General features: G+C 40.4%; 64 protein-coding genes and 4 pseudogenes (2 of these 68 running past the window's edge). 20 read left to right on the forward strand and 48 right to left on the reverse strand.

Annotation, left to right across the window (positions count from 1 at the left end):
- The 14 genes and pseudogenes from LIQ05_RS06105 to LIQ05_RS06170 all read right to left on the reverse strand — a co-directional run.
- On the reverse strand, positions 1-826 hold the beginning of the coding sequence (locus LIQ05_RS06105) for a DUF2142 domain-containing protein (protein WP_226819576.1). The gene continues 1,112 nt to the left of window position 1, outside the view; 826 of the gene's 1,938 nt are visible here — the first part of the coding sequence; its start codon is at positions 824-826; the stop codon falls past the left edge of the window.
- Between the two features lie 10 nt (positions 827-836).
- Positions 837-2,324, reverse strand: a complete 1,488-nt coding sequence (locus LIQ05_RS06110) for a hypothetical protein (protein WP_226819434.1) — start codon at positions 2,322-2,324, stop codon at positions 837-839.
- A complete protein-coding gene (locus LIQ05_RS06115; protein ID WP_226819435.1) occupies positions 2,321-3,268 on the reverse strand; it encodes a glycosyltransferase family 2 protein in 948 nt (315 codons plus the stop codon). Before LIQ05_RS06115 ends, LIQ05_RS06110 begins: the two co-directional genes overlap by 4 nt.
- A 25-nt stretch (positions 3,269-3,293) precedes the next feature.
- A pseudogene (locus LIQ05_RS06120) lies at positions 3,294-3,431 on the reverse strand (glycosyltransferase); the annotation flags it as partial.
- A gap of 183 nt (positions 3,432-3,614) precedes the next feature.
- Positions 3,615-5,063, reverse strand: coding sequence for a flippase (locus tag LIQ05_RS06125; RefSeq protein ID WP_226819436.1), 1,449 nt, complete (start codon positions 5,061-5,063; stop codon positions 3,615-3,617).
- 28 nt (positions 5,064-5,091) lie between these two features.
- A complete protein-coding gene (locus tag LIQ05_RS06130) occupies positions 5,092-6,012 on the reverse strand; it encodes a glycosyltransferase (RefSeq protein WP_226819437.1) in 921 nt (306 codons plus the stop codon).
- A 20-nt stretch (positions 6,013-6,032) separates the two neighbouring features.
- Positions 6,033-7,046, reverse strand: coding sequence for a Stealth CR1 domain-containing protein (locus tag LIQ05_RS06135; protein ID WP_226819439.1), 1,014 nt, complete (start codon positions 7,044-7,046; stop codon positions 6,033-6,035).
- 2 nt (positions 7,047-7,048) lie between these two features.
- Positions 7,049-7,912, reverse strand: coding sequence for a beta-1,6-N-acetylglucosaminyltransferase (locus tag LIQ05_RS06140; RefSeq protein WP_226819440.1), 864 nt, complete (start codon positions 7,910-7,912; stop codon positions 7,049-7,051).
- Positions 7,913-7,927: 15 nt separating this feature from the next.
- The gene (locus tag LIQ05_RS06145) at positions 7,928-8,911 is read right to left on the reverse strand and encodes a glycosyltransferase family 2 protein (protein WP_226819442.1); all 984 of its coding nucleotides are present in this window, start codon (positions 8,909-8,911) and stop codon (positions 7,928-7,930) included.
- A 14-nt stretch (positions 8,912-8,925) separates the two neighbouring features.
- The gene (locus LIQ05_RS06150) at positions 8,926-9,258 is read right to left on the reverse strand and encodes a DUF2304 domain-containing protein (protein ID WP_226819444.1); all 333 of its coding nucleotides are present in this window, start codon (positions 9,256-9,258) and stop codon (positions 8,926-8,928) included.
- Positions 9,259-9,279: 21 nt separating this feature from the next.
- Complete coding sequence (locus LIQ05_RS06155; protein WP_226819445.1) at positions 9,280-9,975, reverse strand: glycosyltransferase family 2 protein; 696 nt, start codon at positions 9,973-9,975, stop codon at positions 9,280-9,282.
- Between the two features lie 14 nt (positions 9,976-9,989).
- A complete protein-coding gene (locus LIQ05_RS06160; protein WP_226819447.1) occupies positions 9,990-10,775 on the reverse strand; it encodes a glycosyltransferase family A protein in 786 nt (261 codons plus the stop codon).
- Between the two features lie 23 nt (positions 10,776-10,798).
- Positions 10,799-12,706, reverse strand: coding sequence for a DUF2142 domain-containing protein (locus LIQ05_RS06165; protein ID WP_226819449.1), 1,908 nt, complete (start codon positions 12,704-12,706; stop codon positions 10,799-10,801).
- A complete protein-coding gene (locus LIQ05_RS06170) occupies positions 12,675-13,355 on the reverse strand; it encodes a hypothetical protein (protein ID WP_226819451.1) in 681 nt (226 codons plus the stop codon). Before LIQ05_RS06170 ends, LIQ05_RS06165 begins: the two co-directional genes overlap by 32 nt.
- 165 nt (positions 13,356-13,520) lie before the next feature.
- Here LIQ05_RS06170 and LIQ05_RS06175 point away from each other — a divergent pair, with 165 nt between their 5' ends.
- Positions 13,521-14,765, forward strand: a complete 1,245-nt coding sequence (locus LIQ05_RS06175) for a hypothetical protein (RefSeq protein WP_226819453.1) — start codon at positions 13,521-13,523, stop codon at positions 14,763-14,765.
- A gap of 31 nt (positions 14,766-14,796) precedes the next feature.
- On the opposite strand, the gene LIQ05_RS06180 is transcribed toward LIQ05_RS06175, so the two are convergent.
- The gene (locus tag LIQ05_RS06180) at positions 14,797-15,882 is read right to left on the reverse strand and encodes an acyltransferase family protein (protein WP_226819455.1); all 1,086 of its coding nucleotides are present in this window, start codon (positions 15,880-15,882) and stop codon (positions 14,797-14,799) included.
- Positions 15,883-15,907: 25 nt separating this feature from the next.
- Entirely contained in the window at positions 15,908-17,065 is a 1,158-nt protein-coding gene (locus tag LIQ05_RS06185; protein ID WP_226819456.1) for a glycosyltransferase family protein, read from the reverse strand.
- 263 nt (positions 17,066-17,328) lie between these two features.
- On the opposite strand from LIQ05_RS06185, the gene LIQ05_RS06190 reads away from it, so the two are divergent.
- On the forward strand, positions 17,329-18,042 hold the full coding sequence (locus tag LIQ05_RS06190; RefSeq protein WP_226819457.1) for a hypothetical protein: 714 nt from the start codon (positions 17,329-17,331) through the stop codon (positions 18,040-18,042).
- Positions 18,043-18,075: 33 nt separating this feature from the next.
- Complete coding sequence (locus tag LIQ05_RS06195; protein WP_264292727.1) at positions 18,076-18,495, forward strand: HD domain-containing protein; 420 nt, start codon at positions 18,076-18,078, stop codon at positions 18,493-18,495.
- A 141-nt stretch (positions 18,496-18,636) separates the two neighbouring features.
- On the opposite strand, the gene LIQ05_RS06200 is transcribed toward LIQ05_RS06195, so the two are convergent.
- The 7 genes from LIQ05_RS06200 to LIQ05_RS06230 form a co-directional block, all read right to left on the reverse strand.
- A complete protein-coding gene (locus LIQ05_RS06200; protein ID WP_226819577.1) occupies positions 18,637-19,245 on the reverse strand; it encodes a DUF4317 family protein in 609 nt (202 codons plus the stop codon).
- A 181-nt stretch (positions 19,246-19,426) separates the two neighbouring features.
- Positions 19,427-20,602, reverse strand: coding sequence for a MalY/PatB family protein (locus LIQ05_RS06205; RefSeq protein WP_226819459.1), 1,176 nt, complete (start codon positions 20,600-20,602; stop codon positions 19,427-19,429).
- On the reverse strand, positions 20,583-21,761 hold the full coding sequence (locus LIQ05_RS06210; protein ID WP_226819461.1) for a trans-sulfuration enzyme family protein: 1,179 nt from the start codon (positions 21,759-21,761) through the stop codon (positions 20,583-20,585). Before LIQ05_RS06210 ends, LIQ05_RS06205 begins: the two co-directional genes overlap by 20 nt.
- 210 nt (positions 21,762-21,971) lie before the next feature.
- Complete coding sequence (locus tag LIQ05_RS06215) at positions 21,972-22,295, reverse strand: branched-chain amino acid transporter permease (protein ID WP_334301159.1); 324 nt, start codon at positions 22,293-22,295, stop codon at positions 21,972-21,974.
- A 2-nt stretch (positions 22,296-22,297) separates the two neighbouring features.
- Positions 22,298-22,996 carry an AzlC family ABC transporter permease gene (locus LIQ05_RS06220; RefSeq protein ID WP_226819465.1) on the reverse strand — a complete coding sequence of 233 codons (699 nt, stop codon included), beginning with the start codon at positions 22,994-22,996 and terminating at the stop codon, positions 22,298-22,300.
- Positions 22,997-23,103: 107 nt separating this feature from the next.
- Positions 23,104-23,454 (reverse strand): Hpt domain-containing protein, encoded by a 351-nt coding sequence (locus tag LIQ05_RS06225; RefSeq protein ID WP_226819467.1) that lies wholly within the window; start codon positions 23,452-23,454, stop codon positions 23,104-23,106.
- A gap of 136 nt (positions 23,455-23,590) precedes the next feature.
- Positions 23,591-25,111 (reverse strand): C69 family dipeptidase, encoded by a 1,521-nt coding sequence (locus tag LIQ05_RS06230; RefSeq protein ID WP_226819469.1) that lies wholly within the window; start codon positions 25,109-25,111, stop codon positions 23,591-23,593.
- Positions 25,112-25,432: 321 nt separating this feature from the next.
- Between LIQ05_RS06230 and LIQ05_RS06235 the strand changes: the two genes are divergently transcribed.
- Together LIQ05_RS06235 and LIQ05_RS06240 are read left to right on the forward strand one after the other, a co-directional pair.
- The gene (locus LIQ05_RS06235) at positions 25,433-26,197 is read left to right on the forward strand and encodes a threonine/serine exporter family protein (RefSeq protein ID WP_226819471.1); all 765 of its coding nucleotides are present in this window, start codon (positions 25,433-25,435) and stop codon (positions 26,195-26,197) included.
- Complete coding sequence (locus tag LIQ05_RS06240) at positions 26,194-26,631, forward strand: threonine/serine exporter family protein (RefSeq protein ID WP_226819473.1); 438 nt, start codon at positions 26,194-26,196, stop codon at positions 26,629-26,631. The genes LIQ05_RS06235 and LIQ05_RS06240 overlap by 4 nt, the downstream gene beginning before the upstream one ends.
- A gap of 331 nt (positions 26,632-26,962) precedes the next feature.
- Here LIQ05_RS06240 and LIQ05_RS06245 read toward each other — a convergent pair whose 3' ends face one another.
- A complete protein-coding gene (locus tag LIQ05_RS06245; protein WP_226819474.1) occupies positions 26,963-28,021 on the reverse strand; it encodes a DUF3878 family protein in 1,059 nt (352 codons plus the stop codon).
- A 392-nt stretch (positions 28,022-28,413) separates the two neighbouring features.
- Here LIQ05_RS06245 and LIQ05_RS06250 point away from each other — a divergent pair, with 392 nt between their 5' ends.
- Positions 28,414-28,746: a helix-turn-helix domain-containing protein gene (locus LIQ05_RS06250; protein WP_226819476.1), complete on the forward strand. Its 333-nt coding sequence runs from the start codon at positions 28,414-28,416 to the stop codon at positions 28,744-28,746.
- 250 nt (positions 28,747-28,996) lie between these two features.
- On the opposite strand, the gene LIQ05_RS06255 is transcribed toward LIQ05_RS06250, so the two are convergent.
- From LIQ05_RS06255 to LIQ05_RS06265, 3 genes are all read right to left on the reverse strand, one after another.
- The gene (locus tag LIQ05_RS06255) at positions 28,997-30,847 is read right to left on the reverse strand and encodes a GGDEF domain-containing protein (RefSeq protein WP_226819478.1); all 1,851 of its coding nucleotides are present in this window, start codon (positions 30,845-30,847) and stop codon (positions 28,997-28,999) included.
- A gap of 111 nt (positions 30,848-30,958) precedes the next feature.
- Complete coding sequence (locus LIQ05_RS06260) at positions 30,959-31,120, reverse strand: hypothetical protein (RefSeq protein WP_226819480.1); 162 nt, start codon at positions 31,118-31,120, stop codon at positions 30,959-30,961.
- 60 nt (positions 31,121-31,180) lie between these two features.
- Positions 31,181-31,882, reverse strand: coding sequence for a PIN domain-containing protein (locus LIQ05_RS06265; protein WP_226819482.1), 702 nt, complete (start codon positions 31,880-31,882; stop codon positions 31,181-31,183).
- Between the two features lie 112 nt (positions 31,883-31,994).
- On the opposite strand from LIQ05_RS06265, the gene LIQ05_RS06270 reads away from it, so the two are divergent.
- The gene (locus tag LIQ05_RS06270; RefSeq protein ID WP_226819484.1) at positions 31,995-32,348 is read left to right on the forward strand and encodes a helix-turn-helix domain-containing protein; all 354 of its coding nucleotides are present in this window, start codon (positions 31,995-31,997) and stop codon (positions 32,346-32,348) included.
- A gap of 220 nt (positions 32,349-32,568) precedes the next feature.
- Here LIQ05_RS06270 and LIQ05_RS06275 read toward each other — a convergent pair whose 3' ends face one another.
- On the reverse strand, positions 32,569-33,342 hold the full coding sequence (locus LIQ05_RS06275; RefSeq protein WP_226819486.1) for a NifB/NifX family molybdenum-iron cluster-binding protein: 774 nt from the start codon (positions 33,340-33,342) through the stop codon (positions 32,569-32,571).
- 208 nt (positions 33,343-33,550) lie between these two features.
- A complete protein-coding gene (locus LIQ05_RS06280; protein WP_226819488.1) occupies positions 33,551-34,057 on the reverse strand; it encodes a hypothetical protein in 507 nt (168 codons plus the stop codon).
- 69 nt (positions 34,058-34,126) lie between these two features.
- Here LIQ05_RS06280 and LIQ05_RS06285 point away from each other — a divergent pair, with 69 nt between their 5' ends.
- Both LIQ05_RS06285 and LIQ05_RS06290 read left to right on the forward strand, forming a co-directional pair.
- On the forward strand, positions 34,127-34,411 hold the full coding sequence (locus LIQ05_RS06285) for a hypothetical protein (RefSeq protein WP_195380173.1): 285 nt from the start codon (positions 34,127-34,129) through the stop codon (positions 34,409-34,411).
- Between the two features lie 16 nt (positions 34,412-34,427).
- Positions 34,428-34,919: a helix-turn-helix domain-containing protein gene (locus LIQ05_RS06290; RefSeq protein WP_226819489.1), complete on the forward strand. Its 492-nt coding sequence runs from the start codon at positions 34,428-34,430 to the stop codon at positions 34,917-34,919.
- 126 nt (positions 34,920-35,045) lie between these two features.
- Here the strand turns inward: LIQ05_RS06290 and LIQ05_RS06295 are convergent, their stop codons facing one another.
- From LIQ05_RS06295 to LIQ05_RS06305, 3 genes are all read right to left on the reverse strand, one after another.
- Complete coding sequence (locus tag LIQ05_RS06295) at positions 35,046-35,687, reverse strand: hypothetical protein (protein WP_226819490.1); 642 nt, start codon at positions 35,685-35,687, stop codon at positions 35,046-35,048.
- A gap of 97 nt (positions 35,688-35,784) precedes the next feature.
- Positions 35,785-37,089 carry a sensor histidine kinase gene (locus LIQ05_RS06300; protein WP_226819492.1) on the reverse strand — a complete coding sequence of 435 codons (1,305 nt, stop codon included), beginning with the start codon at positions 37,087-37,089 and terminating at the stop codon, positions 35,785-35,787.
- Positions 37,090-37,228: 139 nt separating this feature from the next.
- On the reverse strand, positions 37,229-37,894 hold the full coding sequence (locus tag LIQ05_RS06305) for a response regulator transcription factor (protein WP_226819494.1): 666 nt from the start codon (positions 37,892-37,894) through the stop codon (positions 37,229-37,231).
- Positions 37,895-38,259: 365 nt separating this feature from the next.
- Between LIQ05_RS06305 and LIQ05_RS06310 the strand changes: the two genes are divergently transcribed.
- Positions 38,260-38,616 carry a helix-turn-helix domain-containing protein gene (locus tag LIQ05_RS06310; RefSeq protein WP_015524603.1) on the forward strand — a complete coding sequence of 119 codons (357 nt, stop codon included), beginning with the start codon at positions 38,260-38,262 and terminating at the stop codon, positions 38,614-38,616.
- Between the two features lie 323 nt (positions 38,617-38,939).
- On the opposite strand, the gene LIQ05_RS06315 is transcribed toward LIQ05_RS06310, so the two are convergent.
- Both LIQ05_RS06315 and LIQ05_RS06320 read right to left on the reverse strand, forming a co-directional pair.
- Positions 38,940-39,305, reverse strand: coding sequence for a metal-dependent transcriptional regulator (locus LIQ05_RS06315; protein ID WP_226819496.1), 366 nt, complete (start codon positions 39,303-39,305; stop codon positions 38,940-38,942).
- Positions 39,306-39,316: 11 nt separating this feature from the next.
- Positions 39,317-40,003 (reverse strand): annotated as a pseudogene (locus LIQ05_RS06320) (ABC transporter ATP-binding protein); the annotation flags it as partial.
- 57 nt (positions 40,004-40,060) lie between these two features.
- Between LIQ05_RS06320 and LIQ05_RS06325 the strand changes: the two are divergent.
- The 9 genes and pseudogenes from LIQ05_RS06325 to LIQ05_RS06365 all read left to right on the forward strand — a co-directional run.
- A pseudogene (locus tag LIQ05_RS06325) lies at positions 40,061-40,351 on the forward strand (hypothetical protein); the annotation flags it as partial.
- A gap of 347 nt (positions 40,352-40,698) precedes the next feature.
- Entirely contained in the window at positions 40,699-41,403 is a 705-nt protein-coding gene (locus LIQ05_RS06330) for a lantibiotic protection ABC transporter ATP-binding protein (protein ID WP_025580190.1), read from the forward strand.
- On the forward strand, positions 41,404-42,150 hold the full coding sequence (locus LIQ05_RS06335; protein ID WP_226819497.1) for a lantibiotic immunity ABC transporter MutE/EpiE family permease subunit: 747 nt from the start codon (positions 41,404-41,406) through the stop codon (positions 42,148-42,150).
- A 2-nt stretch (positions 42,151-42,152) separates the two neighbouring features.
- Positions 42,153-42,896, forward strand: coding sequence for a lantibiotic immunity ABC transporter MutG family permease subunit (locus LIQ05_RS06340; RefSeq protein WP_226819499.1), 744 nt, complete (start codon positions 42,153-42,155; stop codon positions 42,894-42,896).
- On the forward strand, positions 42,889-43,266 hold the full coding sequence (locus tag LIQ05_RS06345; RefSeq protein ID WP_025580194.1) for a NisI/SpaI family lantibiotic immunity lipoprotein: 378 nt from the start codon (positions 42,889-42,891) through the stop codon (positions 43,264-43,266). Before LIQ05_RS06340 ends, LIQ05_RS06345 begins: the two co-directional genes overlap by 8 nt.
- A 38-nt stretch (positions 43,267-43,304) precedes the next feature.
- Positions 43,305-43,967: a response regulator transcription factor gene (locus LIQ05_RS06350; protein WP_008705326.1), complete on the forward strand. Its 663-nt coding sequence runs from the start codon at positions 43,305-43,307 to the stop codon at positions 43,965-43,967.
- On the forward strand, positions 43,958-45,322 hold the full coding sequence (locus LIQ05_RS06355) for a sensor histidine kinase (RefSeq protein WP_226819501.1): 1,365 nt from the start codon (positions 43,958-43,960) through the stop codon (positions 45,320-45,322). The genes LIQ05_RS06350 and LIQ05_RS06355 overlap by 10 nt, the downstream gene beginning before the upstream one ends.
- Positions 45,323-45,555: 233 nt before the next feature.
- Entirely contained in the window at positions 45,556-45,969 is a 414-nt protein-coding gene (locus LIQ05_RS06360) for a sigma-70 family RNA polymerase sigma factor (RefSeq protein ID WP_226819503.1), read from the forward strand.
- Entirely contained in the window at positions 45,966-46,199 is a 234-nt protein-coding gene (locus LIQ05_RS06365) for a helix-turn-helix domain-containing protein (RefSeq protein ID WP_226819505.1), read from the forward strand. Before LIQ05_RS06360 ends, LIQ05_RS06365 begins: the two co-directional genes overlap by 4 nt.
- 51 nt (positions 46,200-46,250) lie before the next feature.
- Here LIQ05_RS06365 and LIQ05_RS06370 read toward each other — a convergent pair whose 3' ends face one another.
- The 14 genes and pseudogenes from LIQ05_RS06370 to LIQ05_RS06435 form a co-directional block, all read right to left on the reverse strand.
- Positions 46,251-46,565, reverse strand: coding sequence for a cysteine-rich VLP protein (locus LIQ05_RS06370; RefSeq protein WP_119245852.1), 315 nt, complete (start codon positions 46,563-46,565; stop codon positions 46,251-46,253).
- Positions 46,554-47,124 (reverse strand): annotated as a pseudogene (locus tag LIQ05_RS06375) (DNA recombinase); the annotation flags it as partial. The pseudogene LIQ05_RS06375 and the gene LIQ05_RS06370, both read right to left, overlap by 12 nt.
- A complete protein-coding gene (locus tag LIQ05_RS06380; RefSeq protein WP_226819509.1) occupies positions 47,114-47,488 on the reverse strand; it encodes an Arm DNA-binding domain-containing protein in 375 nt (124 codons plus the stop codon). The pseudogene LIQ05_RS06375 and the gene LIQ05_RS06380, both read right to left, overlap by 11 nt.
- Before the next feature lie 2 nt (positions 47,489-47,490).
- Positions 47,491-47,688 (reverse strand): helix-turn-helix domain-containing protein, encoded by a 198-nt coding sequence (locus LIQ05_RS06385; protein WP_009244013.1) that lies wholly within the window; start codon positions 47,686-47,688, stop codon positions 47,491-47,493.
- The gene (locus LIQ05_RS06390) at positions 47,685-47,903 is read right to left on the reverse strand and encodes a hypothetical protein (protein ID WP_008705328.1); all 219 of its coding nucleotides are present in this window, start codon (positions 47,901-47,903) and stop codon (positions 47,685-47,687) included. The genes LIQ05_RS06385 and LIQ05_RS06390 overlap by 4 nt, the downstream gene beginning before the upstream one ends.
- Positions 47,896-48,123, reverse strand: a complete 228-nt coding sequence (locus tag LIQ05_RS06395) for a hypothetical protein (RefSeq protein ID WP_008705329.1) — start codon at positions 48,121-48,123, stop codon at positions 47,896-47,898. The genes LIQ05_RS06390 and LIQ05_RS06395 overlap by 8 nt, the downstream gene beginning before the upstream one ends.
- Positions 48,124-48,721: 598 nt before the next feature.
- A complete protein-coding gene (locus LIQ05_RS06400) occupies positions 48,722-50,566 on the reverse strand; it encodes a hypothetical protein (RefSeq protein WP_226819510.1) in 1,845 nt (614 codons plus the stop codon).
- Between the two features lie 155 nt (positions 50,567-50,721).
- Positions 50,722-51,021, reverse strand: a complete 300-nt coding sequence (locus LIQ05_RS06405; RefSeq protein WP_226819512.1) for a type II toxin-antitoxin system RelE/ParE family toxin — start codon at positions 51,019-51,021, stop codon at positions 50,722-50,724.
- Between the two features lie 3 nt (positions 51,022-51,024).
- Positions 51,025-51,273 (reverse strand): type II toxin-antitoxin system prevent-host-death family antitoxin, encoded by a 249-nt coding sequence (locus tag LIQ05_RS06410; protein WP_168933414.1) that lies wholly within the window; start codon positions 51,271-51,273, stop codon positions 51,025-51,027.
- A 216-nt stretch (positions 51,274-51,489) separates the two neighbouring features.
- Positions 51,490-51,918, reverse strand: a complete 429-nt coding sequence (locus LIQ05_RS06415) for a hypothetical protein (RefSeq protein ID WP_226819514.1) — start codon at positions 51,916-51,918, stop codon at positions 51,490-51,492.
- The gene (locus tag LIQ05_RS06420; protein ID WP_226819516.1) at positions 51,905-52,117 is read right to left on the reverse strand and encodes a helix-turn-helix transcriptional regulator; all 213 of its coding nucleotides are present in this window, start codon (positions 52,115-52,117) and stop codon (positions 51,905-51,907) included. Before LIQ05_RS06420 ends, LIQ05_RS06415 begins: the two co-directional genes overlap by 14 nt.
- Before the next feature lie 162 nt (positions 52,118-52,279).
- Positions 52,280-52,657: a TnpV protein gene (locus tag LIQ05_RS06425; protein ID WP_226819518.1), complete on the reverse strand. Its 378-nt coding sequence runs from the start codon at positions 52,655-52,657 to the stop codon at positions 52,280-52,282.
- Positions 52,658-52,671: 14 nt separating this feature from the next.
- Entirely contained in the window at positions 52,672-53,985 is a 1,314-nt protein-coding gene (locus LIQ05_RS06430) for a plasmid recombination protein (RefSeq protein WP_226819579.1), read from the reverse strand.
- 194 nt (positions 53,986-54,179) lie between these two features.
- On the reverse strand, positions 54,180-54,401 hold the full coding sequence (locus tag LIQ05_RS06435; RefSeq protein WP_226819520.1) for a DUF5348 domain-containing protein: 222 nt from the start codon (positions 54,399-54,401) through the stop codon (positions 54,180-54,182).
- 188 nt (positions 54,402-54,589) lie between these two features.
- Here LIQ05_RS06435 and LIQ05_RS06440 point away from each other — a divergent pair, with 188 nt between their 5' ends.
- On the forward strand, positions 54,590-55,712 hold the 5' portion of the coding sequence (locus LIQ05_RS06440) for an IS4 family transposase (protein WP_226819523.1). The gene runs 176 nt beyond the window's last position; the window shows 1,123 of its 1,299 coding nt (coding positions 1-1,123); the start codon lies at positions 54,590-54,592; its stop codon lies off the right edge, out of view.

A 55,712-nucleotide genomic window follows, 5' to 3' on the forward strand; every position in this document is an offset into this window, starting at 1 on the left:
AATTTTTCAATGATCCTGTAGAATTATATACATAGTCACCGCTTTCCGCTTTTTTATTCAAATATCTTTTAAGCAGATAACTTTCCTCTGCTGTATTTACAGCATACCAACCCTTACGTGAAAAGCTTTTTTTAACAGCTGAATTAGCACTAACCTTAGAGGAAAAACTGGCATTATGGACGACAGAATAATGTGCTTCCTCGTCCCACGTAACCGCATATGGTCCAGCCATTACAGAAATCAGACTGCCAAATCCCAGCGCTGCGATCATATAAAACACCCAGGTTTTTTTTACGATCAATTTCTTCTCAAATAATATCAATAGTACTAAAAATACCACTAAAACATTAAAGAAAATGCGGTATTTATTTAAAGAAAATTCATTTGAACAGGAAATGCCAGTAAGTTGGATCTCAGATGGATCTGTAAGAGTTATCTGAATTTGCTTTACTTTTTTATTAATATTTGTAAATGCAGATTTCAACTCTTTAAACATATAGTCCTTTATTTCCAGAACTTCCTCTGCACCAAAATCATTTATTGTTACCAAACTGATATTATATGCACTTTTCTTTTTTGCGGTTCCATGCAATATCAGCTTTTTCACATAAATTGGTTCTGCAAACTCGCTTTGATAAATTGCCGTCTCCTCTGTAGAAGGTGCAATATCCATGATTGTAATGGAACTATATCCTTCTGTAATTGCATGATAATTAAAAGCAAACTCCAGCAATAACGCAACCGCAACTGCAGCCAGGATTTCGACTGCCAGATGAATTACCTGCTTTCTTCTATCTGTTTTTGCATTTATATTATTGCTAATCATTTTTCCCAATTTATTTGTTTCTCCATAGCTTTTTCTTAACAAATTTCAAAGGTTCTTTCCATCTTCCATTTCCGTCCAAGCAACACCAGCAATTTTTAATATACTGAAAATCTTTTTTAATAGCCTTAAACATACTCTTTTTTGGGAACTTATTTTCTTTATTCTGCAAGGTAACCTGAAGAAGCTGCGGGCATATTTTTTCAATAATCCTTACCTGGTATTTCTTTCCCTTCAGCAGTTCCAGATCTACCCCTCCCAGGATTTCCAGTATACAGCTACAATTACAAAGCTGCAAAGAATCCATATTGGGAACCAAGGTCAGTGCCTGCTCCATGCTGGAAAGCCAGCAGCCCATACGCTGCTCCCTGTAAAATCGTACAGGCCATTTTAGCAGCTGTTCATCCTTTTTCACATAATCGAAATAATGCTGAAGGGAATCCTGCATATCTTGCCGCCAACGGATATTTACATATTTTTTCGTATACTTTTTTAAATTTAGATCTGCTTTTTCTACCCAATTATAAATGGTATAATAGTTGCACTCCCACACACCACATCGAAGGATTGCCGTCATTTTATCATCATGGGGATACTGGTCATATGCATAAAAATTCCGGTCTTCATCTGCTGCCATACCATCACAATGGCTGTCAAAATCCTGCAGTCTTTCTTTGCTTTTCTTTCCCGTTCTCTTTCGGTACTCATATCCCCGGTTCATTATTTTCGCCAGCTCAGGCGGCGCTTCACGGTCCAGTTCCGAGATATTCTCATGCTCCAGGGTAAATGCAAAATAATCAATTCCGCTATATTCCAGAAGTGCCATCATAGTCCGGGAATCATACCCACCTGTAAGGGGCAGCATGATCCTGCCATTATAAGTCCGCACTAAATTACGCAAAATAGTTTCAAAATAATGGATCACTGCATCCAGCCGCAGCTCATCTGTTTCATAGTTTTTGTTTCCAAGATATAAGCTTCGGCTTTCATACTTTCGATTGATCAGATCATAGGTCTGGGAAGGCATCAGGCGATAGGTATCCGGATAAACAGTTCCTGATCCTGGATAATAATCCAGTCCAAAATTATGTCTCAGACGGGGATTTCTGCTCTTTCTATGCATAGCCTCATTTATACAGCTTAAGCTGCTGGAAACGATCCCGCTGTCTGTATAAAAGCAGCCCAATAACCCACAGGCATCCAGGTAAATATATTTATCATAGATCAACAGCCAGGTTCCGGACCAGGTTTCCAGCTGCTGCTCCAGTTCTGCCCGGTCTTTTATTTCCCGGATCTGTTCTAATGGATCATTTCTTCCCTCTTCTGCCTGAAAAGCCCAGCCCAAAAGACAGATTTCAGAAGCTCCAGATTCGTTCTGTACTATTTGAATATGCAGATTTTTATGATAAGACAAGATTTTTCCACAGCTTAATGTTACATGCTGAAAATCCTGCACATCCAAGGGCTGGTCCATTATGATAAATTGTTTGGTAAAAGTCATTTTTCCACATCCTTAAGATGATTATACTGTTCCTGGATTCTCTGAAGTTCCATTTCGAAATCCTGACGGTTCTTCTGTACCAAAGTTTGAAGAATCATGCCTGAAAAGAAGGCCTGGATTGCGCCAAGTACTGCGAATCCGCTTACGATCAGAGTCGGGATCTTTCCTACCCGTCCAGTCTCAAGATATGTTACAAAAACCGGGAAAAAGAAGCCTAGCCCGAGTATCAGCAAAATGCCCGCCAAAATTCCAAAGAAGGCCATTGGCTTATAATTTCGGTACAGTCTTGCAATGGTTTTCAGTACTTTAAAGCCATCTGAGTACGTGTTCAGCTTAGACTCACTTCCATCCGGACGATCTCTGTATTCGATCACTTCATTCTCAATGTACATGTTTTTATCCACTGCATGGATACTCATTTCTGTTTCAATTTCAAATCCTTTTGACAAAACCGGGAAGGATTTTACAAACTGATAGCTGAATGCTCTGTATCCGGTCATAATATCGTTGATCTGGGTTTTAAACATAACATTAATACATTTCCGCACCAGGCTGTTTCCGAAATTATGAAACGGTCTTTTGTTCTCTGTAAAATAAGTGGAAGATAAACGATCTCCCACCACCATATCTACTTTCTTATTCAAAACCTTCTCTACCATTGCTGGTGCAAACTCAGCCGGGTAAGTGTCATCCCCATCTGCCATAATATAGCACTGGGCATCAATCTCACGGAACATGCGGCGGATCACATTGCCCTTTCCCTGCTGGTATTCGTACCGAACCACAGCCCCAGCTGCGCGCGCAATCTCATCGGTATGATCTGTAGAATTGTTATCATAAACGTAAATCACTGCTTCTGGCAGCACCTTTTTGAAATCTTTTACAACTTTTTCGATTGTTTTGCTTTCATTGTAGCATGGTATTAATACTGCTATTTTATCCATTCTGATATAATCCTTTCCAAATCAGTCAGCATCTTTGCTTCTTTTCCCAGGTACGTTCACTGATTATATATCTTGGACGGTGCTTCGTCTCCGGGTAAATTTTCCCTACATATTCTCCAATTACGCCAAGACACAGCAACTGGATTCCGCCCATAAAGCAGACGCAGGGGATTACGATGTATAAAATTGGTATTTTTTTCATATTATTTTTTCCTTCGTCTTAAAGTTAAAGCTAAGCATATCACCATGATTTATATGATATGAGTTCAAATAAAAAATCCCGTTGCCAGTTCATGTAGTTATTATTGTACTACATGGACAAACAACGGGCAAGAGAATTGTCATTCTAAAAATCTTTCCTGCTTTTTTCCTGTAAACTCCGTAAAATTTCAAAAACAATAGGATTTTTAAAGACAATTTGAACTGCTGCATAAAAGAGCACCGAAATTGTAACACACAGCACTAACTGTAAAATATTATTCATATAATACCTTTTCACAATGCCACAAATAATGCCAATTACAACAGAACCTAATACAGTCAGATAAACATTCTTAATATTACATCTGATTTTAAAACACCTTCTTGCATATGCAAAAGAGATAAAACAAATGCAGGCTTCTGCCAGAACAGTGGTAAATGCCGCCGCATTTTCCTTAAAATAAGGAATTAAGATAAAATTCAGGACAATGTTTCCTACAGCACTTATGATGGTTGCGATCATTACTATTTTTTCTTTTTTAAATGAAATAAGCACCCCGTTGCAAAAGATATTTGCAAACACAGCAAAGATCAGCGCAATGCTAAGGAGGGATAGTGAGATATGTGCCTCACTGTATGATGTACCAGCAAAGACTTCCACAATCGGCTTTGCCAGAAAAAACAGCCCCACCATACAGGGAACACAGCCCAATATCATATAATTCATTAAGTCATTTCCTAATTTTTCAAGGCCCTTATCATCCTTTGTTCCAATATAAAACGCAAATCTTGGTATCACTACTGCGACAGCAGCACTTAAAACCTGCTTCACGATCTTATATATTTTAACAGAAGTGCTGTAAAGTCCAACACTATAGTCACCAGCAATCCACCCCAAAATAGTAGTATCAGAGCTTATATATATTGTGGTCGCAATTGTTATGGAAAACACAATTAATATAGGTTTCAAATGTTTAGTATCTGGTCTGGCAACCAAATGAAGATCCACATATTTGTGAGACCGCAAGAACATAAAAATACTGGCACCGCTGCTGGAGATAACAGTTATAACAGAATATACATATAAATCATTACTGTTGTGAACAAAAACAAATAAAAGTATTACAGCTATAACTTGCAGTATCAGCGTAATTTTCGTGATGTACGAAAAATCTTCGAATATAGTATAAATCCAATTTACCCCCAAAGTTGCCAGTAAAATTTCTGAACTTAATATTAAAATAACGGGAATATATGGTCTGAATTTTCCAACAAAAATAAGACATAGTATTAATAATATATATGCCAAAATGGTGGAATAAAAATTAATCGAAAAAATTTCACTGGCAAATTCAGAACACTTTTTCCGGTCATTACGGTATTTAGAACCTTCCCTGACCGCATACGCCGAAATTCCCAATGCCGCAACTAAAGAAAAATAGCTGACTATTGAAGCCGAAAACTCAAATTTTCCAATCTTTTCAATTTGCAGGACTCTCAGCGCATAAGGATATGTAATAAGTGGAAATACCAGTGAAAAAACTGTTTTTATTATATTTAACGTTGCATTTTTTTTAATTGATTTTTTTTCCATGTCTACTCTCATCTCTATTGCTTCAGTATTAATGCGAATTAACATGTTTCAAATATTCAGCATATATCTCTGCTGCTTTAATGAAATTAGTATATCGGAACTTCATCTTCTGATCATAATTCTTCGTGTTTGTAGACGCTCCCTCCAGATGCTGCACAGCTATATCTGGAATATATAATGTTTTCCAGCCATTTTTCAGGCATTTTGTTGTAAGAATATCTTCTTCATGATAGAAATATGTTTCTGGCTCAAATAGCTTTTCATTATTCTTAATAAATCTCTCTGAGAAAAACAGACAGGATCCGGATAAAACAATATTTTCCATACTATGTTTCCATTTATCGTCTTCGGTTTTCTGTATTTTACTGTCCATTCTTTTTCTATATATGCTGTATATTTTTGTACGATTTACCTTCTGCCAGATACAGTGAAGCAAATATTCCCGTTTCATATTTTTCAGGCATCTGCGATTCTCTTCAATCCACGCTTCAGTTTCTTCTAATGATCTAGGACGCAGTGCCAGTGGATTTTGATGCTGCTTTTTGTAGATCGCATATACATTCGGACCAGCTACATAAAACCCTGCTTCCCTATATTTCTCTTCAAGTATGGAAATCAGATTTCTTTGTTCAAAAATAATATCATTGTTAGCAACAACAATATAATCGAAATTTTCTGATTTTTTTAAATATGCATACCCAATATTATTCGCTCTGGAATATCCATAATTATCTTCTAATAGCAAAATTTCTATATTCTCAATTCCGGCATATTGCTTTTTCAGCTCAGTCCCAGAATTATTTGGTGAATGATTATCTACAATCAGTATTTTGGAATCCTGAATCTGTTCAAGACACTGAATTGAGTCGATACATTTTTTCGTCGTTTCTATATCATTATAGTGAAGAATAATAAATCCTACTTTGCAGGCATTAAGTTTTGCCTCCATATAGGTCCCCCTCTCATCTATCAGATTTCAAACTGAGATTTTTCTCCTACTATGACCTCAAATGCAGAATTCAAGCCATTCTTATATTTTTCAAATTCATCTAATGAAATTTGAGTCAGGTCATCATTAATGCACATCATTTTATGTTTTTGATTTCTTAATGCATTGCAGCATTCTTCAAATTGCTGTCCAATATAATAAAATTCGCCTTGTTTCTTCATATTGACCGGGCTGAATTTTCCCGTCATATATTGCCAGTATCTGAAAATATACTGATTTACATCCTGTGAACAACGAAATTTATGCTTCGAGGTTTCATCTAACAATTCATACTCTTTATCCCAAACTTCTTCAAAAGTAGATTTCAAATATGCATTTGGCAAATGCGGATTAATAAACCCCGGTATAAAGCCCATACTCCAAGGGAGAAGCAAAAGGCTTTTAATATGCTTCAGATCATAACGCAGGTTAAAAATCTTTGAAAAATTTTTTTTAATGAATTGAGCCGAGTCAAAATTCTTATTGATCATTCGCATATTATTAACCATCACATCATAATATACAGGATCATATTTTATATTGATCACTTCAAAACCACATGCTGAACAGGGCAGACCATTTCGAAAAAAATCTTCCTCTGTCATTGGTTTTGTAATAAATGTATCGTCATTGAAATAAACAAACTTTTCGCTTAAGCCCTCAATGCGATGAAGATTTAATTCGATAGGATGTGAACTAAATGTTGGAAGATATTCTTCTTTCATATAGTCCTTATGGGAAACAATATTTAACTTGGGATGATTTACATTTAACCATTCTGGTAAATGCCCACATGTCACAAAGTGGATTTTATGAACCCAGGGAGCAAATTTCTCTACGCCCCGGAACCAATATCTCAAATTATCCCATTCCCGATACCTGTTATCCTCATTATCTGAATTTGCAGAAGGAGTATACTTTCTTTTTTCTTTCTTCCACTCCTCATCATTTCCATCTACCCAGATCATTACAAAATCTATTTTTTCTTTGCTCATTTTTACCTCAATAACTGTTCACTGATCATATCTGCTAAATGATTTTTGTTAGAAATTTTCCGCACAAATAGACATTTTGAATTTTTAATTTCGTCAAAATCTTCTTCAGCCCACACATATGGTTTTCCTCTGGTCCAATCAATTAATCTGCTTGGTCCTCCTTGGTAAATATTAGCTTTAAATTCAGAATTCCAGCAAAGTGTCTGAACAAACAGTTCGTCTGCTGCGATACCCTGTTTAAACATTTTATCAATAACAGGTTCTTTCTCCAGCAAGTATCTAACCATTTGATCTGTTATGCTCACCCAATTGGGACCAATCTTTATCTCACTTTTTATACCTTTTAGACGGTCAACTCCCATCAATCTTTGTTTAAAAAGCGACAATTTACTCTTAATTCTCAACATTAATGTTTTGGCATCATATGTATAAGTACCAATTTTCTCCTGAAGAAAATAATAGTATTTTATCCGATATAAATATTCATTCTGATTTCGGTTCCAATATTCAATAAACTCTTTTCCATCATTTGCATCAAAAAATTCATGAATTTCCTTCTGCGTTTTAATTGGGAAATCCACCCCTGACAATATATGATAATATTGATATTTTCTAGATGCAGCCATTCTAAACAAGAGCATTTCACACTCAATCTGACTTTCACCGCCCCAGGTAACAGAAATTCGATCCGTGAAAAATAATTTTGATTTTTTTACACAGGTTCTAAATTTCTCTTCATCAATTTCACCTGCTTTTTTATCTATATGAATATAAATATCATTTAGTTCATAATCCAGTTCCCGAATCAGTTTACATAATAGATCAAACTGATTATGAGCCATAATCAAATATGCGTGTCTTCCCATTATGCCTCCAGCAGTTTATAGCAGACTATCAATAAGAAACAGCAGTTTATCTGCTTTTATCTTTCGAAATCTCAGCACCAGCCATGCTGCATATCGTTTTAAAACTGGTTCTGATTTAAGGTACTTTAATTTAATATATTTATTTATGCAGATACGATCTGAAATTTCCAACATAACTTTATTGTAAACTTCATACAATTCCTTCATCTTATGGATTCCACAGCCTCTTCCATTATACAAAAGGTTGGCAATCAGACCAGAAGCCATACAATAACAAAGTATCTCATGATTGTCCATTGTACTCTCCCGAAGCAGTTCCCTGGACACCTCTTCTACATTAGAAGCATACTCCAGAAAAATTCCTGCCCGGTCATTATTCTTACTTCTCGTAATGGATTCTGTATTCAGCCAATAGTAGTATCCAGAATATGGAATAACTTTGACTTTAGGATTTTTCATAAGGATTCTGTACATAAAGCCTTCATCCTCATATCTTCTGACGCCATTAAAATTAAGATGATGCTTTTCGAGAAAGCTCCGTCTGTACATCTTTAGGCAGGCGCTTACATTTACCCAGATTGCTTCTGCATCCTCAACATCTGATGGTAGTTCCGTATACTTTCCATTTTCATCCCTAATATAGCCGCCAGCTACAACATCGCTCAGCGAGCTTCTAAATGCCTCTATATATCTGGATATAAAATCTGGTTTGATATAATCATCACTGTCAATAAATCCAATGTATTCTCCTGAAGCCGCTTTCATTCCAGCATCCCGCGCAGCTCCCAGTCCTTTATTCACAGGATTATGTACTATCACAAGCTTATCAGGATATTTTTTCTGAAATTCTGTAACGATTTCCATGCTTTTATCCTGTCCGCAGTCATCTACACAAATGATCTCAAAGCTGCCATAGTCCTGCTTCACAATACTCTCCAGGCATCTTCTAATATACTTTTCCACATTATATATTGGAACTATTATTGAAACCTTTTCCATAAAAAACCTCAGCTCTATTCCTTGTGCTCTTCAAGTGCAATCTTCTGAGTCAACTCTTCGATTTTATATTGCAATTGAGAAATTTCCAGGGTTGATTGAAATGACTTAAACATCAGGGCAAATATTACAAGTAAAAAGACCATATTTGCAGGTGACTGGAATCCAATTATCTGTGCCAGCTTAATCACAATCTGTGGAAAAACTGCGATCACGATCAATATCATAGAGAAAACAAGCCAAAAAATAGAGTAGTCTATCTGCAGTTTTGATTTGCGAATTCTTCTTAAAATGTTCAATGTATTCATCACAGAAACAATAATTAATAAAACTCTTAATGCGATTGACATATTTTTACCTTCTTCCGACTTTTAATCTGTTTTGCTTCGTTTTCTAAAATTCTGAATGAACAGAATAGAGATCATCATTCTCAGCATATACATCATGGATTTTGTCCAGTTTAAATAGCTTTCCCCAGCTGTTCGGTCATCAATTTCTACCTGTACTTCTTTTATTGCAGCGCCCTGCTTAACCAGAAAAGAAATGGTATCCGGTTCCGGTCCATAGTTAATATTGCGCGCAAATTCATGAATCATTTTTTTGCTGTACATTCTCATGCCGGATGTTGGATCTGCCACCCGTTTTCCTGTAGATACTTTGATCGCCCATCCGATCATGCGGCTTCCAACCATTCTCATACTCAATGGTTTCTTTTGTGTTACAAAACGTGATCCGATGACAATATCGTATCCTTCCTCAATCCCCTTTACCAACTCTGCAATATACTCTGGTCTATGCTGTCCATCTGCATCAAACTGGATCGCGCAGTCATAATTTTTTAAATCTGCATATTTTAAACCGGTCTGAAAAGCGCCTGCAAGACCCAGATTCACCGGCAGATCAATAATATTAAACTTTTCTTCGTGGCAAATCCTGGAAGTATTATCAGCTGAACCATCGTTTACAACAACATAATCATACTGAGGATATTGATCCCTCAAATTTGAAACTACTTTTTTAATATTTAATTCCTCATTATATGCAGGAATAACAACTAAAACTTTCATGTATGTATCCTTCGTTATATATTATTTGATTTCTCACTGGTACCATAAACCCGGGCAATTATTTTTGCAATCCCTTTTGGCCAAAACCTGCAAAACATTTCATAATCTTCCTGCCCTCTTGCATTATTTCCAATGATTTCTGACGTTGTTGATTCTTCATGAATTCTGTGATACATGCTCACTTTTGTCACATAGCAAAACTCACCTTTATATTTGCTTGCTCTTTCCAACATCATCCAGTCCACATTGCTGGCATATTTTACCTGAAAAGGTTCTTCTGGAAATTTCTTTTTCACATAGGTAGTAGACGGACAACAAACAGGATTTCCAAGACTCAGGCAAAGCCTTCTGGCTCTTACACTCTTCCAAAGTCCTTTTATCCGCAGCGGCAATAATAAAATTCTTTTAATTGTGAGCAGCTGGTTGCGGTCTACTTTTTGTCCATTTCTTAATTCTCCATAATCAGAAAACGCTATGATCGGATCTTTTGCACATTTCAACCCATTCAGAATATTTTCCAGATATTCTGGCTGATAGTAATCATCCTGATGCGCAATTGTAACATAATCTGTTTTTGCCTGTCTGTAAGCAAAATTCCAATCCTGTGCAATGCCACTCTCTCCCTGATTAATATATAAAGACAGATGATATTTTTCAGCAAGCGCTTTTATATAATCATTTGGTGTTGAAGTAGCAATGATAATATTACTTTTCACTGTCTGCGCCGTCAGAGAGCAAATACATTCTTCCAAATATGGACTTTGCTTATACGCACAAATTGCAAATGTATGACTAACCATTTTTTCACCTCAAAAAATATACCTTAAAACATTCTGTATTTTAATACAATTTCATATATTATAGCAATTTGCAGAACATTGACTGAAAGCAAAGTTAACCTTGCCATTTTGTAATAATCAGCCTGCAATACAGTTCTTTTTCCAGGCAATATCAACGCTCCCAAATACAAAAGAGGAAGGTAATATCTCGCCTGCACTCCGGCAATTGTATTCTGCCCAACTGGAGTAAAACTCAAATACATAGATAACCAGATCAATACTATAACTGCTATTAAAATCACAACCACAAATACTCTTTTTCCCAAACACAATTCTTTATTTGTCGTCATTTTACGCTCTTCATAAAGCAACAACAATACAAACATCGGAACTAGGATCAACAGCCATTTTTCGGGCAATATACCAAGACTTGCAAAATTTAAAAACAGCAAATTTCCTATAAAATAATTATCCCCAGCTGCAGTTCCTACGTTACGGAAATTGTCAAAACTGAAAATACTATTTATCATCAATTTTATACTGCTCAACGGATATTTAATCATAGACATCAACTGTCTTACCAAACTGGTATCACCACCACGATTATCTCCACCATATGATATATTTCCGGAAATTGTATTCGTAATTGCTGGTAAAACAAACGTCATCATTACCAATGCGCAAACAGCCAAGATTCCAATAAACCAAATTAACTGCTGCTTTTTGTCCTTTTTCTGAAACTGTGGAAGCAAAAGCATCACTAAAATAATCGGAACATACACTGCCTTCGAAAAGCATCCTACTGAAAAAAGTAATATAGCTGCAATTACATTTCCTAACTGGTACCTTTTTCTTCCTGATGTCATCTCATCATACCATAACACACAGCCTAATGTTACACAGGCGAACACAATTGGGTCATAAGAATAAGAGACTGCAAGAAATAATGGTGTTGGCAGCATTGCTATAAAAGCAAGAAACAGTTTTTTTCTTTTTGCCCTGCAAAGCGCTTCGTACATAATGAATACATAAAAAAAGAGATTTCCTATCTTACCTAACATAAATAAGTCTGAAAATGATACTTTCAAAAGCATACCAATCTTCATGAATACTGCCATGGGAATATACGATATTGTAGAATAAGAAATTCCTATATTTTCTTTTTTTTCTGTATAAGAAATTTCTTTTCCCTTTTCATTCATCAGTTTTCGCAGTTCTGCAAATTCTGCCTTTGTATTACAAGAAGGCACAATTCTGTTCACAATATCTAGTGCCGCTTCTGTCCACTCTACATTCTTGCCACTTGCCAGGCTATAGGCTGTTTTAAAATGGATCTGTTCATCCCAGGAACAGTACCTAGGCTGTACACATGCGATGAGCAGCATTCCAAAAGCCAATGAATATATTACAAAATATCTTTCAATCCATTTAACTACATTTTTCTCAAAAAAGATTAAATATAACAACAGCAATAAAATAAAGAAAAAGAAAACCCGATATTTATTAATCTCAAAATGATTGGTAACCCAAACTGATTTTAAATTGCTGCCTTCCGGTTTTGGCATTGTTATTTTTATATTAGTAATTTTTTTATTTATATTTGTATAAAATTCAGAAAAATAGGCATTCACTACATCTGTACTTGTAGATGTAACTTTCTTTCCAAATTCATTTACCCAGGTTATATCAATCCAATAACCATCTTCCTGGTTAAAATCACCTACAATTTTAAGTTGTTTTACGTATAAGCCTTCTTTATTTGCAAATTCGACAACATATTTTTCATTTGTCTCTGTTTTTATAACTTGAATATTATCCCTTAAATCCAGTTCACTGTATCGCCATTTCAATGCCGAATAATTGAATCCCAGTTCAATTACTGCAACCAGTAGAACAATTGCAAAAATAGCAATTATTCTTTTATATTTCTTCATTATTTTGAATTGCTTCACATCTTTTCTCCTTATCGTTTGCATAAATAAGATAGCTGAATAAAAGGCTTAGTGTTAATATAAATGCAGCACTCCAAATATGTGGATGTTCCTCACCTATAACTTCAAGCAAATATAAAGGGCCGTAATATTCCTGGTATGTATCACTCTCAAGGCGCACATATTTCCATGCATTATCATTTGCATAAAGTGAAATCTTTGTCTCAGGTGAAATTCCAGTACCCTGTAATAAAACAGTGTATTTTCCTGCTTTATTTTCCTGACTGCCAGCAAAAATTTCCGTTGCACTTAATGAAGATGATTTCATTCTGGCAAATAATTCTTTTACCTGAATACACTCTTCGGCAACTACCTGATCCTCGAACTGTAAGGTGCAGGTAATCTCTCCGCTCTCATTTTCTCCTTCTGCCTCAAAATATAAACAAATTCCATAAAATTCCTGGTTATACAATTCAAATGAAAGTGTTATATTTCTTTTGTCTGTAATTAATCCGACGGTATTAATACTATTACGATCAGTAGTTCCATTCACATCCGTATTTGAATACACAACCTTTTTTTTATGTGACGGAACAAATATAGAAAGCATAAACACCACAAATAGCAATAAATTTACTATTAACAGCAACTTTTTTAATATTTTGTTCATATTTCCCCCATTTTATTTAAAAGTCTTAACATTTTTTAATTGTAGCAAAAAACATACGCAAAGACAAGCGTTATTTCCCCAACGCACTTCCAGACTTTTCAAAACAATTTATATTTGACGTATTTCTTTATAGATAGTAATATAACCATATAAGGAGATTCTGTTATGAAAAAAAATATGTTTTATACTTTAGCTGCTGCCGCAGTCCTTTTATGCTTTCCCTATTCCGTTAATGGAATTCAACAGGATAACATTGTTTCTGTCAATGTTTTAAACCATATATATTATGGAACTCTGGAAGCAAATGGTAAAGAAAGTACTTTTACTACCCTTCCAGACAGTGAAGCGTCATTTTCCATCACTGGCAGCTGGTCTGATTCCCAAGAGGCATTCAATGGTGAATGTACCATTTCTTATGAAGACGGGACTACACAAGATGTAACATACAAAAAAGGGCTTATTCGAAAAAAAGTAACCACCACTTATCCTGATGGAACCTATCAGACATTTACTACCAGCCGGGGAAAACCCTGCAAAAAGATCCAGACTTATTCTTCTGAAGGTGAACTAATTAGTCTGGACTGGTTTCATCGATGTACTCCAGTAAGCAGCCTGCTTCAAAATGCAGTCTCCCCCAATTACGATGAGTGGTTTTCGAACCCCTATGATTACTCTGAATTACCAATAAAAGTTTCTGGTACAGTAATTAGTATTTATGAAAGTGCTTCCACTGGATATATGAAAATAAAAGATGAATCGGATAATCTTTATCTTTTTAAATATCCAAATGCATCAATTCAACAATTTGTTTCCAGCAATATTGAAAATGTTTCAGTTGATGATTCCATTGAAATTTATGGTTTTTTCGACTCCATAAATAATTATGAAGAAGAGCCGATTTCGTTTTTTGAGCATTCGCTTGGATGGGAAATGAATTCCAAAACTTTTTTAGATGAGCTAATAGTTGATGATGATTTTCTTTCAAGCGTACGGAATTACAGTAAAGTTACGGATTCTGATCTGGAAGAAGAAATTCCTATTTTAAAAGCTTTTTACTGGAAAACTAATGAAACTGACATAAACCCGCTGCATCTTACTGGCAGTTATGAAGAGCTTTGTAAATATCCCTACTATTATAAAAGTGAAAAATTCTCTATAACTGGAAAAATAGTATATGAAAACACCAATTCATCAGCAGGCAATGTAATTCTGCTGATTCAAAAAGAAAATTCGTCCGAAATATATGGTGCAACTTACGAAACTACAGATTATACTTCCTTACTTGGGGAAACGGTTTCCATCTCTGGATCAAGTGACGGAAATTGTAAAATTCCCTATTATAAATCTGATACCAAGGTGATGGGCTACGCCCTTTATCCTAATATCAAAGTAACAGATCTGGAATCTTAAAACTGTCGCAAAAACAAGGAGTCAGCAAACCTTAGATTGTTTGCTGACTCCTTGTTTTCATCATGGTTTTTATTTTTCCCCATACATATCTTCCTGCATACACTACTGCTAATGGAACTATTACGCCGGCAACGTAGCAAATAGGCCATGATCTGTTAAAGGAATGCGGATAGCGCTCTAACACATCATTTCCCAAGTTTAAAATCTTGCAGATTGCAAAATCTATTCCTTTAAAAGTAATTATATGAAGTGCCATAATATGATAACTGTTTTTTCCTGCTGCACAAAACAATTTTGTTACTTCCCTGAACTTACTCATTCCTAATGCCAGGCAGATACAAAAGGCAATTCCCACTATTGTAACTGGATAAAACAGTAGTGGATGAATAATCATATTCGCAGACAGTTCAATAATTCCGATATTCAGGCTCAGTACCTTCCAAAGTATAAAGCCCAAAACAGGAGCCATCCACCAGTGCAGATATTTTTCTATATAAGATCTATAGTGTTGAACCACAATGCCCAGGTAAATAACAGGAATTGCTAATACAGAGGTCTGCATGTGATATCTCAAATCAATATCATTATAATTTAGATAAATTCCCATAATAGCTGTTAAAATGCAAAAAAAGATATGCCATATTACTGGATATTTCATTTTTTCAGCCTGATAGAATAGCAAAATAAACATGCTTACTCCAATAAAAAACATTGGAATAAACCAAAAGGCCCCCAACATGGACTCTGACGTTCTAAAAACGCATGCTTCGAATAATTCGTATATAATATCATTTGTTTCGTACAAGGCAGTACCACTTTTAAGTATATGCATTTCTAAAAGAAAATTGTGAAGCAGAATGAATAAAATACTGTATTTTATGTATATGGGCATTAATCCACCAAGCCTCTTTCCTATCTGCATATATGGCGTTATATCTTTGCGTGGCTTAAAACACATTCCTGCTACAAAAAAGAATACCATCAAATGATAGGTATAAACAAACGGACCGATTGGAAAACCGGTTCTTTGCCATACCCAGCTTGCATGACCTATAACAATTGACGTAATACCAATTCCCTTTAATAAATCGATCAACGTATCTCTTTTCTTTTCCACTTTTTCGTCCACTCTTCTAATAATTTTATCTTTTTTCCCTCGTTACAATTTCCACCAGTTCTCTGGCTCTTGCCTCAAAGGAATACTTCTCTTTAATCATGGGCCACTGGGCATCTACACGGTCTTTTATTTCATCGTAGTGATTCTCGATTTCTTTTACGCACTGGTCAAATTCCTCTTTATTACGATAGTAAAGCACTGCATCTGGAAAAATTTCCCGCAGTTCGTCGCAGCAGTCGGAGATCACGGGCAGGCCACATGCAAGAGCATCAAAAATACGGTTGTTCACAAACTGATAGTCCAGCATGTCTTTCCAGTGGTCATTCAGGGTAACCCGGGCGCTGCGGTATAGAGCTGGGATCTGGCTGTTTTCGATAAAGACTTCCTGTACCATGGTTTTATCCGGGCCAAGCATGGCCTTCCATCCTGCGCCCCAGATTTTCAGGGGGAGTTTCTCCCTGGCTGCCCATAATACGCAGGGACGGGCCACGCCGCGGGAATTTCCTATAAACAGATAGTCGCCGCCACGGTTTTTCTCCGCTGCTGGGTCCGGATAGAACAGTTCCGTATCTGTACACTGGAGCAGAGGATAAACCGGGATATCCAGCTTCTGCTGAAGCTCCTTAGCATAATGAAGGGAGCCTACACAAATGATATCGTAAAGCTTGTATTCTTCTTCCGTGACCATTTCCGGATGGCTGATGTTCCACATAATATAGGTACATTTGGTATTCCGGCGGTCCGGGCGGTAGAATTCGCGGCCTCTCAGTACCAGAACAGCATCTGCATTCACTTCGCAGTCCCAGTCTTCATGGAGATCAATTATGGTGTACATTCCCATTCTGTCAAAATAGCGTTTCAGCGCGACTGCATAAGCATAATCTCCCCAGCGGACCTTCTTCTCGCCTTCCGGGGCAGGGCATTTGATCACCCAGATCTGGCGGTTTCCAGCCTCTTTTTGTACCTGGATGGCACGTTTCGCCCAGTCATCGCGGCGGCGGAATTCGTTTGCAATATAGTCCTTCAGCTCCTGGGCTGGCAGGATATTCTTCTGCAGTTCGGTAAGAAGCTTCTCCTGTCGTTTATTTGCTTTCTCTAATTCCTTAAGCTTATTGTCCATGTAAGTGCGGCTGACCGGAACCAGACTACGCAATTTTTGTTTCAATGTATGTAAAAAGCTCATGGGAAATCTCCTTATATGCTAAGTATAAATCCGTAAAAATTGGTTTTTGAGTCTTTGTTCCTTATTATAGCGAAATAACCTGGGAAACGCAACTAGTTACTATAAAGGTAATGAATTGCAAATCATTCTCAGCTTCACAATTTTTTCATTGTTTTTTCTACCTTTTATCACTAGGAAAGTAAATGGGAATTTGCTATAATGAGTGCATCGAAAGGTCAGAGTTCTCTCTTTGGCTTATTAATTTCCAGGAGGATACTGAATTCATGCGAAAAAAGAAAGGTTTATTGATACCGGCTATGCTGGCATTTTCACTTTGTGGAATTTCTGTTTTGCCGGTACTGGCTGAGAATACGGAGCAGACAGCGGACAGTGCAAATACTGCTTCCGAAGCGGACACTGGAAGCACCTCTGATACCCCTTATGAAAAGGGCACCATCACAGATACCGATTTTCAGAGCGAATGGCTGAATCTGAAATTCACACCGCCGGAAACCGTTGTCATGAATACAGAGGAAGAGCTTCAGTCTGTAATGCAGCAGGGACAGAGCACCCTTGAGGAATCTTCCGGTGTGGAGCTGGGAGAAGATGCTTTATCTGGTACGGTTTATGAGATGATGGCTTCTTCTATCTCCGGTTTTCCTAATGTTTCGGTAGTCGTGGAGGACGCAGCGCTGGAGAATATGACTGTGGAGCAGTATTTCCTGGCTGCGCAGCAGATGCTGGATGCTACCGGAATGGGTTACACTTATTCAGATGTTACAGATACGCAGATCGCCGGACAGGATTTCCAGGTTATGGAAACAAGCGTGACGATTAATGATTATGAAGTTCTTCAGAAATACTGTACCCGCAAACAGGGAGGAAAGTTTGTCTCCATTATTTTGTCCTACACCACAGATACGACAGCCGAAGCAGATGAAATCCTGGCAGCTTTTACTCCATTAAATACTGACACGGAGGCTGCACCTGCAGAATAAAATATGGTCTATACTCCTTTAACCATAAGGGCGATGAAAATAGCATATGAAGCACATATGGGACAATGCGACCAGAGTGGGGTTCCTTATATTTTCCATCCGGTTCATCTGGCGGAACAGATGAACGATGAGGTTACCACCTGTATTGCCCTTCTTCATGATGTACTGGAGGACACTTCCATGACTCTGCCAGAGCTGGAGGCGGAATTTCCAGCGGAAATCACCGAGGCAGTTCAGCTGCTCACCCATGATTCTTCTGAAGATTATCTGGAGTATGTACGTCGGCTTTGCAAAAATCCGCTGGCGCGGAAGGTGAAGATTGCGGATCTTGCCCATAATTCTGATGAGACAAGGCTCTCTTCCGTGACACCGGATCCGGCGCAGCTTGCACACTGGCGAACCAAGTATGCGGCAGCTAAAGAAATCATACGAGAATATGAGGAAATTTTATAAGTAATAAGTCCATACAATCTCCACACATTTGACTCGTTGCTCGCGTAAATTCAAAAAGGTACCTTAATATATTAGCATTTTCACTACTAATATATTAGGGTACCTTTTTTATGTTTTGCAAAAGCCTATGTTAAATTTTTATTATTTCACCTGCAAAATCTCTGTCACCATCTCCTGGTGTGGTCTGTCTGCATCTGCCTGGAACACAGCCACATGGTTCAGGTCTGCACCTCCGTCTGTGTATGCAGGGAAAAGGAAGCCGCACTCTGGCGCACCCGGCTCATACTCATCTGCAAGGGGACAGATCACACAGATCAGATACTCAAAAACGGATTCTGACTCCCACAGCCTTTCCTTATCCGCTGCTTTCGCAGGAATGTCGTATCTGTCGTGAAAAACATAAACGGCGTAAGGCCGGCGGCTTTTGTAATGTTCCATCACAAGATCATAAAAGCTGTCCATAAGGGCATCATTTTTCAGTCCGCATTCCCGAAGAGCCATCAGAAGCTGCCACACCGTTCCCGGTCTTCTGTCATCGTCTGTAAATTCATAGCGTTTCAGATTCACATTGGTTGCCGCAAAAGGGACTGCTTTGGCAAGCTCAATGTTTTTCTTTTTTTCGGCCACTGACAGCTTGAGAAAGTTCACATTAAAGCTGCCATCAAAGTCTCCAGCTTTATCTACATAACAGCCCGCAATCCTTGTAAAAGAGCTTCTGGCTACGTTCATTCTCCTTGTCAGCGACAGCATATCTTCACGGTCGATTTTGTTGGTCATGGCGTTCTCCTGTGTATGCATATTTTTTCTCTATTTTACCATTCCTGTACACTGCACACAACTAAAAATGAAGATTTGCATCGGTCTGCATTGAATATACAGTTACTGCTCAGATTGTAAGCAGAAGTATTTTGAAAAATCTTGTCTGCGCAGTCTAAAGCGCCTTTCTGATTCTCTCCATCGCCTCCGTCAGCGTTGCTCTCGGGCAGGCCACGTTAATTCTCTGGAAGCCCTCTCCTGCTTTTCCAAAGATTTTTCCGCTGTCCAGCCAAAGTCCGGCCTTGTGAATAATCAGGTCCTCCAGCTCGTCCACGTCAAGTCCTGTGTCACGGAAGTCCAGCCACACCAGGTATGTACCCTCCAACTCTGTCATTTTCACACCTGGCAGGTATTTTTCCACATACTCTTTCGTGTAAGCGATATTCGCTTCCACATAAGTATGCATAGCCTGGTACCACTCTTCCCCTTTGGAATAAGCCGCCTCCACAGCCACCAGTCCCATTACACCCAACTGGCTGATTCCAGCCGCATCCAGCTGTTTCTGGAACTTCTGGCGAAGCTCTGGATTAGGGATAAAAATATTGGAGATCATCATACTTGCAAGGTTAAAGGTCTTGCTGGGAGAGGTGCAGGTAATGGAAATCTCCTGAAACTCTTTTTTCAGCCCGGCAAACACCTGATGCTTTCCTTTGAAAACAAAGTCCTGATGGATCTCATCGCTGACCACAGTCACACTATGTTTCACACAGATATCCCCCAATTTTTCCAGTTCTTCTGCGCTCCACACTCTTCCCACCGGATTGTGAGGATTGCACAGGAAAAACAGCTTTACATTTTCCTCTACGATTTTCTTCTCAAAATCCTGGAAATCAATGTGGTAACGGTTGTCCTCACCCTGATAGAGAGTATTGCTCACCACTTTTCTGCCATTGTCCTGGATTACCTCGGCGAAAGGATAATAAACCGGGAGCTGGATCAGCACGCTGTCTCCGGGATGGGTGTAAGCTTTTACTGCCATAGCCAGGGCAAATACAACGCCTGGGGTTTTGATCAGCCAGTCTTCCTGGATTTCCCAGTTATGATGAGTTTTCATCCAGTTTGCCACGATTTCAAAATAGGGTGTCTGCACCTCACTGTATCCGAAGATGCCCTCTTTCGCCCGCTCTACCAGTGCATCTTCCACGTAAGAAGAGGTCTCGAAATCCATATCCGCAACCCAGAGTGGCAGCACATCTGCTGGTTTTCCTCTTTTTACTGCAAAATCATATTTCAGACATCTGGTATTTTTTCTATTGATCACTTTGTCAAAATCAAGATTTCTTTCCGCCATGTAATTCTTCCTCTGTTTCTGCAAATACTTTTTCAAATTCATTTAGGAGGTCCTTTTGGTCCTCAATTCCCACGGACAAGCGAAGGGTTGCTTCTGTGATTCCATTGCGTTCCCGGATCTCTTTCGGAACATCTGCATGTGTCTGGGTGGTTGGGTAGGTGATCAAAGTCTCTACACCGCCAAGACTTTCTGCAAATTTGATCATCCGCACTTTTTCCAGGATGGAAAGGGCAAATTCTTTACTTTCCAGCTGGAAGGTCAGCATGGAGCCGAAGCCTCTGGCCTGCTTTTTCATGATCTCATGACCCGGATGCTCTGGAAGCCCCGGGTAGATCACTCTGGTTACGGCGTTCTTGGTCTTCAGCCATTCTGCGATCTTGAAAGCGTTCCGCTGGGCCTGTTCCATGCGGATTCCAAGGGTTTTGATGCCGCGAAGGATCAGCCAGCTGTCAAAGGGTGCCAGGCCAGAGCCTGTAGTTTTGATCAGGAACCGGAGCTTCTCGCTGATGTCTTCCCGGTTTGTGACCAGGAAACCTGCCAATGTGTCATTGTGTCCACCCAGGAATTTAGTCCCACTGTGTACTACAATGTCAGCGCCCAGATCCAGGGGATTCTGGAAGTAGGGGGATAAAAAGGTATTATCTACAATGAGAAAAAGATTGTGTCTCTTTGCAATTTCTGCAAGTGCAGCAATGTCTGTAACGTTCATCATGGGATTGGTGGGAGTTTCAATATATATAGCTTTTGTGTTTTCGTTTACATAACTTTCTACATCTTCTTTCCAGCAGTCGATGCGGGAAAACTGAATTCCGTTTTTCGAAGAAACATTGTCGAAGAGACGGATGCTGCCGCCGTACAGGTCAGCGTCTACGATCAGGTGGTCACCTGGCCCAAACAGTTCCATTACCAGGGTGATAGCTGCCATTCCTGTGGAAAAAGCCAGTGCGTCGATTCCATTTTCCAGACTGGCTACGATTTTTTCCAGGTGTTCTCTGGTTGGATTCTGCAGTCTGCTGTAGTCGAAGCCTGTACTATGGCCTACTGCCGGGTGTTCGTAGGTTGCAGTCTGATAGATTGGAAAGCTGATAGCTCCGTAGTTGTTACAACAGCCTTCCTCTTCTTCTAAGTGTAAACATTTTGTATTGATTCCTCTTGCCATGATTTTTCCTCCAAGTCCGTATGATATGGTCAGAGAGACACCGCTCTCGTTTTTGTCTGGTCTTATCATAACAAGATGGGGAGATTTTGTATAATTCATTTTACCTTGAGTTCGTTATAGAAAATGGCTATATCTGATCAGATATGTTAGATTTGAGTTATGACTGCTAGCGCACCAAAAGAAATTCTTTCAGTGCGCTAAATAGCAAATTTAGAACACCATCTGTACAAGAAGCATATACAACACTGTTCCGCCGCCGATGCTTAGGAGGGTGTGTTTTTTCCATTTGTGTAAGAATACGATAAACAGAATCGCGATGGCTTCGGGGAGGCCGTAGGTTCCACTGGTGGAGACGTCTTTCAGGCAGTATATGATCAGGAGACCGATCACTGCGTAGGGGAGCACCTTTCCAAGATGGAGGATGAACTCCGGGGGCTCTTTGCCTTCGGGGAAAATGAGAAAGGGGAGGAAACGGGTGACCATAGTTCCCAGAACTACGCAGACGATGATGATAATGCTCTGTGTGGTTGTCATTGTCATGATTTCACGGTCTCCTTTCTCTTTTCCATTCTTCTCTGAAGTTCAAAACACAGGATAATAGATACCATTGCTGGAATGATGAAATAGCTGCTGCCAAATAGGAGCAGACAGATTGCAGAACAGCCAAGTCCTACAAGAGCCGGGCGGTGATCCCTGGCTTCTTCCCATTGATTTATGAACATTACTACGAAAAGTGCGGTCATCACAAACTCAATGCCAGTTGTGTCAAAGTGAATGACGTATCCAAGAAGGGCTCCGGCTGTGGCGCCTGCTACCCAGTAGATCTGGTTCAGCAGTGTGACAAAGAACATAAACCAGCCCCGGTCAACGCCTTCTGGCGGATCCACCGTACAGTTAATGGAAAAGGTTTCATCACACATTCCATAGATCAGATAAAATTTCTTGAAGCCTGTATTTTTGTACTTTTCCAGCATGGAAATTCCATAGAATAAATGTCTGGCATTTACCATCAGCGCCAGCAGAAATGCGTACAGCGGGTTAAATGCAGACAAAAGCAGATTCGCGGTAACAAACTCCATGGAGCCTGCAAAAATAAACATACTCATAAATAAAGGATAAACAAATGAAAAGCCCCTGCTTCTCATCATAAAGCCATAGGACACTCCCAAAAATAAAAATCCAACACAGATGGGAAGAGTATGGGGCAATGCTGCCTTAAATGCTTTTTTCTTCATGTCAAAACCTCTGATAAGTCAAACTTTGGGCAGGAAGCATTCCACCTTCCTTCCACAGCAAAGAGCTGAAGGTTTCCCCTCAGCTCTAGAACGTGCAAACATTAACTTTACTGTGCCAGTTCCTTGATTGCATCTGTCAGAATGGTGTATTGCTCCTTTACCTGCTGGTAAAGTGCGTCACTTTCTGCAGTTTCTCTGCCTCTAAGTACCTCTGTAAGCTCTGCGCTTACTTTATACAGGCCTGTGAAGCCAAGGTTCAGACATACGCCCTTCAGTGTATGTGCTGCGCGGAAAGCTTTCTCTCCGTCCTGTGCAGCAAGACCATCTGTCAGATCCTGAAAGCTTGGATCACTGAGAAATTTCACTGCAAATCTTTTCACAAGTGCTTCGCTTCCAAGTCTTTTCAGAACTCCTTCGTAATCTGAGCCGACTTTGTCATAACATTCTTTTACTGTCATTCCAGCCTCCTTAATCTTTTGTTCCGGTTCCCTCTATATCGGCAAAATTGCCAAAATCTTACGAAGACAAATTTTACATTTATTGAATTAATTATAGTAAATCAAAAGGGATTTGTCCACATGTTTGTGCGCAAATTTAAGCATCCGATCTGGAATACGCATTCTTCATCTGGTTGCTCAGCTCATAGAGTACCTTGTTCAGTGTGTCGGAAGCTTCTTTTTTCAGCATATCTGTAATCGCCTGGTTTGCTTCCTGACGAAGAGCCATCCTCTTCACTGCATCGGCCTCTTTTTCCAAAAGGGCATCATACCGGTTAATCAGATGGTGGCCTTTGGACATCACGCTCTCCTGGTAGCGCTCGATATGGAAAATGGAGCTCTTGTACGAAGCATCTGCCATAGCTCCGATCATACGGCTTACCCAGTAGAAGCTGTCAGTGGTTACTTCCTTTGTAGTACTGGAAAGATAGTCTGGTGTGATATCAACCGTGGCATAGAATGGCACCAGAACATTAAAGGCATTTGATGCAAAAGCGATCCACTCCAGAATATTGCTGTCCTTTTCCATGCCTGGTCTCATCTGGATCACGGACAGAAAATCGGTACGGTTTACACCGATGGAACGGAATGCGCCCCGCTGGTTCTTTTCCCCGTAGGAAGCGTATGGATCATAAGGAGTTCCCTGGTAATGGGCAGACAGAACATATTTCACATCCTCCACAGTCACCTTCTTTTCCGGAACCATGCACCAGGGCAGGTCATCAGAATATGGGGTAAATTCTGCATTGGCACCGTCCCATATTTTGGACTTTGGATTCAGGGTGCGTAGCATATGCCATGCACGAGGGGTATTGTAAACATGGTCGGAATCGTCATGGCTTCCGAATGCATCCCTTGGATTCAGCACGCCGTCCATGGAAAGATCCAGGTGGTTTTTGCTGATAAATTCCTTCAGATCTGCAGAGCACATATATTCCAGATCAGCATATTCCTGGCGTGTGCACTGATATCTTGGCTGATCCTTCAGTGCTTTTTCCAGGTCAAACTGGTCGATTCCAAGCTGATTTGGCATTACTACATACACATCATCCGGAACCTTTCTTGCCATCCAGTGATGTCCGCCGATGGTCTCCAGCCACCAGATCTCGTCCTGATCCTGGAATGCGATTCCGTTCATCTCGTAGGTTCCGTATTTTTCCAAAATGCTTCCAAGGCGGGTTACTCCTTCACGGGCACTGTGGATATAGGGAAGAACAATGGATACAATATCTTCCTCTCCAATTCCGCCGGCGATTTCCTCTCTTCCGTCTGCTGCTGGCTGATATACCACCAACGGATCTGCACCAAGTACACGGGGATTGGAGGTGATAGTTTCGGTAGCAGTCATTCCCACATTTGCCTCATTGACACCACTTGCGGCCCAGATGCCCTCGCCCTCTACCGCGTTTGGGACTGCGGTGTAACGCATGGGATTCTCTGGGAGATCGATCTCCACATGGGAAATCACAGATTTATATTTTCGCGGCTGCTCCTCTGGATGGACCACCAAGAATTTTTTCGGCATATAATGTCCGGAACCGGAATCATCGTTTCTGGCGATCATGGTAGAGCCATCGTAGGACGCCTTTTTTCCAACTAAAATTGTAGTACAACCCATTTGAATTTCCTCCTGAATTTCTGTTATTGTTGCAAATACACTCTGTAGCTTATGGTATCACAAACTTACTGTTTAGGGAATATGTGATTCTGTTATAGATAAAATATTCTCACAACCCATAATTGTTCTGCATTTTCCCATGCGCCTTCTTCCCCTTTGCACAAGAAATATCCCGTGCTAAAAAAGCTCGGTCAATCCTAATTTTATCAGTTGTATTACCTGAGATTAAGCCTTATACTTAAATCATTCTTGAAATAATGTTAACGAAAAAGTTTCTTGTTTTTTCCCAGGGCTTTTTCAGCAATTAAAGGAGCACTTCCTATGCAGACAGCAAAAGATTATTTGCACATTTTTCTTGATATGGGTGACGCGCTGTTAAACAGCGGGGCGGAAATTTTCCGGGTGGAGGACACCTTGAACCGCATGGGCTACGCCTGCGGAGCTACCCATATGAATGTTTTCGTCATTACATCCAGTATTGTTATTACCATGGAATTCCCCGGGGACGGGGCGCGGACACAGACCCGGCGTATTCACGAAGGCGGCGGAAATGATTTCACCAAGCTGGAGCAGCTTAATGACCTGAGCCGCCGCTTCTGCAGTCATCCGGTTTCTGCGGGGGAGCTGCGAAAAGAATTTGAAAGGATTAACGCAGAAAAACCTAAGCCTTTCTGGAAGCTGCTTGGAAGCGTGCTTGCAGCCAGTAGTTTCGCCCTTTTCTACGGCGGCACCATTCCTGACGCCATTGCCGCCGGGATTGCTGGAATCCTGATCTGGGGCTTGCAGAAATATCTACGGCCAGTATGTATGAATGAAGTGACCTTTCAGTTTGTGGCTTCTTTTCTCACTGGCTGCGCCATCTGTGGATTCGCTTTGCTCTGTCCTTTTCTTCACATGGACAAGATCATGATCGGCGATATTATGCTTCTGATCCCTGGGCTTATGTCCACAAACGCTATCCGGGATGTGCTTATTGGCGATACTCTTTCAGGGATCATCCGTCTGATCGCCGCTTTGCTCCTTGCTGCGGCGCTGGCCCTTGGATTTATGGGCGCTATTATTCTGTTTGGGAGGCTGGGACTTTGACAACAACTGTTATACAGCTGATTACCGGAGCCATTGGTTCGGTGGCTTTCGGTCTTCTTTTTCATATGAAAACCAAATATCTGTCTCTGGCTGCTGCCGGCGGATTTTTTAGCTGGCTAGTCTTTCTTTTCGGAAAGGGGCTGTGGGGAAATGTTTTTCTGCCGGCGCTGCTGGCTGGATTTATTGTAGATGTATATGCGGAAATCCTTGCAAGAGTCTGCAAGGAAACTTCCACTTCCTTTTTCGTCACATCCGTGATCCCACTGATTCCCGGAAGCACCCTCTATTACTGCATGAGCAGTATTGTGGAGGGAAATACCATACAGGCGCTGGAATATGGACGTGATACCTTTCTCTTCGCATTTGGGATTGCTGCGGGAATGAGTATTGCGTGGGCGATCTGCTACTTCCTGCGAAGTGTGAAAGGCAGATAATTCCTTTCCTCTCCGATAACATCCTTCCTGACCATTTATCCTTAGAAAAAGCTGACTATGAATTGTAAATTTCTTGTAACTATTCAGAAGGTAGCATTCCGCGAGATGGTTTTTGTGAACGTAGTTCACAAAAAAGCCTGAGAATTGCAACGCGAAATCATGCAAGGCATGATTTCTGTGCCTCGCGAAGCGTATAACTGTGAAGATACTGAACAGTTACAATTTCTTCACAATCTATAGGCAGCTTTTGTAATATGCCACATTATTCACTTACATATTTTTCCTAAATGCTTCCCTTAACTCTATCAACAAACTTAAATATTATCAGAACTTACTTATCTTTCTCTGCCTCCGTCAATTTTCTGATTTCTACCTTACAATTTCGCCACCCTCTTTTCCACACCATGAGGAACACCTGGAAATCCAGGCTGTCTCTGGCTGTGGTGAAGGGTTCTTCTCTTAATACTTCTGCGTAGATTCCATCCTGGGCTAATTTTTCCTGCTGTTTCCTTGCTTTTGACAGAAGGCTGTTCAACTGATGATCTGCTTTTTCTCCAAAAGACCGGTTGGGATAATTTCCTGCCTCCTTTTTTATTTTCGAAGTAAGGAGGGCCACCACTGCCGCGTGTCTGGTCTTGTGCAACGCTCTGGCAAAAACTCTGGCCACCAACGGACTTGGAAATTTCTCATACAGCTGCAGCAAACGAAGCAGAGAGGAATCCTGAACTTCTTTGATCAGCTTCTCCATTACCTGAAATGCCTGGGCACTTGGGATCCAGGGATCTTCTTTTGGCACAATGTACTGCCTGGGTACAGCCGGATAACAGCAGTAATTCAGTGGGGGAAAATCTGCCAGCTGTACCAGGGACTGCTCTTCTTCGGTGCAGAACTCCTGCCCCAGATATTCCAGCTTGTCCCGTGCAATGGCGATCCGGTATTCCAGCTGGCGCAGATATTCGTATTCCGGCACCCAGAAATGTCCAATCTCTCCATAATTATAGAGATGCACTTCCAGATCCAGGTCCTGGAAAAACAGGGTAACTACGTTCTCTCCCTGCCAGACTACCAGGATATATTCATCCCCTTCCCGGTTTAAGGATGATTTCAAAAAGCCTTCATAATCACTTATATAAGAGCCGGTAAGCCTGGCTTCTCGGAAAATAAGAAAACTTTCTACTGCATCGTTCATTAAATACACCAGTCGGATCTCGCTAGAACTTGGTTTTCTCACAGCTCTCTCTGAATTCTTCTTTTTCGCTTGCTCTTCTTCATTACCTGAAGCAGACTCGCCTCTACTGTATCCATCCCGTTCTATTTCTTCCGTAGGAAACAGTAACTCAAACTGCTCCTGTTCCAGAAGTTCTTCCAACATTTCAAATGTATCCTGCATATGATCATTTTCCTGCAACCGCCAGCCATATTGTGACATACGCCCTGCCTGGCGGTTCTATCCCCTCTAATTTTCTCTTTTACTTTCTATTATATGAAGATTCGAAATAAATGTCAAAATATTGACAATAGAGTTACTGTTTACGTTACTGTGAACGGAGTGAACAGTAACCTGTTTGAAAAATCAGACAAGGTTACTCAATCCCCACTGTGCCAAATATATAGCTATAAAATAAATAGCATACAATTTACGGCTTACATTTTTCATATATTTTCTATATACTTAATATTATGAATAAAGAAGCTGTTGTTCCACCTGCGGACGGCATCTTAAAAGCGTGTAAAATCACGGGACAGCCTTCTGGCACCTGTTAAAAAGATTGGAGAACGAATATGAACCAGATTGATTACGAAAACTTAGGATCCCGAATGAAAGAACTGAGAATCAAAATGAAACTTACCCAGGCTGAAGTTGCCAAGGCTCTGAATGTAACTCCAGGTTACATCAGCAACGTGGAGAATAACCGTACTGCAATGTCCCTGCGTATCCTGATCTATTACGCAAGACTGCTGAACATCTCCCTGGATTCCCTGATCGGCAGAATTGATTCCGAATATCGTGAAACTGCCCTGGACCGCGAGATTTCCGAGCAAATACATAAAATGGAGATTTCTGAGAAACAGAAGCTACTAAAGACCATCAAAGTATGGATGGACGAGGACTAGAGCTTGCTACATGCAAAAGTAAAACATAACACGTTTCGCGAGTTTGCTCGTTGCTTGTGAAAATAAATTACCCGTTGGTTATGATATATCTTTCTATCATAATCAATGGGTAATTTTTTACAATTCACCGACACCGTTCACAAACCGCAATGTTTCCTGAAGCATCCGCACATATTCATTCACAGAACGGTCCTTAAAAATACTGTAACCCATATATGCAGTTATTACATCCTGCAACTTCTGTCCATCTTCAGCCTGTAGGATGACTGTATCTGTCTATGCCATTTTTTCTGTAATATATAGCTTTTTGTTCGTACATCCTTCGGTCTGCGATTCTTGATATTTCCTCCCAGGAAGCCCAGGGCTGTTCGCTGCCAGACACAATACCACAGGAAACCGTTATGGAGCTTACCAGTTCTCCTGACCAGTTTGCTACCGTATTATCGAAAGCTTCTTTTATTTTGGCAAAGCTTTCGTAGTTAGTAAACAGGATTACGATAAACTCATCGCCTCCAATTCTGTATACCTTACCATAATCGTCAAAGCATTTTTTCATACAGTAGGAAGCACCCTTAAGCAGTTCGTCTCCAGCCTCATGTCCCAGGCTGTCATTTACGATTTTCAGACCGTTTACATCCATGGAAAGATAGATAAATTCTGTATTCAGATCCATCTCTGCAATATCTTTCTCATAGGCTCTTCTGTTAAAACAGCCTGTAAGCTGGTCTGTATTGGAAGTATAGATCAGCTTCTCTTCCTTACGTTTCTCGTCATCAATACTCCGGATGGTGAAGATCAGCTTCACAGGTTTCTGGTCTTTATCTGTCTCACTGGCAATAAAGGAAGCGCGGAACCAGCCAAGTTTCTGTCCTACAAATTCTCCTGAAATGATCTTCTTTCCTTCCATTCGCTGCGCAGCTGTATGAAGATCTGTAAATTGCTCTGCCTGCTCCTTGTATGCCTCTATAACAAGACGATCTGTTATCTGATGCATCATCTCATCTGCCTTCTGGGAAAGCGTATGGATTTCTTTCCCTTCATTCTGTCTGGAATATTCCACAACAGCATTAGTTTTAAGATTAACCAGATACATGCTGTAATAAATTTCAGACATGGAAGACAGGATTGCAAACTGCTCCTGTTTCTCCTGGTTGGCCCTCAGCACCCGAAATACCATTACCAAAACGATTCCAGCTGCAATGAACAGATAAACTGCCAGAATCATCATTGCTATAAAATTGCTGGTACGATTGGATGAGATTGCAAATGTAACTCCTACTTCATAGCTTCCACTGCTTTCAAAAATACAGCTGCATTTCTCGTTATCAATGGTAACCGTATCTATGGTTTCTTTTCCGCTGCTGAGCTGTTTCTTGGAAAGGCCGATATCTTCCAGAGTTTGTCCAATTTTCGTTCTGTCTGTGGCACCATAAATTTCTCCAGTATCTATATCTGCCACATAAAGACTGATTCCTTCATACATAGGCATATTGCTTACAATCGTTGATACTTCGTTCTGCTTCACTTTCTCCAGAAGCCGGACAGGCTCGATTCCAACCTGGATCATTCTGTCACCAGACTCATTCCAGGTGATGGCATACATCATCTTTTTACCTTCTGAAGTATTGGGTGTAACATCCTGGCACATGGTAAGGCTTTTGTCGCTTAACATAGGTGTAAAATATGCCATCTGTTCCCCAGACCGGAAACTATATCCATAATATTTCGGTACGGAACCACTGTAAATAGTTCCGCTGTTATCGAAAAGGTGGATTTCATCAATTGACATGAGATCCGCAATCTTCTGCAGTTCCTCCACATCGCACTCTGCCTCCGGGAGGGCATCAATAATATAGGAGACCGCCTTGGCACGGACGATATAATCCTCCTTCAGGGACTGGATCAGTTCTTTCTCACTCTGTTGATTTTTTTCAATAATGTTGATTGCCTGATCCAGCAGAACCTGTGAAGTCTTCCGGGCATTTTTATTATTTACGTTGTTTAAAATGCTAACCTGAATAAACAGGGCTACAGCCACAATCCCCACAGTCAGACAGACAATTCCCCATTTTCTGTTTTCTGGATGTTTACTATTGCTCATTTTTGCACCTTTATAATAGAAAAATCTGGATATTTAAGCTACAATTACTTATAATATACCATACTTTGGGAGATTTTTCTTTATCTTAAATATAAATTTGTAAACAACTGCCTAGAGTGTGTCTGAAAAATCATTCCCGCAATCTGCAGTGATCTCTCCGCCTCTGAAGCAGACTAAATACGTCTCCACATCTTCCACCGTACCAAGTGTGCAGGCAAATACAACTGCAGGCATATGCTGATAGTACTCACGCTCATACAGATAGAACAGCATATGGGAATTTCCCTGCTTACAGACAAACATTTTCAAAATATTATTCCGCAAATGAACTCGTCATGCTTCCTCTGGAACCGGAGGTATATAGTCAGACTTATTTATGCCATTTTTTATCAACTGATAAATTGCTCTTCCGTCTTTTTGGCCAAAGGTATGGAGCGATCCTATGTACAGTGCTTTTTTCCCTTGATTTTTTTTTGCACTGATAAAATCTATTATTTCTATAGTTCGCCCTTCGTATATGGTTCCATCCAGAATGTTCTTTAGTTCTTTTTTGATTTTATTACGTTCTTCGATTCTTGCACACTCTACCGCGAGATCCAGCATGGACTTCCTGCTCTGCAGCAGTTCTCTTCTGCCAGCGTCCTTGGGTGCATTGAATAATATGAGGGCATTCTCTATATTTCCAGCTTTAACAATCTGGACTCTCGCTGCTTTCTTATCCATACAAAAGAAATCTATGACTGCCTGAAAGCCCTTGTCATTACTGATAATCGCGATCTGCGTCTCTCCCCGCTCGCTGATCGCGCCACACTCTGCCGCAATATAAAAATCAAGGGCGTTCTTCCCAGTTCCTTTCAACTTTATGATACGGAACTCACAGCCGCTGTTCCTTATTTCTTCCATATAATCGTAGCGGATTTTCCCACAGCAGTTGCTGTAAAAAATGATCAGAGTATCGTCCGGGCATAGTACATCTGCCCCCTTTAATCCATTGGAACCATTTACATTCTCATAATCAACTAATATTGTTGGCATAAAATATTGGCCCCCTCTTGCCAAATCCATCTTTATACGGTATAATAACCATTGGTTAGTTCTTGTGTTATATATTATCATGACCGTTGGTTATTTTCAAGAGGTAAATTGAATGAATTTTTGTCCAGAACGATTAGTGGAAGTAAGAACATCTTTAAATATTAATAAGGCGGAGGCTGCCCGCAGGCTGAACATCTCCGCTATGGCTTACGGCCGCTATGAAAAAGGAGAGCGTGAGCCCTCCTATCAATCCGTATGTTTTATTGCGCAGACTTTTCACTGCAATATTGATTTTCTTTATGGAACCTCAGATGAAATGGAAGCAGACTACATTATCGTTTCCCATTCGGAATCTCCAGAGTTATATTCTCTCCTGCTGGAAATTCATGAGAACCATGACATGCAGAAACGAATTCTGGCTTACGCCCGGAATCTGAAAAAGAATCAAATAGAAATTAGTAACTAATTACTATCCTCGCACACAGTAAAATAACAGCAGGCAGGCATATAGGCAGCCTGCTGTTATCAAATAATCTATGCTGTCTAATAAATCAATTATTCAAACTCCTTTACGGACTGCGTTTCATGACACGTAAAGGCTGTTATTAGAGGCTTTAGGATGCGCTTCGGTAACTTCTCCATTGCCTTGACACATCCTTTAGTATTATTATTTTTTGCTATTCTTCTTAATGACAGCTATGGCTTCCACATCCGTGCTCGCCACATGTATGTCCTTCCCCGTGGCTGTGCTCATGGTGAGAACACTTAACATCTGGATTATAATCCAGTGTTTCATTGATAAAAGCCTCTACTGCTTCGTCCGCATCTCCGGAAACTCCTCCGAAAAGCTTAATACCGGCTGCTGCTAACGCTGTCTGTGCGCCGCCTCCGATTCCGCCACAGATCAGAACATCTGCATTCAATGCATTAAGAACTCCCGCCAATGCACCATGTCCGCTTCCATTTGTATCTACTACTTCTGAGTGTACTATTTTTCCTTCCTCTACATCGTAAATCTTAAATGTCTCTGTGTGCCCAAAGTGCTGAAAAATCTGTCCGTTTTCATATGTTACTGCTATTCTCATTATACTCTCTCCTTTTTTCACTGCATATTTTTGGTAAATTTCCTGTTTGTAACATCCTCCAAAGCTGCAGTCGCTACTCTGACCATCACAGATTATGAAGTCCCCGCCCTCAATTCTAAGCGAATGTCCATCTATGAGTGCATCTGCTATTTTCTTCCTGGCAATCTCGTAAATCCGTTGAACTGTTGTTCTTGCAATCTGCATAGATTCTGCACACTGCTCCTGACTATAACCTTTCTTGTCCAAAAGACGAATTGTCTCGTACTCATCTACCGTCAGAACAATGGGTGCTTTTTTCTCCGTATCATCTACTGGAAAGAATTCTAAAACACTCGGAAAATGGCAGACTTTTCTGCATTTTACTGGTCTCGGCATAAACTGCTCCTTTCTCGCTTTTCTTATATAATAGCCCTATAAAAGGCATATGTCAATAATGTTTTTGACATATGTCTTTTATAAATCAGCTAATTGTGAACTTCCTGGAATTTTACAATGTGAACTTTCGAAAATAAATCCCCTAAAGGCAGGAGCACACTCCAAATAACTGGTTAAATCTTCCCCTCCTGCCTTTCAATGGGATCACTCAGCCCTGTTTTTCCTCGTCCTCTGGTACATTTTCTGAGGTAATAAATGCCAGGATTTCGTCATAAGAACGGCTGCTGTTTTCCATTGCCTTTAACAGTTCATCACGCTGGTAGGCCTTTCTTATATCATATAGATTTTTAAGTTCATCAACTGCTTTTCTCTGTGGATTATCTTTTCCCAGCTTTTTTGCGAGTTCATTTTTCTTTTCCTGTAACCTGACATGGATGGATTTCTTTGAAGCCTCATCAATCGTTTTTACTTTTGTGGGTTTTGTCAGTGTGACAGCTTTGCTTTCCTTTCCGGACGAAACTTCTTTTGTTCCTTCTTCCAAAATATCAATGCTGCCTCTTTCTTCCAGACTAAGGTACTGTTGCAGATAAGGCAGCACATGTTCCTGCATATCATGAAGCTCTGCTACATAATTCTGAAAATACTCTGCTCCCTGTGCCTTTTTATAATCAAGCCAAGTCTGACTGTTCAGATGTACCGTTGCGTCTGTTTTCACAAGCGTTGCGTGACATAAAAAGAATTCTATTTTATTATTTTAGTAGCAAAAATAAAGGAGGTTCTTTTTATGCTGAAGGAATTAAGGAAAAACAAAATGAGTGTTGTTGTAACTGGGATTTTATTTGGTGTTATGGGGGTGTTAATTATTCCTATAATAGCGGGAATTGTAAAAATATTAGGTACATTATCCCAAAAGTATCCTAGAATATACAAATATAGTATGATTGCTTTTATCATTATGTTATTGGCAATCAGCCTATTTTATTTAGTTATTAAACATCAGATTATTTTTCTTGCAATAGTAACTTATTTAGCAATGAAATTATGCGATGTTATATATAAAAGAAGATAATAAATGGAGTACGACTATGGAAATATCAGATTTGATTAAATCAGCCAGAATTGAAAAGGGATTAACCCAACAACAACTGGCTGATGCAGTCTTTGTTACGCGACAGACAATTTCGAAATGGGAATTGGGAAAAAGTGTTCCTGATCAAGCCTCTCTAGTATTGCTATACCAGTGTTTGGATATCAATGATAATGAGAAAAAACAATTATCAAAGCTTATTTTTAATAAACAAAATATTATATTAGTTTTGATAGCAATTTTATTTTCTCCTATTGTTATTGGTGTACGTTTTATCTGTTGTAAAATTGATAAGATTGAAAACCAAAAAATTAAAGCGATAATCAAGACCATTAGCTTTGTTGTATTCTCATTATATCTAATATCTTTAAAAGAAAATGTGGCATATTTGTTAATTGGTATATTTTCTATAGGGTATTTGTTATATCAATTCTATTTGAGTAGTTTGGAAAAAACTAATGCGTCATACACACAAAAATATAAAGAATAGGATTGTGTAAACGCAAAGAAACGGCGGCTCTGAAATCAAAGCCGCCGTTTCAAATGGGCGTGTCAAATTGTCTGCTCTACGACGGCTTTTTTTCTTTTGCCGTCGTCCGGCAGAATGGCTTAGTCATTATTTCTGAATGGAGTCCGCTTCTTCTTGTGTGAGTTGACCATTTTTAACTGCATCAGAAATGGCTTTGTCTAATTCCTCAACTGTGGAATAATCCCCAATGTGTACTGTTTTTCCGTTATCTTTTGTTACATCAACACTATAAGAGGAAACTACATCTTCAGTAGGTGGAATCATGGAGTAGGTATCGCCGTCACCGTCGGCTTTGGAATACAATACTCCCTTTTTGATACTTTCCAGAGTTTCCTTATAGCTGTCCATCATAGCATCTACGCTTTCCTGCGTAAATTCGTGGAATACGCCTTGCCCATCATACCAACCATCTCCGGTTCCAATCAAAGATTCCATTTCTTTTTTCTGTTCGTTCATCCACGCTTCGTATTCATCGGCTGTCCACCACTGCACATCCGGTGCCGCATTGTTCTTCTCATAATCTGCCTCGGCAACCCAATTTTTACCGTCAACGCTGATTTGTCCACCGTCTGTATCCTGATAGAGAATATCTGCGCCGGATATATTTCCCGTTTCGGATGTTGAAACCTTTGGTGTGTCCGAAGCCAATGCACTTGCATAAGTAACCCCTGCAATGCTTAAACAGATTGCACCGCACAAGCCTATTGCCAAAATTTTTTTGTTCTTCATAGATAAGACCTCGCTTTCTAAAAATTATAGCTGCCCTCTTGAGGACAGCTATAATATAACAAAGCAACTTGGATATAGTTTGCATGGATTATGGATTTTAGATGGAGTTGTCTACCGGCTGCTTACAAGGCAATTCAAACCAAAACAGTACACCATTGTTTATATTTGAAATGCCGTAATTTGCTCGGTGCATTTCCATGACTTTACGAACAATATAAAGCCCTAATCCGGTTCCGCCTGTATTGCGGTTACGAGATGTATCTGCTCGATAGAAGGCTTCAAACAAATGTGGAATAGCATCGTCAGGCACACGGACACCTGTGTTTTCAATTTCACCACGAATCGTACCATGCGTTTCGGACAAAGATATACGAATCAATTCACCACTTGGAGAATAGCGAATTGCGTTTACCAATATATTTTGAATTGCCCGTTCCATCTGTGCTTGTTCCACTTCACAATAAAGGCGGGTAGGAATATTTGCTTCAAGGTGCTGTTTCTTTTCTTCCAATAAATCTGCTACTGCGGCAACCTGCACCCGAAGTATTTCCGCAAAATCAACGGTTTTATATTCAGCTTTTTGAGTTTCTTCCGTTTTGGAAACATACAGCAACTCTTTTACCAACTTCTCCATCCTATCAACGACGGCAAGCGAACGCTCCATGTACTCTATGTGATTTTCATAGCCGCTGACTCCGTTCAGCATTCCTGCTAAATGTCCTTTCAAAATGGTTAGTGGTGTTTTCAGTTCATGGGATGCTGCCGAGAAAAAGTCTACCCGCTGTCTTTCTAATGCCTGTTCCTTTTCAATATCTGTTTTGAGCTGTTGATTGGCAATTTGAAGGTCATTCAATGCAGTGGATAGCGAAGCAGACAATGAATTTAGATTTTGCGCCAAACAACCTAATTCATCTTCTCGTCCTATGCTACATTGACCGGAAAAATCCAGTTCCGCCATTTGCTTTGAAATCTTGCTCAGTCGCACAATAGGTCGAGTGATGTACCGTGTATAGAGCCATGCACAAAGGAGAGAAAGCAGAAAGACCATTAGGATGACATACGGAAGTATAGACAGCAATACCTTTGTTGCCTGCTGTACAACGAACAAATCCGTTTGAACCGCCAATGTATAAGCAGTACCGTTTTTCAATGTGAATGGGTAAAAATTTGTCGTCGTTTCCCCAGATGGTTGCATATCTATGAACGATTCATCTTCATCGAATGTAACTGCGTAATCTGCCGAAGTAGTAGAAGTTTCCATTGATGCCTCGTCGGGATATATCATACGACCGTTACTATCCTCAATCCAAAAAGCGGCATTTGCTTCCTTTGAAAAATTAGATATATCATTTTCGCAATCAGATATATTGTCAAAGGCTGTCATTTGCTCAACAAGGTGCATAGCGGCTTTCTCCGTAGCCGCATTTATCAAATTGGAATATGTCGTAGGTAACAGCTTTGAAATGAAAAAATATGTTCCGCTGCAAGCTACGCCCAGTAGAAGAAATGTAATTATAAAAATCTTAACGGATAACCGTTGCTTAATGTACTTTGTCAATTCTGTATCCCACCCCTCTGATTGTTTTGATATAGTCAGCATTTAACTTTTTACGAATGTTCTTTATGTGACTGTCAACGATCCGATCCTCGACCTCCAAATCGTCCGCCCACAATCGGTCAAGTAGCATTTGCCGAGTAAAGACCTTTCCCTGATTTTCAAGCATAAGCCTAAGAAGCGCAAACTCTTTGCTGGTCAAAACAACCTCGTTTCCGCCTTGATATACATGGAATCCGTCAACATCCATACTCAGCTCTTTATAAGTAAGCAGGGATAGATTTTGATTTTCCGCAGTCCTACGGCGAAGAATAGCCGCAATCTTGCACAGCAGGATTCTAGGCGAAAAGGGCTTTGGAATGTAATCGTCAATCTGCTGTTCAAACCCCCGCAACTGGTTTTCTTCATCCGAAAGCGCAGTAAGCATAATAATAGGAACTTGTGACCGCTTGCGAATGACCTCACACACACCATAGCCGTCGATTTTAGGGAGCATGATGTCTAACAGCACAAGGTCGATTGTATCATCAAACATTGCAATTCCAGTCACGCCATCAGACGCAACGGCAACTTCATAGCCTGCATCAATTAGATGGTTTTTCAATATATCCTGAATGTCAATATCATCTTCGACAATTAAAATCTTCTGCATTGTTCCACCTCCAATTTATAGGATAACATAGTTTTTTGAATTTATGATGAAGCGTATAATTTCCCATATATGTAAGAAAGTTCTGTCCAACAGCAACTGTTTTTCTTCATTTGACAAATTATCCAAATACCTCGTCACTTCTCAAGATTGCTGATACGTTCACAAATACATTTGCGTTTTACTCTAAGAAGTGCTACTCTCCATTTCCTGTTTCCCTATTTATTATAGTTTCTTATCTCAAGCAATACAATGTTGTCTTCGTTCATCGCCTTGCAAAATCAGTATAATCATACTGCTTATCAGGCATAATAAGGTTATTCCTTTACACAAACCGGAACGATACAATATTATTGAGGTGAACGATTATGCCGATTGATGATTTAACTGCTTTAGGGCAGAAAATGCGGGAAGCCCGAAAGAATAAAGAACTGACACAACAAGAACTTTCTGATCTGAGCCATGTTTCTGTAAAGCAAATCGCCAATATCGAAAAAGGGAAAATGAATCCTTCCTATTTGATTTTGAGAGCATTGGCAAAGGTCCTGCACATCTCTTTAGATACGCTTATAAATCCAGATGTTTCTCTGGAGGATGAGGGTGTCAATCAGATGAAAATGCTTTATTCCAGCTGTCCGCCAGAAATGCGTGACACCCTGCTGCATCACACCCAGGAAACGGTGAGGGAACTGACAGAGTTGTCCGAAAAATTTGAAACGAATTGAGCCAGTGAGTGAAATTTAACGATTCTCTCACTGGTTCTTTTCATTTTCGGAGAAAAGAGGCAAGCACAGCAAGCGAGTACCCGCTTGCAAATTTTGAGATTCTCAGGTCCCTTACCCGAAAATTCAAAATTGCTTGTTTGGATAGTCCCAAACCCTTATGAAGAACGGAGGCGGCGCATAAGGGACGGCCGCCTTGATGTTACTCAAAACCGCCGCAGTACCCGGAAAATCCATTTTGGGCGTACAAAGCTACCTGCCCTGCAACGGTTTTTTTCTTTCCCCGTCTTGCGGGGCAGGATCGCTTGGCTTATTCGGTTTTAGTTTTACTCTTGTTCGGCTGCCTCTTTCAGCCGGTCAAAACTCTCATCGCTAATGATGTGTTCAATCCGGCAGGCGTCAGCCTCCGCAGTCCTGGGGTCAACGCCTGCGGCGATAAGCTGCTCGGTAAAGAAGCAGTGTCGCTCGTAGATTTTTTCGGCAACCTCGCGGTCTACATCGGTCAGATGGAGAAAATGATCTTCGTCCATAGTGAGAAAGCCGCCGTCCCGCAAGGTAGCCACTGCATTGCACACGCTGGGCTTTGACACCTCCATGTGCCGGGCCACATCTACGGAGCACACCATACCGCGTTTCTTTTGGAGAACAAGGATGGTTTCCAGGTAGTCCTCCCCGGACGCATGAAGTTTCATCTGAACCTCCTTTACTGAGCCAGCTTCCAGCCGATGACCTCCTGTCTGGCCGATACAAAATCGGCATACAGGCCCTTTTGCTGGATCAGCTCCGCATGAGTGCCGCGCTGGACGATATGAGCGTTGTCCAGTACAAGGATCTGATCGGCGTTGCGGACGGTTTTCAGACGGTGGGCAATCATGATGATGGTCTTGTCATGGGTCAATGCCTCGATAGCCCGCTGCAATTCATCCTCATTCTCCGGGTCAACGCTGCTTGTTGCCTCGTCCAAAATGATGATAGGTGCGTCCTTCAGCATGGCGCGGGCGATGGAAATCCGCTGTTTCTCGCCGCCGGACAAAGTACCGCCTCCCTCGCCAATCACAGTGTCATAGCCATCCGGCAGGGCAGAAATAAGGTTATGGCAGCAAGCCTTTTTCGCCACTTCAACCACTTGTTCATGGGTAGCATCCGGGCAGCCAAACTTGATATTGTTCTCAATCGTATCTGCAAATAGGTACACGCTCTGGAACACCATCGAGATATTCTTCATCAGGCTGTCCAGCTTGAAATCTCGTACATCCGTACCGCCTATGGTAATCTTCCCGGCATTCACATCCCAAAAACGGGCAATCAGGTTGCACATCGTTGTCTTTCCTGCCCCGGAAGGGCCGACAATGGCCGTAGTCGTTTTTTCGGTAATGGTAAAGCTGACCTGACTATGCCCAAACGCTGTATGAAAAGAAGCTGCTGACCTATCCGAGAACGGACAGCCAAAGCCCACGTTACGGCTTTGCATGACAGCCGGATTGAAACCGAGGCCCGGCGCATCGTGGATAAGCTGAAAGATCTGTCCGCGCCCAACAGCCCCAACAAGACACATTTTATGGTGGAGATCTCACCGCACTTTGACGCACTGGCTTCCACCAAGGACAATGACCGGCTCTTTGCCATGCTGCCCTATAAGTCCCTGTGCTTTACCAGCATAAAAGACCGACACGGGGTATATGCCATGATTAACAAAGATGAGCGCCGTGATGTGAGTATTCGCAAGCCCCGGCCAGCTTTTCTTGTCCGTCCATCCTGATACCCCCGTCAGATTGATTTTTTCCATGATACCATATCTGGGAGTATGGAGCCAGAGAAACCGGCGATTTTCTGCTGGTAAATTCTACGCATTTAGAGCGGCACTATGGCGGGGATAGGATAAAACACTCACATACCCCGCCGACTATGCGGGAAAAGCCTTGAAATATAGGGCTTTTTAAGGCCCTAAATGCGTAGGTTGGTGCTTTGTTGCGATATGCTCCACGGTTACGGTGTATTGTTCATATTCTGTTTTCAGGAATCTTTATGAAATCTTCAAAATTGCCCGGTATGCTATCCGTAAAATCAAAGAAAGGACTTGATTATATGGATATGATTTTGAAAACGACTGACCTCTGCAAAAATTTCAAGGGGCAAATGGCGGTAAACAATGTGTCACTGAACATCCGGCGCAACTCGGTTTATGGTCTGCTGGGGCCGAATGGGGCTGGCAAATCCACGATCTTAAAAATGCTCACCGGCATTTTGCGCCCCACATCGGGAAGCATCGAGTTTGACGGCCACCCGTGGAAGCGGAATGATCTGGAGCATATCGGTGCTTTGATTGAGATGCCCCCGCTTTACGAAAATCTGACTGCATACGAAAATCTCAAAGTCAGAACTACATTGCTCGGCCTGGACGATGCACGAATTAACGAGGTATTGCAAATTGTCCAGCTCACGAATACCGGCAAGAAACGGGCCGGGCAGTTTTCTCTTGGTATGAAGCAGCGGCTTGGTATTGCTATTGCATTGCTGAACAGTCCCCAGCTTTTGATTCTGGATGAACCGACTAACGGCCTTGACCCTTTAGGGATTGAGGAACTTCGAGAGTTAATTCGCTCTTTTCCCTGCAAAGGGATTACAGTTATTTTGTCCAGCCATATTCTGTCAGAAGTCCAGCAGATTGCAGATCATGTGGGTATCATTGCTGGCGGCGTCCTTGGATATGAGGGAGAGCTTCGCGCCGGTGAAGATTTGGAACAACTCTTTATGGATGTTATTCGCAGAAATGGTAAGGAGGGATATTAAATGGAGATGACATATATTCAGGCAGAGAACCTAAAGCATAAGAGAACTTTCACAAAAACGCTGATCGTTCTGGCCCCGTTTGTAACTGCGCTTATGAACTTTTTTGCCCCTCTTTGGTTCCAGCTCAATTCTTATAATTGGTGGTATAACCTGCTTTATCCTGGATTCCTTACGCTCACCTGTGCCTTGATTGAACAGCGGGATAATGGCAAACTAAAATATCGTGCCGTTGCTTCATTGCCTGTTTCGCAGAACAAAGTCTGGAAAGCAAAAATTGGAGTGGCCGGTATTTACTCCTGTGTGGGGAATTTCATTTTCCTGGCGCTAAATCTGTTGGGCGGTTTTGCAATATTAGTTATCAACGAAATTCCCCTGACAATCGGAATTTGCCAGGCTGCGGCCGGAACAGCTTGTATTGTCATTGCAAGCCTATGGGAAGTTCCGCTGTGCTTATGGTTATCAAAAAAAGTTGGTATCTTTGTCACGGTTATTCTTAATGCCGGACTTGGAAGCGTTTTAGGGATTTTCACGGCTACAACCTCTTTGTGGATGATCTGCCCGTATAGCTGGGTGCCGCATCTTATGATTTCCGTGTTAGGTATTTTGCCTAATGGTGAGCCGGTTGCAGATCAGAGTACGGCAATGGCATTTTGGATGATTATACTTGTATTGGTCATTTCGCTGGCCTGGTTTGCGGCGCTGTCATTTTTAACTGCAAGATGGTTTGAGAAAAAGGAGGTGGGGTAACTATGGTATCTGTGGTTCGCTGCTGGAAAGCAGAATATCAGAAGTGTAAACATAGCATTTTGCTCTATATGCACAGCATGATTCCGATTATATGTGCGGTGATTTTTGCGGGTTACTATCATATATCCAGATGGGAACTGGCAACCAAAATCAGTGCCTATCTGGAAGTGCTGGCCGTTGCGTTCCCGTTTCTGATCGGCATTATTGTGGGCCTGGTTGTTCAGATCGAAAATCAGGCCGGGCATTATCAGCTTTTGTTGGGAACAATCCCATCTCGCATGGCAACGTATATTGGTAAACTTGGTTTTCTGATGATCTGTGCTTTTGGCGCAACATTTTTAGCGTTAGGAACATTCGCTGCACTATATAGGGATGCTCCGGCAAGCCTTTACCTGAAAGCAGGGATTCTATTGTTGATTACCATGCTTCCCATTTACCTGATTCATTTGTTTGTGGGAATGAGCTTCGGAAAAGGTGCATCTATGGGATTGGGAATTGCAGGGAGTTTAATAGCTGCCCTTATGATAACAGGGCTTGGTGACGCTACATGGAAATATATTCCCTGGGCCTGGGGCGTTCGTGCTATGGATTACACTGTGCTTGCATGGGATAGCCCCCAACTGTATGCACAGGTAAAAACCGATTTTTTCAGCGGTATGATTATTTCTGTATGCTGCACTGTTTGTCTGCTGATTGCCAGTTTGGTTTGGTTTCATGGTTGGGAGGGAGGTAAAAACAGTGAATAAAAAGTGCCTGTTTGCCGTGGTAATTGTGCTTGTAAGTCTTATATGCTTATCGGCCTGCGGTGCGCTCCGCGATACCGCCGATAAAAATAAGGCGTTAAATGAATCTCTGCCGTATTATGAGCTGAACGCCGCAAACTATGATGAAATTTCATATAACGGCCTGACATATACCATAACGGATGAATGTCTTGAAATGTCAGAACTGCAAGAAGAAATCGGGCAGGTATCGAAACGCTTCAAAAATGTGGCGGGGGAAGATTTCAGTTTCGGCTACGTTTACAGTATTGTGGATGTGGATATAAGCAATGCCGTAGCTGTAAATATCAACAATGAATATCGGAAAGCTGACATTAAAAATAATGATGAGTAACCTCGACAATGTGGTATAATGGGGCGGGAGGTGATTTTTTGACCCACTTACTTGTAGTTGACGATGAAGTTTCTATCTTGGAATTGATTAAGAACAGTTTGGGGAAAGATGGATATTTGATAACAGTCTGTCAAAATGCGGATGATGTAGACATCAAAAAGCTGCATTTCTATGACCTCATTCTTTTGGATGTGATGATGCCTGGCACAGACGGGTTTGAGTTTTGCAAACAGATCAGGAATATGGTAGACTGCCCGATTCTCTTTCTGACCGCAAAGACATTAGAGGAAGATATATTGTTTGGATTGGGCATCGGTGCGGATGATTATATTACGAAACCTTTTCGTATTCAGGAGCTTCGCGCCCGTGTCGCGGCACATTTACGCAGAGAAAAAAGGGAGCATCACAGCACACTTTCATTTGAGCCTGATATAAGATTTGACCTTTCCGCAAAGGTACTGTATGTTTCAGAACAGCCGGTTCCCCTTACCAAAAGCGAGTATTCAATCTGTGAATACCTTGCGAAAAACCGGGGACAGGTTTTTACAAAAGAACAAATCTATGAAGCCGTTTTCGGTTTTGATGGAATAGGCGATAACTCTACGATCTCAACGCATATAAAAAATATTCGTGCGAAATTGGAGCATTTCAAAATAAGTCCGGTCAGCACCGTATGGGGGATAGGATATAAATGGGAGTGAAAAAGAAACCTACATTGAAAATATTGTTTCGCCAGTTTGCTATCTCCCTCATTGTCATGCTGGTAGCGGCAATTATTGTCCCTTCTGGTTTGGAGGGACTTGCTGTAAATGCTGGATTAGCTACAAGAGCAAATCTAAGTGAATTGCAGGTAAAAGAGATCATTCCAACGCTGACGATTGCCCCGGATATTACAAAGGTTGTGATTCCACAGGGATGCGGCTACTTAATTCTGGACAAGAACTTTAATGAGCTTTACAGCAATATGGACGATGATGAAAAAGAAATTGCCCTGCTGTACGCAAAGGGAGAATATATTGAATATGCTACGGGGAGGCAGTTTGCACTTGTTGTCCGGGAAAACGAATTTTGCGTTTTAAGGTATTATATTGGTTCTCAATTTACAGTGTCATGGCTACCGGAATATTTTCCATCTCCTGACACGCTTGCGTTTATCCTGATGGCTGTAAATTCGCTGCTGGTCATTATCATACTGACCACCAGATTTGCTAAGAACCTGCGTACACAACTGACCCCGCTTTTTGAAGCAACTGCGGAGGTTTCAAAGCAAAACCTTGATTTTGAAGTAGGACACGCCAAAATCAAAGAGTTTGAAGATGTCCTTGCATCTTTTTCAGATATGAAAGATAATCTGAAAATTTCGTTAGAACGGCAATGGAAAACCGAACAGACACAGAAAGCGCAAATCGCCGCGCTTGCCCATGATTTGAAAACGCCTCTGACGGTTATTCAAGGAAATGCTGATTTACTCACAGAAACAAATCTTGATGATGAGCAACGATTATACGCTGGTTACGTCGTGGAAAGCTCCGGCCAGATGCAGTCATATATTCAAACCCTGATTGATATATCACGGGCGGCGGTTGGTTATCAGCTCCATATTGAAAGTATAGACTTGCCAGCGTTCATGCAGCACTTGTTCGGTTATATGGAATCACTATGCCGGACAAAAGAAATCCGGCTGCAAATGAATACTGTTTCACTTCCTCAAATGCTGAAATTTGATAGGGTGCTGATAGAACGTGCTATTATGAATGTTATCAGTAATGGGCTGGACTACTCCCCGCAAGGCGGAACGCTTTATGTGGATGTTCAGAGTAACAACGGTTTCGTGGAAATTTCAGTCACAGACGAGGGAACAGGGTTTTCTAAAGAGGCATTATGCCACGCACAGGAACGGTTCTATATGGGCGATCAAAGCCGCAATTCAAAGTTACACTTTGGTATGGGTCTATATATTACAAATTCGATTATGGAACAACATAATGGTCAGCTTATTTTAGAAAATTCAAAAGAAACCGGCGGCGCAAAGGTTACTATGAAACTTCCTTGCTGATTTTCCGATAGTGTAATGGACGTCTTTTATGTCCGTCCATTTTTCAAATCTTTATGGAATCTTCAAAAATTCCTCTTATCATGTATCTAAAGAAAAAACATCTGCCCAGCGGCAGAAAAGAAAAAAACCGCTGCTGGGCAGACCCATTTTCACGCTTAATTTATATTCACTGGTGGCGGTTTTGAGAAATCAAGGCCGCTGCTTTCTTTCTGTCATTCCCAGCAGTTAAAGGCATGGCGGCCCACGGGAGGCGCTGCCAGTTTGACCATTTTTGCAAGCTGGTACTGTACCATGAAGCCGTTGACTACTTCCGGGAAAGGAAGCGTCAGCGTGGCTGGGAAACATCCTTTGAAACACTGCCGCTTTCGGAACTGGACACGCTATGCACGATAGATCAGTACCCCAGCGACAGTTTTATATTTCCGGCCTATGGCTGTGAGCTTCAGATCAGCGACGGGCTGGTGGCCGCTGCCTTTGCCAGCTTGCCCCAGCCGGGACAAAGCATCTTGATACTGCATTGTGTCCTGGAACTGACGGACGGCGAGATCGACGCGGTGGTGGGAATGTCCCGCAGCGCCGTCCAGCGGCACAGGACTAAGACGCTGGAAACCATGAGAACAAGACTGACGGGAGGTATTGCAGAATGAAGCAGGCCAGATATAAGGAGCCTTTGCCCCTTGCAGTGATCGAGGCGGCCCGCGCCGGTGACGCCGGGGCCGTGGAACAGATCTTGCAGTATTACAACGGTTACATAAACAAGCTCTGTACCCGGACGCTCTATGACGATTGCGGCCAGCTCCATGTATGCGTAGACGAGTACATGAAGCACCGCCTTGAAAACAAACTCATTTATGCGATTGTCTGTAACAGCAGATAGCAAAGCGCCGGGCGCGGCGGCCATGTGGCCGCCTGTGTCCGGCGTCTTTTCTTATGCTTCGTGCTGCCAGTATCTTTTCCGCTGGCGCTCGGCCTCCTTACGGCGTCGCATCCGTTTGGCGCAGGCCGCGCAGTATTTGGCCCGGTTAGACTTCGGCTGGAACGTGGCCCCACACTCGCAGCAGCGTTTCACTTCATCCCGGTCTTTGATGATTTCGGCGTACAGGGCAGCGTCCAATGGGAGGACGGCTGCCTGAAACCACCGGCACAGCAGCGAATAGGAAATGCTTTGTACGCAAACACATTCCTCGCCATCGTCCAGTAACAGGCAATTACCGTTACAGTAATTACAGCACTCATGCGTCAGACGCCGGGCCTTGTCCTTAAAGTGCTTGCGGGTCTTGAAATTGATGGTATGCCCTAAATACTCTCGTTTTTTTAAAATGTTCACGATGGTAGATGATCCCCATCCATAGGGGTCTTTGACCGGCTTTGAACGGTTCACACCCTCGTTGAAGCGGGCAAGGTGTACGACAGGAATTTCAATCCGGTCTGTGGATAATTTGCAGGCGATCTGGTAAGGCCCATAAGTAGCCGTAAATCACAGTGCCGGTCAGGTGCTTGCCACTCATGCCTTTTGACTTAAACACAAAGCGGATTTTCCGGCTGGTATCACGGGCGTAAAATTCATTCATAATGTTGCGGAACGGGGTAAAATCGTCATCGCCTTTCAGACTGTCCACACCGTCGTTGATGACGATTGCCTCTACACGCCCTGCCTCCACTTCCTCCATTATCGCCAAAAATCCGGGGCGGGCAAAATCCTCTAACATCTGTTTTTGGTTGGATATGGAGTTGCTCTCGCCCTGTAACTCATCGTCCCGGCTCAGGTGCTCGTACAGTGGGGTAATTTTTTCATTTCTCATGGCTGTACCTCCTAAAACAAAAATGCTCTAACAACTCATTTTGCCATGCACGTACATCTGCCACCGTAATCTCACTAAGAATCTTTTTCTCAAAATATGGTCTGATCTTCAAGTCAATGATGTAACGCTTTGTATACATGGTGTGTTCACGAAGTCTGACATCCATATCCTTATAGTAGATTTCCAGAAAGTTCCCGAATTCGATATCTACACCCTGGCTCTGTTGCTGAAGAAAGTCTCGCTCCCACTCTTTTGCCTCGCCTTTGGTCCGGAATCCACGTTTTTGTTTTCTCTTTTGGTTACCTTGCCAGTCTTTATAATAGACCTGTACTTTCCAGTTCTTTCCTTCTTTGTAAACACCCATTGTTAATCCTCAACCTTCATTCCGTAAATCTTTTCTGCCAAAAATTTGGTAGAGATTTTTCCAGCTACTACAATATAGCCTTTTGCTTTCAACTCCTTGTTGTACTCTCGCATCAAATTGTAGGCATACGCTTTAGAAACACCAAGAATTGCACACACATCATCCACATCCATATACATTTTTTCCTGCACTATACTCATATCGCTTTATCCTCCTTCAAATATTGCTCAACATGTTCCAGACCATAGATCTTGTCCTCTACATAGCGGGTTGGCACCCGTCCGAGAATAACATAATAGTTCTTGCTTTCCAGATCGGCATTCATTCTTTCCACCACCCGGTAAGCAAACGAAACTGATAATCCAAAGAGTTCTGCAATGTCTTCTACTGATAAATACATTTTTCTCTTACGCATGAAACCATTCCTTTCCCTCTTCCTGTGGAATCTCACAAGTATCTTCTACTCCGTAGAAACGCTTCACAAAATACTTTGTCGGAACTTTTCCTCTAAGCGTCAAATATCCCTGTTCTTCCAGCTCCTTATTCAGATTGCCAATGATCTCATAAGCCGATGTCTGTTTTACCTCCAGAAGTTCACATATATCGGCTGCCTTTAAAAATAATTTGTTCTGCATAATCAGTACCTCCTGTATTTTGAATATTTATCTCTTCATATACTCTGTACTGGCAGATGTAAAATCGGACATCATTTTCCGAAATTTAGCAAATTATTTTAATTTTACAGTTTCCATATGTGTTATCGCTGAACCATGGAGTTAATATCATTGAAAAAGGGTATAAAAAAACAGTCTGCCCTGACGGAAAATATTTCCATCAAAACAAACTGTTCTTCATATTCACACTAATTATATTTTCTGAGCATAGTTACTTTTGCGAAAATCTCAGATAACTCCGGAAAGAAAACAAAGAAAAAAAAGATTTTTTAACTCCATTTGCACTCCACCGGAACATCCAGACAGCCCGCAAAACCTTTATTTATGGGCTTTTTCGCAATTTAGTCCGCTACTCAAACTCGCAAATTTGAAATTAGTTCTATACAATTTTGTATAGGTGTTTCGGTTCTATTTTGTTTTATTTTTGTCCAACTGTCCGAGTCCTTTAGGATGTACCGAATAGTGTTATCACTTTATTATCAAGATAATGTTATCAATCTGAGCAAATGGAGTATCTCCTAAAATCCATTATTAATATAAATCAATTCATATCCCAAAATCAAACTGTATGATTTTGATAATATCTCAAAACGTTATCTGAAGGTCCAAATAACAACAATTTGTAATTATCCTTGTTAACATTAGTTCCTCTATTATCATGAAGTATCTTTTTATGTACCTCATTATCATTTTGAGCTTCCAAAATAATGTCGGATATATTTTCGACATACTCACCTGCTTCGGTTTTTACTAATATATAGTTTATTACAAAATCAACATAATTATGAAGACATTCTACTATCGTATCTTCATACCAGAATTCTTGTCCTGCATGGACCAAAAAATTTCTTGTACGATAGATTCTTTCTATATGCCAACCAATTTTTTTCTGATGTCTTTCCAAAAGATCACTAATTTTTTCCCCGTTTTTTATGTTTTTATCCACTAATTCAAATATTCGCGTTCTTAATAAAGGATTATTTTCCAGAGTTTTTTCCACCGCTTTCACTCTATCTGTATCTGGATCATCAAAAAGAACATCAACAAATACCTCAAAGTTATCCAAGGAATATTGTTCAATTAATGGTTTATTATATGCTTTAACGTTAGCTATTACATCATTATGTAAATATTTCAATCTTTTTATAATATAGGTTCTCTGAATAACCTCAATTAAAGCTCGCTTTACATGTTCACCTTTACTTCCACCACTACTTCCATTACTAAACAGCATTTCCAAAGATGTCCAAAGCATAGTAATAACATATTTATTTTTTACACCCTGACTTATTGCATCACCATGATATGAAAGAACACCCATAAAATCAGAAAACATCTTCTGAGATATCCTTAACGACTGCAACATTCTAAGTACACTAGGCAAATAATTTTGTTCATACTTTCTATTTCTTCTTTGCATTGCAGATTGTACTTTTATTCTTGTCTTAGAGTAATTTAGACATACATTATAAGGATAATTTTTTTTCACTTCATTATCTACATTTGTGATAATATCCACAAAAAATCCCATAAATTTTTGTACCTTTTCTGCCGCTTTATAGGGATCTAAGTCCATACATGTATATTTAACAATCTCAACTTTATCTACCACTTGTATTGACATATAATAATCTAAAAACCAGCTCATGGAATGATACTGTTCTTTTTGAATTATTGTCTTCAGTTCATCTATTGTCATTCTACTCAACTCAATTCTTCCTGAATCAACTATTCTTTCTAGACCTTTTATATATGTCATTATTTTTTTATCAATAATTGTTATGCATTCCCATTTTTTGCGTTCAAATGAGAACAGTTCAAAATAATCATATATTTGATTACAAGTAGTAATCTCCCTTTTTTTAAAAAAATCACTGGTAACATTATATATGTGTTGCTTTGAATATCCCAATGCCATAATTTCTGACATCCAGTCACCTATTAATTTAATCAACTCGATTTGTTCTTTTTCTGCACAAACCAAATCGCAAATTTTATCCTTCAATTTATTATAATATTTCCTTCCCCCTAAATAATTCTGTAAATTTCGAATAGTGCTTTCAAATAATGCTTTATCCGTTTTCAGTGTTTCTAACAACGAATATATTTTCCCGTATCTTTCTCCCAATATTTCTTTTGCAACTTTATCGTTAGACAAACTGAATTCTAATTCTTCCAATATAGGGATTAAATATTTTGTATAATACTTGTCCAGTGCATTTGATTCTTTTAAAAATTTATATGTATTATAAGCCTCTCGGCAAATTAATCTAGTATTTAATGTTGGTGCTTTATATGTATCCGGCGAATAATCAAATGTCATTTCGTTTACACATTGAAAAAACAAAAAAAGATTTTTAGTAGTATCATTTATTTTAAAATTATTAGATGGTCTACTTAACATTCATACTCTCCCCTTTAGCATCTAAATATAAACTTTTCCATATTGTATATTTTCTGTATTTATATACATCATATACAGTCTATGACTTTTTTATTTTCAAACAACCATATCCACTAATATACCCATACCGTGCCCAAAGTTTTTTCTCAAAATGTTTATGTGAAAATTCTCGTAATATCCCGATACCGGTTTACTACCCGGTAAATTTCCACATACTCTTCTCCAACTTTATAAATGATCACATAATTCTCCCAAACCGCATACTTGTAATCTGTTCGGAAACTAACTCTTTTTGAGAGATCTGCACCTATCCCCGGAAACATTTGAATATTTTCAAATTTATCGTAAATTTCTTTGATCGTCTTTGCAGCATATTCTGCATTATCCTCAGCAATATAATCACGAATTTCTTTTAAATCCGCTGCAACCAATGGGTTAATTCGTAATTTCAGCATAGTTTATTCCCCCACAAGGGCTTTTAGTTCGTCCAAGCTAAGCCAGCCTTCGCCATCTTTGACTGCCTCCTCTGCCTCCTGTAGCTTCATTAATAGCTTTTTCTCTGCACGATCACGCTCATAATCTTCTATATCAAGCACTACAAAACGCCCTCTGCCATTTTTCGTCAAAAACACCGGCTCTCCAGTCCGGCAATTTTTTAAAACTTCATTATAATTTCTCAAATCAGATACTGGTAAAATATTCGCCATATAGACCGGTCTCCTTTCTTGATGCACTGTTTTTTTCTATATTTATTATATGTGAAAAAGCTGTAAAATTCAACTTAAAATTTTACAGCTTTCTTGTTTTCCAAATTGCAACAACCAATTATCAATATTATTCCGACAAGGAATTCACCAATTATAATCAATCAAAACATCAAAGATTCATTCTTGATTATATTTATCTAGATAAAACATTGTTATTTACATCTTTTTACACAAATAACGATATATAATCGTAGCTAATATATACTCTGCAACTGCAACACCGGCAAGAATACATACGATCAAAGTGCCTGCACGAAATAGTGCAGCAATAAACGAAGCAATAAAACACGCCACCATAGTAACTGCCCATGATATATATCCCGCACGATTACGAAGCTGTACCTTTCTTTCATCCTTTAAATTAATTTCCTGTTGGCGTACTTTTTTACGATATGCTTCTACATTTTCTGGTCTTGTATGGTGATAATATCTCACGAACTGCATAATGCTGCTAAAAATCAATGCGAATCCCATGGCAAAAATCATTGAGGAATAATAATCTACTTGAATAGTAACTCCAATAATTACTAAAGCTATACCAATAACAATATAAATTGCTAACATGATTTTATCACTTTTCTTCATGTTTCTCCTCCTCATAAATAAATATTTCTTCAATATTCATACCAAAATACCTGGCAAGTTTAAAGGCTAACAAAATGGACGGATTGTATCTTCCATTCTCCAAGGAGCCAATAGTCTGTCTTGAAACTTCCATGGCAGACGCTAATTCTTCTTGCTTAATTCCTCTTTCCTTTCTTAATTCTTCTAATCTGTTTTTCATTGATTCTTTTCTCATCCCCTTTCCATTCACGGAAAGTTAACTTTCCATATCTTAATTATACATGATTACCCCGAAATGTCAAGTCAACTTTCCATAAAGGAAATAAAAAGAACTCCTCATCTGCTAATGATAAAGACAATGATACTCTTTCTTTTTCACTTCTTACCCATATATAATCTCTGTAAGCACCATTTCCTCTGCTGCAGTCCTTATTCCATTCATCTTCCGTATCCAAAGCTTCGGCTGTTCTGCCTTCAACGGTTCCGTAACTCCCTGCTTTTCTGCCATTTGCATTACCAGTATCTCCATCCGCTCATGTGCTTCCCGATCTACCCTGTTCAGATGTTTATTAAGCTTCCCTTGCAACATCAACATCTGATAGTACGGTTTTCTATGCTCCATCAGATAAGTTTTCCGAAGCATTCCATACTTTCCGTAACATGCTTCTTCATCCTCCATCAACTCCAGATCCGGCAGATAATAATCCCCATACAGTGTATAGCCCAGACCATTCTTATCATCATAAATATGTTTTTCCATAGCGTTAATCCTCCTTATCTTGTGTCCCGATCATGCGACCGCTTATTTACTTTTCTTCTGTTTTTCTCAGCTATCTCTCTGCTTTTTTCGTTCTGAATGAGATATTCGGAACGTTCCTCTCCAACTGCCCTCTTGAGCCTCCGAAAATCTTCCTTTTCTTCCCGAAGAACTGCATTTTCACTTATCAATTCCTGTTTCTGCTCCGCTAATGTGTGATTGGAATTTTTCAGTCTATCATACTTATAAACGACCTGATCCAACTGCTCTTTTACTTGAATATATTTCAGGTACAAACCATATAGCAGCTCTTTAAGTTCACTGATTACCGGAAATGCTTTTTTATCCCGGTAACTCTTGACACTTTCCAGCATCCCAGCTTCTGGAAGTACCTCATCAACTGGTTTTGAGAATTCACCGGCATATCTTTGGATATCTTTTGCAATAGTTTTAGCCTTGTTCAGACCTTTCTCATATTTATCAGCAGTTGCTTTCGCCTGTTCTGCTTCCTTTTCTGCCTGGGCACGCTCTGCTTTCTTTTTCTGCAGCTCATCCCCAGTCTGCTGTAATTCCTCATGGAGATTATCTGCCAGTTCATGGTAAGCAGCCGTTTCCTTCTGCAACTGTGCTTTCTTCTCTTCCAGAACTGCCACTTCCTGTGCACGCTGTTCCTTTTTGAAATTTAAGACATCCAGATGCTCCCGGTGTGTACCTTTTTGCTCCCAGATCATCCCATATCTTTCTGCGATCTTCGCCAGCTCTTGCTTCTCCGATTCCATCCACTGATTATATTCAGTATTTTCCCTACCCTTTCCGACAAAGCCTCTGGATGCCAGCGCCTGCTTCATGGATACTCTGGTATCCGGTCCACGTTTACTTCCAGTTACATACGGCACAAAATCAATATGAAGATGTGGTGTTGCCTCATCCATATGCAGATATATACCAAATACCCGGAACTGTGGATTTCGTTTCTGAAAATCTTTTGCAAAATCCAGTAATGCCAGTCTGGCAATCTGTCCTTCACGGCTTAAACATCCGGTATCGTCTTTATTCCCAATTTGGAAGACTGCTTCGTGGAAAACTTTCTCCTGTTTCCCAGTTCGGATGTGCTCATAATAATCTTCAATCTTCCGGTCTTTTCGTTTCTGTTTTGCGTTGTACCGTCCAATTGCTTCATCAAACAATTCGTGGTAAACGTCCTTCACATTCTCTGACTGCAATACCACGTTTCGGATTGTACGGGCAGCATCTACGTTTTCTGCAATAAACTTTCTCTCATTGTGGGCGATAGAACCTTTTACAATCATACCGCTGATCGTCCTTTTCATTTCCACTATTTTCACCTCCCTCGCTGATAAAAATGCCGGATACAGCAAAAAGAAATCTGCGCCGGATACGGCGGTTTTGTTACTTTTGTCAAAAGTAACGCAAAAGCACTTTCGACAGCCGTACCGTCCATCAAAAGTACCCTTGCGCCCTGCCGGGAGCTTTTCCTCCCTTCGGTCGGTATGGGTGTGCCCGGTTATATCCTTACCCGGATATGTTCCAAATCACCACGGTAAGGTGTCCCCACCAGATACCAGTTCCGGGCAGCATCCATTTCCATCCGGGTCTCTACCCATTTGCCATCCATCAAAATCTGCAGGCATTCCCCACAGTGCAATCCGGTATCAATCCATAAGTCCGATAACAAGATACCGTATCTTCCGTTGTTGCTGTTGTAACCAAGTCTACCTTCTCTCATTTCCAGTCTTATTTCCAGTCTCCTTCCCAATCGGATTAAACTCAAAATCACTCGCGAAGGATGCCCTGAAACAGTAATGTCATTAACTTAAGAAAATTTATAAAATAAAACAGAAAAAGGTCTTGACAAATGTCAGAAAAAATGTGGCGAAGCCTCCTTGAATGAATACATTTTAGGAGGAATTGCTAATGAACTTTTACGCTGATTATGTCCGCAACAAACTCAACGCTGCCATTTCCAGCATGTCCAGTCAGATAGAAGATTACGTCAAAAATCCTGGGCATGATTTTACCAGAAATCGAAAGATGAACTTTACCTCGACAATAAACTTTCTACTTACTATGGAAGGTGGTTCACTTAACTCAGAATTACACAAATATTTTAATTATGATCTGAATCAAATAACCCGTTCTGGTTTCATAAAACAAAGGAACAAATTGAAACCAGATACCATGGAATATTTATTTCATAAATTTCATGAGCAGATATTATGTAACAAAAAATACCAAGGCTATCAGTTACTTGCCTGTGATGGTTCTGACTTAAATATATTTCGTGATCCACTAAATCCACACACGTATTTTGCTGGTAAAGAAGGAACTTTTGGTTTTAATCAACTGCATCTTAATGCCTTGTATGACCTCCAAAGCAGGCGATATGTCGATGCTCTGATTCAGGAGCCTTATGAAGAAAATGAATCTTCTGCCATGATTGAAATGATTAAAAAGCTGACCGCAAATCAGAAGACTATCATTATGGCAGATCGTGGATACGAAACTTATAACATTTTTGCAAATATTCAGGAACGTGGTCTCTTTTATCTAATCCGGATTAAAGATACCTCGAAAAAAGGCAGCATTTCTGGAAGCCTTTCCTTGCCGGTATCCTGTGAATTTGACGAAGAAATCGAACTGATTATGACCCGTAAACAAAAGTTTTATAAAACGAAAGGTTATAAATATCTCTCAAATTCATCGCCATTTGACTTTCTTGATTCTGAGAATTTGTTTTATACACTTCATCTCAGACTCACACAGTTTCAGCTGGAAAATGGAGTTTATGAATGTATAGCCAGCAACCTGGATAGAGACGAATTTCCACTTGAAAAGATCAAAGAACTTTATCATATGCGGTGGGGAATCGAAACTTCTTTCCGTGAGCTGAAATATACGATTGGCCTGACAAATCTTCACTCTAAAAATGCGGAATATATCTGTCAGGAAATTTACGCAAAATTGATCCTGTATAATTTTTGTGAAATTATTTCAGCAAATGTCATACTGGAAGAAAGAAACCGTAAGTACACATACC

This window comes from Blautia glucerasea, from assembly GCF_020537505.1.
Classification (GTDB): Bacteria; Bacillota; Clostridia; order Lachnospirales; family Lachnospiraceae; genus Blautia_A.

Bases quoted from the DNA above. Each gene is read 5' to 3' on its own strand.
- LIQ05_RS06110 (WP_226819434.1), bottom strand. From the start codon at position 2,324: ATGACTTTTACCAAACAATTTATCATAATGGACCAGCCCTTGGATGTG.
- LIQ05_RS06115 (WP_226819435.1), bottom strand. From the start codon at position 3,268: ATGGATAAAATAGCAGTATTAATACCATGCTACAATGAAAGCAAAACA.
- LIQ05_RS06125 (WP_226819436.1), bottom strand. From the start codon at position 5,063: ATGGAAAAAAAATCAATTAAAAAAAATGCAACGTTAAATATAATAAAA.
- LIQ05_RS06130 (WP_226819437.1), bottom strand. From the start codon at position 6,012: ATGGAGGCAAAACTTAATGCCTGCAAAGTAGGATTTATTATTCTTCAC.
- LIQ05_RS06135 (WP_226819439.1), bottom strand. From the start codon at position 7,046: ATGAGCAAAGAAAAAATAGATTTTGTAATGATCTGGGTAGATGGAAAT.
- LIQ05_RS06140 (WP_226819440.1), bottom strand. From the start codon at position 7,912: ATGGGAAGACACGCATATTTGATTATGGCTCATAATCAGTTTGATCTA.
- LIQ05_RS06145 (WP_226819442.1), bottom strand. From the start codon at position 8,911: ATGGAAAAGGTTTCAATAATAGTTCCAATATATAATGTGGAAAAGTAT.
- LIQ05_RS06150 (WP_226819444.1), bottom strand. From the start codon at position 9,258: ATGTCAATCGCATTAAGAGTTTTATTAATTATTGTTTCTGTGATGAAT.
- LIQ05_RS06155 (WP_226819445.1), bottom strand. From the start codon at position 9,975: ATGAAAGTTTTAGTTGTTATTCCTGCATATAATGAGGAATTAAATATT.
- LIQ05_RS06160 (WP_226819447.1), bottom strand. From the start codon at position 10,775: ATGGTTAGTCATACATTTGCAATTTGTGCGTATAAGCAAAGTCCATAT.
- LIQ05_RS06170 (WP_226819451.1), bottom strand. From the start codon at position 13,355: ATGAACAAAATATTAAAAAAGTTGCTGTTAATAGTAAATTTATTGCTA.
- LIQ05_RS06175 (WP_226819453.1), top strand. From the start codon at position 13,521: ATGAAAAAAAATATGTTTTATACTTTAGCTGCTGCCGCAGTCCTTTTA.
- LIQ05_RS06185 (WP_226819456.1), bottom strand. From the start codon at position 17,065: ATGAGCTTTTTACATACATTGAAACAAAAATTGCGTAGTCTGGTTCCG.
- LIQ05_RS06190 (WP_226819457.1), top strand. From the start codon at position 17,329: ATGCGAAAAAAGAAAGGTTTATTGATACCGGCTATGCTGGCATTTTCA.
- LIQ05_RS06195 (WP_264292727.1), top strand. From the start codon at position 18,076: ATGAAAATAGCATATGAAGCACATATGGGACAATGCGACCAGAGTGGG.
- LIQ05_RS06200 (WP_226819577.1), bottom strand. From the start codon at position 19,245: ATGCTGTCGCTGACAAGGAGAATGAACGTAGCCAGAAGCTCTTTTACA.
- LIQ05_RS06205 (WP_226819459.1), bottom strand. From the start codon at position 20,602: ATGGCGGAAAGAAATCTTGATTTTGACAAAGTGATCAATAGAAAAAAT.
- LIQ05_RS06210 (WP_226819461.1), bottom strand. From the start codon at position 21,761: ATGGCAAGAGGAATCAATACAAAATGTTTACACTTAGAAGAAGAGGAA.
- LIQ05_RS06215 (WP_334301159.1), bottom strand. From the start codon at position 22,295: ATGACAACCACACAGAGCATTATCATCATCGTCTGCGTAGTTCTGGGA.
- LIQ05_RS06220 (WP_226819465.1), bottom strand. From the start codon at position 22,996: ATGAAGAAAAAAGCATTTAAGGCAGCATTGCCCCATACTCTTCCCATC.
- LIQ05_RS06225 (WP_226819467.1), bottom strand. From the start codon at position 23,454: ATGACAGTAAAAGAATGTTATGACAAAGTCGGCTCAGATTACGAAGGA.
- LIQ05_RS06230 (WP_226819469.1), bottom strand. From the start codon at position 25,111: ATGGGTTGTACTACAATTTTAGTTGGAAAAAAGGCGTCCTACGATGGC.
- LIQ05_RS06235 (WP_226819471.1), top strand. From the start codon at position 25,433: ATGCAGACAGCAAAAGATTATTTGCACATTTTTCTTGATATGGGTGAC.
- LIQ05_RS06245 (WP_226819474.1), bottom strand. From the start codon at position 28,021: ATGCAGGATACATTTGAAATGTTGGAAGAACTTCTGGAACAGGAGCAG.
- LIQ05_RS06250 (WP_226819476.1), top strand. From the start codon at position 28,414: ATGAACCAGATTGATTACGAAAACTTAGGATCCCGAATGAAAGAACTG.
- LIQ05_RS06255 (WP_226819478.1), bottom strand. From the start codon at position 30,847: ATGAGCAATAGTAAACATCCAGAAAACAGAAAATGGGGAATTGTCTGT.
- LIQ05_RS06260 (WP_226819480.1), bottom strand. From the start codon at position 31,120: ATGCTGTTCTATCTGTATGAGCGTGAGTACTATCAGCATATGCCTGCA.
- LIQ05_RS06265 (WP_226819482.1), bottom strand. From the start codon at position 31,882: ATGCCAACAATATTAGTTGATTATGAGAATGTAAATGGTTCCAATGGA.
- LIQ05_RS06270 (WP_226819484.1), top strand. From the start codon at position 31,995: ATGAATTTTTGTCCAGAACGATTAGTGGAAGTAAGAACATCTTTAAAT.
- LIQ05_RS06275 (WP_226819486.1), bottom strand. From the start codon at position 33,342: ATGCCGAGACCAGTAAAATGCAGAAAAGTCTGCCATTTTCCGAGTGTT.
- LIQ05_RS06285 (WP_195380173.1), top strand. From the start codon at position 34,127: ATGCTGAAGGAATTAAGGAAAAACAAAATGAGTGTTGTTGTAACTGGG.
- LIQ05_RS06290 (WP_226819489.1), top strand. From the start codon at position 34,428: ATGGAAATATCAGATTTGATTAAATCAGCCAGAATTGAAAAGGGATTA.
- LIQ05_RS06295 (WP_226819490.1), bottom strand. From the start codon at position 35,687: ATGAAGAACAAAAAAATTTTGGCAATAGGCTTGTGCGGTGCAATCTGT.
- LIQ05_RS06300 (WP_226819492.1), bottom strand. From the start codon at position 37,089: ATGCACCTTGTTGAGCAAATGACAGCCTTTGACAATATATCTGATTGC.
- LIQ05_RS06305 (WP_226819494.1), bottom strand. From the start codon at position 37,894: ATGCAGAAGATTTTAATTGTCGAAGATGATATTGACATTCAGGATATA.
- LIQ05_RS06310 (WP_015524603.1), top strand. From the start codon at position 38,260: ATGCCGATTGATGATTTAACTGCTTTAGGGCAGAAAATGCGGGAAGCC.
- LIQ05_RS06315 (WP_226819496.1), bottom strand. From the start codon at position 39,305: ATGAAACTTCATGCGTCCGGGGAGGACTACCTGGAAACCATCCTTGTT.
- LIQ05_RS06330 (WP_025580190.1), top strand. From the start codon at position 40,699: ATGGATATGATTTTGAAAACGACTGACCTCTGCAAAAATTTCAAGGGG.
- LIQ05_RS06335 (WP_226819497.1), top strand. From the start codon at position 41,404: ATGGAGATGACATATATTCAGGCAGAGAACCTAAAGCATAAGAGAACT.
- LIQ05_RS06340 (WP_226819499.1), top strand. From the start codon at position 42,153: ATGGTATCTGTGGTTCGCTGCTGGAAAGCAGAATATCAGAAGTGTAAA.
- LIQ05_RS06355 (WP_226819501.1), top strand. From the start codon at position 43,958: ATGGGAGTGAAAAAGAAACCTACATTGAAAATATTGTTTCGCCAGTTT.
- LIQ05_RS06360 (WP_226819503.1), top strand. From the start codon at position 45,556: ATGGCGGCCCACGGGAGGCGCTGCCAGTTTGACCATTTTTGCAAGCTG.
- LIQ05_RS06365 (WP_226819505.1), top strand. From the start codon at position 45,966: ATGAAGCAGGCCAGATATAAGGAGCCTTTGCCCCTTGCAGTGATCGAG.
- LIQ05_RS06380 (WP_226819509.1), bottom strand. From the start codon at position 47,488: ATGGGTGTTTACAAAGAAGGAAAGAACTGGAAAGTACAGGTCTATTAT.
- LIQ05_RS06385 (WP_009244013.1), bottom strand. From the start codon at position 47,688: ATGAGTATAGTGCAGGAAAAAATGTATATGGATGTGGATGATGTGTGT.
- LIQ05_RS06390 (WP_008705328.1), bottom strand. From the start codon at position 47,903: ATGCGTAAGAGAAAAATGTATTTATCAGTAGAAGACATTGCAGAACTC.
- LIQ05_RS06395 (WP_008705329.1), bottom strand. From the start codon at position 48,123: ATGCAGAACAAATTATTTTTAAAGGCAGCCGATATATGTGAACTTCTG.
- LIQ05_RS06400 (WP_226819510.1), bottom strand. From the start codon at position 50,566: ATGTTAAGTAGACCATCTAATAATTTTAAAATAAATGATACTACTAAA.
- LIQ05_RS06405 (WP_226819512.1), bottom strand. From the start codon at position 51,021: ATGCTGAAATTACGAATTAACCCATTGGTTGCAGCGGATTTAAAAGAA.
- LIQ05_RS06410 (WP_168933414.1), bottom strand. From the start codon at position 51,273: ATGGCGAATATTTTACCAGTATCTGATTTGAGAAATTATAATGAAGTT.
- LIQ05_RS06415 (WP_226819514.1), bottom strand. From the start codon at position 51,918: ATGAAGAAAAGTGATAAAATCATGTTAGCAATTTATATTGTTATTGGT.
- LIQ05_RS06420 (WP_226819516.1), bottom strand. From the start codon at position 52,117: ATGAAAAACAGATTAGAAGAATTAAGAAAGGAAAGAGGAATTAAGCAA.
- LIQ05_RS06425 (WP_226819518.1), bottom strand. From the start codon at position 52,657: ATGGAAAAACATATTTATGATGATAAGAATGGTCTGGGCTATACACTG.
- LIQ05_RS06430 (WP_226819579.1), bottom strand. From the start codon at position 53,985: ATGAAAAGGACGATCAGCGGTATGATTGTAAAAGGTTCTATCGCCCAC.
- LIQ05_RS06435 (WP_226819520.1), bottom strand. From the start codon at position 54,401: ATGAGAGAAGGTAGACTTGGTTACAACAGCAACAACGGAAGATACGGT.